The 57,671-nt window shown below is 56.1% G+C and carries 54 protein-coding genes, 3 tRNA genes and 1 pseudogene (2 of these 58 cut by a window edge); 25 read left to right on the plus strand and 33 right to left on the minus strand.

What is annotated here, in order from left to right:
* From A7976_RS01675 to A7976_RS01705, 7 genes and pseudogenes are all read left to right on the plus strand, one after another.
* A protein-coding gene (locus tag A7976_RS01675) for a LysM peptidoglycan-binding domain-containing protein (RefSeq protein WP_082877920.1) crosses the window boundary here: on the plus strand, nucleotides 1–1,007 show its 3' portion. Its footprint begins 604 nt before the window's first position; only the last 1,007 of its 1,611 coding nucleotides appear in the window; its start codon lies beyond the left edge, outside the window; its stop codon occupies nucleotides 1,005–1,007.
* Between the two features lie 16 nt (nucleotides 1,008–1,023).
* Nucleotides 1,024–2,682: a peptide-binding protein gene (locus tag A7976_RS01680; protein WP_067106133.1), complete on the plus strand. Its 1,659-nt coding sequence runs from the start codon at nucleotides 1,024–1,026 to the stop codon at nucleotides 2,680–2,682.
* Nucleotides 2,679–3,698 (plus strand): ABC transporter permease, encoded by a 1,020-nt coding sequence (locus tag A7976_RS01685; protein ID WP_067106135.1) that lies wholly within the window; start codon nucleotides 2,679–2,681, stop codon nucleotides 3,696–3,698. Before A7976_RS01680 ends, A7976_RS01685 begins: the two co-directional genes overlap by 4 nt.
* Nucleotides 3,695–4,525 carry an ABC transporter permease gene (locus A7976_RS01690; protein WP_067106137.1) on the plus strand — a complete coding sequence of 277 codons (831 nt, stop codon included), beginning with the start codon at nucleotides 3,695–3,697 and terminating at the stop codon, nucleotides 4,523–4,525. The genes A7976_RS01685 and A7976_RS01690 overlap by 4 nt, the downstream gene beginning before the upstream one ends.
* On the plus strand, nucleotides 4,526–5,320 hold the full coding sequence (locus tag A7976_RS01695) for an enoyl-ACP reductase (RefSeq protein ID WP_067106139.1): 795 nt from the start codon (nucleotides 4,526–4,528) through the stop codon (nucleotides 5,318–5,320).
* 7 nt (nucleotides 5,321–5,327) lie between these two features.
* Nucleotides 5,328–6,218 carry a CheR family methyltransferase gene (locus A7976_RS01700; RefSeq protein ID WP_067106141.1) on the plus strand — a complete coding sequence of 297 codons (891 nt, stop codon included), beginning with the start codon at nucleotides 5,328–5,330 and terminating at the stop codon, nucleotides 6,216–6,218.
* A 13-nt stretch (nucleotides 6,219–6,231) separates the two neighbouring features.
* Nucleotides 6,232–6,813: pseudogene (locus A7976_RS01705) on the plus strand (chemotaxis protein CheB); the annotation flags it as partial.
* A gap of 64 nt (nucleotides 6,814–6,877) precedes the next feature.
* Here the strand turns inward: A7976_RS01705 and A7976_RS01710 are convergent.
* The 9 genes from A7976_RS01710 to A7976_RS01750 form a co-directional block, all read right to left on the minus strand.
* Nucleotides 6,878–8,770: a SurA N-terminal domain-containing protein gene (locus A7976_RS01710; RefSeq protein ID WP_067106144.1), complete on the minus strand. Its 1,893-nt coding sequence runs from the start codon at nucleotides 8,768–8,770 to the stop codon at nucleotides 6,878–6,880.
* A 178-nt stretch (nucleotides 8,771–8,948) separates the two neighbouring features.
* Nucleotides 8,949–9,025 (minus strand) — tRNA-Asp (locus A7976_RS01715).
* Between the two features lie 31 nt (nucleotides 9,026–9,056).
* Nucleotides 9,057–9,132, minus strand: a tRNA-Val gene (locus A7976_RS01720).
* A 21-nt stretch (nucleotides 9,133–9,153) separates the two neighbouring features.
* Nucleotides 9,154–9,426: an HU family DNA-binding protein gene (locus A7976_RS01725; protein ID WP_067106146.1), complete on the minus strand. Its 273-nt coding sequence runs from the start codon at nucleotides 9,424–9,426 to the stop codon at nucleotides 9,154–9,156.
* A gap of 146 nt (nucleotides 9,427–9,572) precedes the next feature.
* Nucleotides 9,573–12,011, minus strand: coding sequence for an endopeptidase La (gene lon / locus A7976_RS01730; protein ID WP_067106148.1), 2,439 nt, complete (start codon nucleotides 12,009–12,011; stop codon nucleotides 9,573–9,575).
* A 105-nt stretch (nucleotides 12,012–12,116) separates the two neighbouring features.
* Entirely contained in the window at nucleotides 12,117–13,385 is a 1,269-nt protein-coding gene (clpX, locus tag A7976_RS01735; protein WP_067106150.1) for an ATP-dependent Clp protease ATP-binding subunit ClpX, read from the minus strand.
* 35 nt (nucleotides 13,386–13,420) lie between these two features.
* Nucleotides 13,421–14,047: an ATP-dependent Clp endopeptidase proteolytic subunit ClpP gene (gene clpP, locus A7976_RS01740; protein ID WP_067106152.1), complete on the minus strand. Its 627-nt coding sequence runs from the start codon at nucleotides 14,045–14,047 to the stop codon at nucleotides 13,421–13,423.
* The gene (gene tig / locus A7976_RS01745) at nucleotides 14,047–15,351 is read right to left on the minus strand and encodes a trigger factor (RefSeq protein ID WP_067106154.1); all 1,305 of its coding nucleotides are present in this window, start codon (nucleotides 15,349–15,351) and stop codon (nucleotides 14,047–14,049) included. The genes clpP and tig overlap by 1 nt, the downstream gene beginning before the upstream one ends.
* 30 nt (nucleotides 15,352–15,381) lie before the next feature.
* Nucleotides 15,382–15,466, minus strand: a tRNA-Leu gene (locus A7976_RS01750).
* A 160-nt stretch (nucleotides 15,467–15,626) separates the two neighbouring features.
* Between A7976_RS01750 and A7976_RS01755 the strand changes: the two genes are divergently transcribed.
* Nucleotides 15,627–15,878 (plus strand): hypothetical protein, encoded by a 252-nt coding sequence (locus tag A7976_RS01755; RefSeq protein WP_067106156.1) that lies wholly within the window; start codon nucleotides 15,627–15,629, stop codon nucleotides 15,876–15,878.
* Between the two features lie 6 nt (nucleotides 15,879–15,884).
* Here A7976_RS01755 and A7976_RS01760 read toward each other — a convergent pair whose 3' ends face one another.
* A complete protein-coding gene (locus tag A7976_RS01760; RefSeq protein ID WP_067106158.1) occupies nucleotides 15,885–16,160 on the minus strand; it encodes a polyhydroxyalkanoic acid system family protein in 276 nt (91 codons plus the stop codon).
* 92 nt (nucleotides 16,161–16,252) lie between these two features.
* Between A7976_RS01760 and A7976_RS01765 the strand changes: the two genes are divergently transcribed.
* The 4 genes from A7976_RS01765 to A7976_RS01780 all read left to right on the plus strand — a co-directional run bounded on the left by A7976_RS01765 (nucleotide 16,253) and on the right by A7976_RS01780 (nucleotide 23,485).
* Complete coding sequence (locus A7976_RS01765) at nucleotides 16,253–17,665, plus strand: TolC family protein (protein ID WP_067106160.1); 1,413 nt, start codon at nucleotides 16,253–16,255, stop codon at nucleotides 17,663–17,665.
* Nucleotides 17,662–18,729 (plus strand): hypothetical protein, encoded by a 1,068-nt coding sequence (locus A7976_RS01770; protein WP_067106162.1) that lies wholly within the window; start codon nucleotides 17,662–17,664, stop codon nucleotides 18,727–18,729. Before A7976_RS01765 ends, A7976_RS01770 begins: the two co-directional genes overlap by 4 nt.
* A 93-nt stretch (nucleotides 18,730–18,822) precedes the next feature.
* Nucleotides 18,823–21,930, plus strand: a complete 3,108-nt coding sequence (locus A7976_RS01775) for an efflux RND transporter permease subunit (protein ID WP_067106164.1) — start codon at nucleotides 18,823–18,825, stop codon at nucleotides 21,928–21,930.
* A 94-nt stretch (nucleotides 21,931–22,024) separates the two neighbouring features.
* Nucleotides 22,025–23,485: a diguanylate cyclase domain-containing protein gene (locus tag A7976_RS01780; protein WP_240483764.1), complete on the plus strand. Its 1,461-nt coding sequence runs from the start codon at nucleotides 22,025–22,027 to the stop codon at nucleotides 23,483–23,485.
* Here A7976_RS01780 and A7976_RS01785 read toward each other — a convergent pair.
* From A7976_RS01785 to A7976_RS01805, 5 genes are read right to left on the minus strand one after another with little or no spacing between them, the layout of a single operon-like run.
* Nucleotides 23,463–23,840, minus strand: coding sequence for a 4a-hydroxytetrahydrobiopterin dehydratase (locus A7976_RS01785; protein WP_067106168.1), 378 nt, complete (start codon nucleotides 23,838–23,840; stop codon nucleotides 23,463–23,465). The two genes, A7976_RS01780 and A7976_RS01785, sit on opposite strands and share 23 nt — an antisense overlap.
* Nucleotides 23,841–23,852: 12 nt before the next feature.
* On the minus strand, nucleotides 23,853–24,458 hold the full coding sequence (locus A7976_RS01790; protein WP_067106170.1) for a hypothetical protein: 606 nt from the start codon (nucleotides 24,456–24,458) through the stop codon (nucleotides 23,853–23,855).
* The gene (gene pabB, locus A7976_RS01795) at nucleotides 24,445–25,830 is read right to left on the minus strand and encodes an aminodeoxychorismate synthase component I (protein WP_067106172.1); all 1,386 of its coding nucleotides are present in this window, start codon (nucleotides 25,828–25,830) and stop codon (nucleotides 24,445–24,447) included. The genes A7976_RS01790 and pabB overlap by 14 nt, the downstream gene beginning before the upstream one ends.
* Nucleotides 25,821–26,873, minus strand: coding sequence for a hydantoinase/oxoprolinase family protein (locus A7976_RS01800; protein WP_067106174.1), 1,053 nt, complete (start codon nucleotides 26,871–26,873; stop codon nucleotides 25,821–25,823). The genes pabB and A7976_RS01800 overlap by 10 nt, the downstream gene beginning before the upstream one ends.
* On the minus strand, nucleotides 26,866–27,858 hold the full coding sequence (locus A7976_RS01805; protein ID WP_082877921.1) for an ATP-grasp domain-containing protein: 993 nt from the start codon (nucleotides 27,856–27,858) through the stop codon (nucleotides 26,866–26,868). The genes A7976_RS01800 and A7976_RS01805 overlap by 8 nt, the downstream gene beginning before the upstream one ends.
* Here A7976_RS01805 and A7976_RS01810 point away from each other — a divergent pair, their 5' ends adjacent.
* Entirely contained in the window at nucleotides 27,859–28,560 is a 702-nt protein-coding gene (locus A7976_RS01810) for a HisA/HisF-related TIM barrel protein (RefSeq protein ID WP_067106178.1), read from the plus strand.
* A 48-nt stretch (nucleotides 28,561–28,608) separates the two neighbouring features.
* Here the strand turns inward: A7976_RS01810 and fae (A7976_RS01815) are convergent, their stop codons facing one another.
* The 13 genes from fae (A7976_RS01815) to A7976_RS01875 all read right to left on the minus strand — a co-directional run bounded on the left by fae (A7976_RS01815) (nucleotide 28,609) and on the right by A7976_RS01875 (nucleotide 39,953).
* Entirely contained in the window at nucleotides 28,609–29,244 is a 636-nt protein-coding gene (gene fae, locus A7976_RS01815; RefSeq protein ID WP_082877922.1) for a formaldehyde-activating enzyme, read from the minus strand.
* Between the two features lie 80 nt (nucleotides 29,245–29,324).
* Entirely contained in the window at nucleotides 29,325–29,864 is a 540-nt protein-coding gene (fae, locus tag A7976_RS01820) for a formaldehyde-activating enzyme (RefSeq protein WP_067106180.1), read from the minus strand.
* Nucleotides 29,865–30,082: 218 nt separating this feature from the next.
* The gene (locus tag A7976_RS01825) at nucleotides 30,083–30,655 is read right to left on the minus strand and encodes a group 1 truncated hemoglobin (RefSeq protein WP_082877923.1); all 573 of its coding nucleotides are present in this window, start codon (nucleotides 30,653–30,655) and stop codon (nucleotides 30,083–30,085) included.
* A 310-nt stretch (nucleotides 30,656–30,965) separates the two neighbouring features.
* Nucleotides 30,966–31,505 carry a 6-phospho-3-hexuloisomerase gene (gene hxlB, locus A7976_RS01830; protein WP_067106183.1) on the minus strand — a complete coding sequence of 180 codons (540 nt, stop codon included), beginning with the start codon at nucleotides 31,503–31,505 and terminating at the stop codon, nucleotides 30,966–30,968.
* A gap of 124 nt (nucleotides 31,506–31,629) precedes the next feature.
* Complete coding sequence (gene hxlA, locus A7976_RS01835; protein ID WP_067106185.1) at nucleotides 31,630–32,274, minus strand: 3-hexulose-6-phosphate synthase; 645 nt, start codon at nucleotides 32,272–32,274, stop codon at nucleotides 31,630–31,632.
* A 70-nt stretch (nucleotides 32,275–32,344) separates the two neighbouring features.
* Entirely contained in the window at nucleotides 32,345–32,989 is a 645-nt protein-coding gene (hxlA, locus tag A7976_RS01840; protein WP_067106187.1) for a 3-hexulose-6-phosphate synthase, read from the minus strand.
* 143 nt (nucleotides 32,990–33,132) lie between these two features.
* On the minus strand, nucleotides 33,133–34,086 hold the full coding sequence (gene tal, locus A7976_RS01845) for a transaldolase (protein WP_067106189.1): 954 nt from the start codon (nucleotides 34,084–34,086) through the stop codon (nucleotides 33,133–33,135).
* Nucleotides 34,087–34,181: 95 nt separating this feature from the next.
* Nucleotides 34,182–35,036 (minus strand): triphosphoribosyl-dephospho-CoA synthase, encoded by an 855-nt coding sequence (locus tag A7976_RS01850; protein WP_067106190.1) that lies wholly within the window; start codon nucleotides 35,034–35,036, stop codon nucleotides 34,182–34,184.
* Nucleotides 35,033–35,998 (minus strand): RimK family alpha-L-glutamate ligase, encoded by a 966-nt coding sequence (locus A7976_RS01855; RefSeq protein WP_371440595.1) that lies wholly within the window; start codon nucleotides 35,996–35,998, stop codon nucleotides 35,033–35,035. The genes A7976_RS01850 and A7976_RS01855 overlap by 4 nt, the downstream gene beginning before the upstream one ends.
* Entirely contained in the window at nucleotides 35,958–36,941 is a 984-nt protein-coding gene (mch, locus tag A7976_RS01860; protein WP_067106192.1) for a methenyltetrahydromethanopterin cyclohydrolase, read from the minus strand. Before mch ends, A7976_RS01855 begins: the two co-directional genes overlap by 41 nt.
* Before the next feature lie 18 nt (nucleotides 36,942–36,959).
* On the minus strand, nucleotides 36,960–37,715 hold the full coding sequence (locus A7976_RS15315) for an ATP-grasp domain-containing protein (protein WP_256365512.1): 756 nt from the start codon (nucleotides 37,713–37,715) through the stop codon (nucleotides 36,960–36,962).
* A 334-nt stretch (nucleotides 37,716–38,049) separates the two neighbouring features.
* Nucleotides 38,050–38,946: an NAD(P)-dependent methylenetetrahydromethanopterin dehydrogenase gene (locus tag A7976_RS01870; RefSeq protein ID WP_067106194.1), complete on the minus strand. Its 897-nt coding sequence runs from the start codon at nucleotides 38,944–38,946 to the stop codon at nucleotides 38,050–38,052.
* Between the two features lie 32 nt (nucleotides 38,947–38,978).
* The gene (locus A7976_RS01875) at nucleotides 38,979–39,953 is read right to left on the minus strand and encodes a beta-ribofuranosylaminobenzene 5'-phosphate synthase family protein (RefSeq protein ID WP_371440596.1); all 975 of its coding nucleotides are present in this window, start codon (nucleotides 39,951–39,953) and stop codon (nucleotides 38,979–38,981) included.
* Between the two features lie 394 nt (nucleotides 39,954–40,347).
* On the opposite strand from A7976_RS01875, the gene A7976_RS01880 reads away from it, so the two are divergent.
* Genes A7976_RS01880 through fdhF form a run of 6 tightly spaced genes read left to right on the plus strand, consistent with a single transcriptional unit; the run spans nucleotide 40,348 to nucleotide 49,558 of the window.
* Nucleotides 40,348–41,643: a formylmethanofuran dehydrogenase subunit B gene (locus A7976_RS01880; RefSeq protein ID WP_067106198.1), complete on the plus strand. Its 1,296-nt coding sequence runs from the start codon at nucleotides 40,348–40,350 to the stop codon at nucleotides 41,641–41,643.
* A gap of 18 nt (nucleotides 41,644–41,661) precedes the next feature.
* Nucleotides 41,662–43,338, plus strand: coding sequence for a formylmethanofuran dehydrogenase subunit A (locus tag A7976_RS01885; RefSeq protein WP_067106200.1), 1,677 nt, complete (start codon nucleotides 41,662–41,664; stop codon nucleotides 43,336–43,338).
* Nucleotides 43,335–44,231 (plus strand): formylmethanofuran--tetrahydromethanopterin N-formyltransferase, encoded by an 897-nt coding sequence (fhcD, locus tag A7976_RS01890; RefSeq protein WP_067106202.1) that lies wholly within the window; start codon nucleotides 43,335–43,337, stop codon nucleotides 44,229–44,231. Before A7976_RS01885 ends, fhcD begins: the two co-directional genes overlap by 4 nt.
* Entirely contained in the window at nucleotides 44,228–45,034 is an 807-nt protein-coding gene (locus A7976_RS01895; protein ID WP_067106204.1) for a formylmethanofuran dehydrogenase subunit C, read from the plus strand. Before fhcD ends, A7976_RS01895 begins: the two co-directional genes overlap by 4 nt.
* Before the next feature lie 39 nt (nucleotides 45,035–45,073).
* Nucleotides 45,074–46,762: an NAD(P)H-dependent oxidoreductase subunit E gene (locus A7976_RS01900; protein ID WP_067106206.1), complete on the plus strand. Its 1,689-nt coding sequence runs from the start codon at nucleotides 45,074–45,076 to the stop codon at nucleotides 46,760–46,762.
* A 12-nt stretch (nucleotides 46,763–46,774) separates the two neighbouring features.
* Nucleotides 46,775–49,558, plus strand: a complete 2,784-nt coding sequence (gene fdhF, locus A7976_RS01905) for a formate dehydrogenase subunit alpha (RefSeq protein WP_067106208.1) — start codon at nucleotides 46,775–46,777, stop codon at nucleotides 49,556–49,558.
* A 58-nt stretch (nucleotides 49,559–49,616) separates the two neighbouring features.
* Here fdhF and A7976_RS01910 read toward each other — a convergent pair whose 3' ends face one another.
* Nucleotides 49,617–50,528 carry a LysR family transcriptional regulator gene (locus A7976_RS01910; protein ID WP_067106210.1) on the minus strand — a complete coding sequence of 304 codons (912 nt, stop codon included), beginning with the start codon at nucleotides 50,526–50,528 and terminating at the stop codon, nucleotides 49,617–49,619.
* 144 nt (nucleotides 50,529–50,672) lie between these two features.
* Between A7976_RS01910 and A7976_RS01915 the strand changes: the two genes are divergently transcribed.
* From A7976_RS01915 to A7976_RS01935, 5 genes are all read left to right on the plus strand, one after another.
* Nucleotides 50,673–52,148 carry a ribulose-bisphosphate carboxylase large subunit gene (locus A7976_RS01915; RefSeq protein WP_067106212.1) on the plus strand — a complete coding sequence of 492 codons (1,476 nt, stop codon included), beginning with the start codon at nucleotides 50,673–50,675 and terminating at the stop codon, nucleotides 52,146–52,148.
* An 11-nt stretch (nucleotides 52,149–52,159) separates the two neighbouring features.
* Nucleotides 52,160–52,579, plus strand: coding sequence for a ribulose bisphosphate carboxylase small subunit (locus tag A7976_RS01920; protein ID WP_067106213.1), 420 nt, complete (start codon nucleotides 52,160–52,162; stop codon nucleotides 52,577–52,579).
* Between the two features lie 74 nt (nucleotides 52,580–52,653).
* A complete protein-coding gene (gene cbbX, locus A7976_RS01925) occupies nucleotides 52,654–53,541 on the plus strand; it encodes a CbbX protein (RefSeq protein ID WP_371440600.1) in 888 nt (295 codons plus the stop codon).
* Between the two features lie 70 nt (nucleotides 53,542–53,611).
* A complete protein-coding gene (locus A7976_RS01930) occupies nucleotides 53,612–54,106 on the plus strand; it encodes a cytochrome c (protein WP_067106217.1) in 495 nt (164 codons plus the stop codon).
* A 167-nt stretch (nucleotides 54,107–54,273) separates the two neighbouring features.
* Entirely contained in the window at nucleotides 54,274–54,753 is a 480-nt protein-coding gene (locus A7976_RS01935) for a c-type cytochrome (RefSeq protein ID WP_067106220.1), read from the plus strand.
* Between the two features lie 11 nt (nucleotides 54,754–54,764).
* On the opposite strand, the gene A7976_RS01940 is transcribed toward A7976_RS01935, so the two are convergent.
* From A7976_RS01940 to A7976_RS01955, 4 genes are all read right to left on the minus strand, one after another.
* Entirely contained in the window at nucleotides 54,765–55,013 is a 249-nt protein-coding gene (locus A7976_RS01940; RefSeq protein ID WP_067106222.1) for a SemiSWEET transporter, read from the minus strand.
* 6 nt (nucleotides 55,014–55,019) lie between these two features.
* Complete coding sequence (locus tag A7976_RS01945; RefSeq protein ID WP_240483765.1) at nucleotides 55,020–55,310, minus strand: MliC family protein; 291 nt, start codon at nucleotides 55,308–55,310, stop codon at nucleotides 55,020–55,022.
* A 101-nt stretch (nucleotides 55,311–55,411) separates the two neighbouring features.
* Complete coding sequence (locus A7976_RS01950; RefSeq protein ID WP_067106226.1) at nucleotides 55,412–56,896, minus strand: helicase HerA-like domain-containing protein; 1,485 nt, start codon at nucleotides 56,894–56,896, stop codon at nucleotides 55,412–55,414.
* 54 nt (nucleotides 56,897–56,950) lie between these two features.
* Entirely contained in the window at nucleotides 56,951–57,442 is a 492-nt protein-coding gene (locus A7976_RS01955) for a DUF302 domain-containing protein (protein WP_082877926.1), read from the minus strand.
* A gap of 68 nt (nucleotides 57,443–57,510) precedes the next feature.
* Between A7976_RS01955 and A7976_RS01960 the strand changes: the two genes are divergently transcribed.
* Nucleotides 57,511–57,671: the 5' end (the start) of a formate/nitrite transporter family protein gene (locus A7976_RS01960; protein ID WP_067106229.1), read on the plus strand. The gene runs 727 nt beyond the window's last position; 161 of the gene's 888 nt are visible here — the first part of the coding sequence; its start codon is at nucleotides 57,511–57,513; the stop codon falls past the right edge of the window.

Here is a 57,671-nt window from a genome sequence, read left to right on the forward strand (position 1 = left end):
CCTGGGATCTGGCTCTTGCAGCCTATAACGCCGGCGAAGGCACCGTGATGCGCGCCATCGAGCGCAATCGCAAGCGCGGCCTGCCTACCGATTACCAAAGCCTGCAACTGCCGCCGGAAACAAAAAATTACGTTCCCAAGCTGCAAGCGGTCAAGAACATCGTGACCAACCCGGAACAGTACGGACTGAATATCCAGTCCATCGCCAATCAGCCATACTTCACCAAGGTCAACGCTCCCAAGCAGATCGACGCCTCGCTCGCTGCCAAGCTGGCAGGCGTATCGCCGGAAGAGTTCCGTTCGCTCAATCCCGAATACAATCGTCCGGTACTGACCTCAACCGAAAACACTCATGAAATTCTGCTGCCGATGGGGGCCGATGAGACCTTCGAAACCAATCTGGCTGCTTACGACAAGCCGTTGGTGAGCTGGCAATCCTATTACGCCAAGCGCGGCGAGCGCATCGAAACCATTGCGAAGAAATTCGGCGTAACTCCTGACGAACTGCGCGAGATCAACGGCATCAGTCACCAGGGCAAGTTCAAATCCGCCCATCAATTATTGGTACCGCTGCAAAGCGAATCCGCGGAAGATATTTTCACGGCCGAGGATATCCCCGACCAGCAGGAAGAAGAAATCGTCACCGCATCGTTTTCCACCAAGCGCCATCTGGTCAAGCGGGGCGAAACCTTGGGAAGCGTCGCCAAGCGTTACGGCGTGAGCACAAGAGACTTGCGTGCAATGAACCACCTGAAATCGAGCAAGCTGAAAAAAGGCCAGATTCTGCTCGTCCAGGTCGACGAGGACGCTCCCAAGCGCATGGCATCGCGCACTGTCAAACTGCGCAGCGCCAAGAGCAATTACGTTGTTCGCCGTGGCGATACACTCTCCAGCATTGCACGCAAATTCGACGTAAGCACATCGGAAATCAAACGCTGGAACAATCTCAGCGGATCGCGCATCACCCCTGGCCACAAGCTCAAGATTCTGAACCCGGACAAGGCTTAAACGGACTGAGTCCACGATGTCCTTCCCATTCCGCACTTCCGGATTACTTTGTGCTGTGCTGCTGTTGATGCTCAGCGCATGCGGGCCATCGCAGCAACCCGAAAATCACTCGCCCGACTGGGATCACCCCTACCCGCCTGAATCCGGCGGAACGCTGATCGATGCCATGACGGGCGAGCCCAGCGGACTGATTCCCATGATCGCCGGAGAATCGGCAGCTTCCGCCGTTGCCAGCAACATTTTCAACACCCTGCTCAAATACGACAAAAACCTGGAACTGGAAGGCGAACTTGCGCAATCCTGGCAGGTGTCTCCCGATCAGAAAACCATTACATTCACGCTCAAACCCGACATGAAATGGGCGGATGGCGCCCCGCTGACCAGTGCGGATGTGTTGTTTACCTGGAAACTGGTAACCGACGACAATACCCGGACCCCCTACGGCGCGGACTACAAGCTGGTGATCAAGGCCGAAGCACCGGATCCGCTAACCTTCCGCGTCACCTATGAACAGCCTTATGCGCCTGCGCTGGATTCCTGGGCTGGATTGCAGGTATTGCCCGAACACATCCTGAAAGGCCAGGACATCAACACCACGTCGTTCGCGCGCAAACCCGTCGGCAGCCATTACTATCAGCTTGGCGAGTGGAAAAACGGCGAACGCATTGCATTGGTGCGCAACCCCAACGCAACGCAAGGCCAGGCGCGTATCGACCGGCTGGTGTCGCGTTTCATCCCGGACCCGGCATCGCAGTTTTTGGAACTGATGGCCGACAATATCGACACCATGAGCCTGAGCCCCATTCAATACGCACGGATCTTCCCTGCGCGCGAGGAGCTCAACCGCAAGATCGCGCTGTATAAAGAACTCGGAAACGCGTATACCTACCTGGGCTTCAATCTCAAGCACAAGCCATTCGACGACAAGCGCGTACGCCAGGCGATCAATTACGCCATCGACAAGCAGGAGCTGATCGATGGCGTTCTGCTGGGCTTGGGCGAGCCGGTGGCTTCGCCCTATAAACCCGGGACACGCTGGACTAATCCGGACCTGCGGCCATACTCCTACGACCCGGAGAAAGCCAAGGCTTTGCTACGTGAGGCGGGTTTTGCAGATCACGACGGCGACGGCATACTCGACCGCGACGGCAAGCCCCTCGCTTTCGAGATTCTGACCAATCAGAACAAACAACGCGAAATGAGCGCCGTACTGATTCAGCGGCGCCTCAAGGAAATCGGCATTTCGGTCAATATCCGCGTGCTCGAATGGGCCAGCTTCATCGGCCGCTTCATCAAGACCGGCGAGTTCGATGCCGTCGTACTCGGCTGGAGCCTGTCGCTGGACCCGGATCAATACGGCATCTGGCATTCATCGCAACAGGCGCCGGGGCAGTTCAATTTCATCGGCTACAACAATCCCAGGGTCGACCGATTGCTGGAACAAGGTCGACTTGAGCTCGACCCGGACAAGCGCATGAAGATTTACCACGAGTTTGCCGCCACCCTGCTGGAGGACAGTCCCATCGTCTATCTCTTTGCTGGCTATGGTTTGCCCGCGATTCACAAGCGCGTCAAAGGCATCGACAACCCTGCTCCGCCCGCCGGCATCGGACACAACTCTTATGAGTGGTATATCCCCGCACCGCTGCGCCGCAACGAGATTTCCGCACAATGATACGTTACCTTCTGAAACGTCTTTTCTGGATGGTGCCGCTGCTGATCGGAATCAGCCTGATCTCATTTTTCATCATGCATCTCGCTCCTGGCGATATCACCACGACCGAGGCCGGCTTTAATCCCAAGGCGAGCGAAGAGTCGCGGCAGAAACTGCGTGAGCTGTATAACCTGGACAAGCCGCTGATCGTTCAGTACGGACTATGGCTGAAGCGGATGGGAACCCTCGATTTCGGCACCTCTTTCGCCAGTCATCAGCGGCCTGTGTTCTGGGAGAAAAAGGACGATCAGGGCAACGTCAATCCGGGGATGATCCAGGAGGCATTGCCGGTTACCCTGCTGATCAACGTGCTGAGCCTGCTGCTGATCGTCGTCATTGCCCTGCCGCTGGGAGTGATCTCGGCAGTCCACCAGAATCGGCCACCGGACCGGGCCATTACGGTATTCGTATTCGTCGGTTTTGCCGTTCCAGGTTTCTGGCTGGCGCTGATCCTGATGTATTGGCTGGGGGTCGTGAATCCATGGCTGCCGATTTCCGGTCTGCACGGCCTCGGCCATGAAAATATGGGAGTGCTGGGTCGCCTGTGGGACCTGGGCAAGCACTTGGCGATCCCGGTATTCATTTCCGCCCTCAGCGGCCTGGCGGGAATTTCACTATTCGTGCGCAATGGCATGCTGGATGTCCTGCATCAGGACTACATCACCACCGCCCGCGCCAAGGGTCTTCCGGAAAATACCGTGATCTATCGTCACGCATTGCGCAATGCCCTGTTGCCGCTCATCACGCTGCTTGGGCTATCGATTCCCGGCCTGATCGGCGGTTCGGTGATCGCCGAATCGCTGTTCGCGATCCCAGGCATGGGCAAGCTTTTTTATGATGCCGTGCTGATGCGCGACTTTCCGGTGATCATGGGCATCCTCACCATAGGCGCGGCCTTGACGCTGCTAGGCAACTTGCTGGCCGATCTGGCCTATGCCTGGGCCGATCCGCGCGTACGGCGAGGGGTTGTGCAATGAGTCGGGCGATGCGCAATCCACTGGCGTTCTGGGGGCTCGTCATCATTGCCATCGTGCTGGCGCTGGCCTTGCTGGCACCGGTACTGGCCCCTTACGATCCGGACGCCATCGACGTCAAATCCATCCTGCTGCCGCCATCCACCGCCCATTGGATGGGTACCGACGGCCTCGGCCGCGACGTGTTCTCGCGCATGCTCTTCGGCTCGCGCATTTCATTGCTGGTCGGATTCGTGGCGGTAGGCATCGCCACGCTGATCGGCGTCATACTGGGCGCCATTTCCGGCTACTACCGCGGCTGGGTCGATGTCCTCATCATGCGTCTGGTGGACGTCATGCTTTCAATTCCGACTTTCTTCCTGATACTCGCAGTCATCGCCTTCCTCACGCCCTCAATCTGGAACATCATGATTGTGATCGGGCTGACCTCATGGATGGGCGTCACGCGCCTTGTCCGCGCCGAATTTCTCAGTCTGCGCGAGCGCGAATTCGTTCTTGCCTCTGCAACCTTGGGCGCACGCGATCACCGCCTCATCTTCCGACACCTGCTACCCAACAGCCTCACGCCGGTCATCGTCAGTTCCGTACTCGGCGTTGCCAGCGCAGTGCTGATCGAGTCCGGCCTGAGCTTCCTCGGTCTCGGCGTACAGCCGCCGCAGGCGTCATGGGGCAATATCCTGACCGAAGGCAAGGAGTACATCCAGTTTGCATGGTGGCTGTCGTTCTTCCCTGGCATGGCGATTCTGCTGACGGTGTTGGGTTATAATCTGCTGGGAGAAGGGCTGCGCGATGCGCTGGACCCAAGAACCAACGGAAAAGGAAAGAAATAAATGGGATTTCTCAATGGCAAACGCGCCCTCATCGTCGGTTTGCTTAGCAACCGCTCCATTGCTTACGGCATCGCCGAGGCCATGAAACGTGAAGGCGCCGAACTCGCCTTCACTTATCAAACTGAAAAATTCGAAGAACGAGTCGGAAAATTGGCCGCCGAGTTCGACTCCGACATCGTCCTGCCTTGCGACGTTTCCGAGGATGTCCAGATCGACTCCATGTTCGAGGCGCTTGGCAAGTGCTGGGATGGACTGGACATCATTGTGCACTCTGTCGCATTCGTACCCAAGGTAGCATTGGCTGGCGACTATCTCGACTCGACTACGCGCGAGTATTTCCGTATCGCCCACGACGTCAGTTCCTATAGCTTCACCGCCCTCGCCAAGGCAGGCCTGCCGATGATGCAAGGCCGCAACGGCGCCCTGCTCACTCTGAGCTACCTCGGCGCCGAACGCACCATGCCCAATTACAACGTGATGGGCGTTGCCAAGGCCAGCCTTGAAGCCAATGTCCGCTACATGGCGCAGAGCCTCGGCCCGCGCGGCATACGTGTCAACGCGGTCTCAGCCGGCCCGATCAAGACCTTGGCTGCATCGGGCATTGCCGGATTCGACAAGATGATGGATTTCAATGAAAAGCACGCTCCGCTGCGCCGCAATGTCACCATCGAAGAAGTCGGCAATGTGTCCGCTTTCCTTTGCAGCGATCTGGCCAGTGGCGTCACGGGTGAAATCACCTACGTCGACGGCGGCATGAACACCACTGCGGCCGGCTCAGTCGAGGCAATGCTTTAACCCGCAGGTGTCCTTACCTTCAGAACGCGAAGTTCCTGCGCGCGAATTTCACTTCACCGAGCAGGATTTCCACCGCATACGCAAGCTGATCTACGATCATGCGGGCATCAGCCTTTCCGATAGCAAAATGGACATGGTATACAGCCGCCTGGGAAGGCGGCTGCGTGCCACGGGTCTAAACAGCTTCCGCGAATACCTCGCCCTGCTTGAAAAAAATGACCGGCCCGAATGGGAGGCGTTCGTCAATGCGTTGACAACCAACCTGACATCATTCTTCCGCGAACCGCATCACTTCCCTATCCTGGCTGAGCACATCCGGAAAACTCGCCATCGCCAGCCCATCCAGCTATGGTGCAACGCGGCATCTACAGGCGAGGAGCCGTATACCATGGCCATGACCATGGTTGACGTTTTCGGGACATACACGCCCCCGGTACACATTCTCGCAACCGATCTTGATACTCACGTGCTGAAAACGGCGCAAGCAGGCGTTTACACAGCCGACCGCATTGAGAAGCTATCCAGGGAAACGTTACAGCGTTTCTTTGTCGAAGTGCCGGGCGGCACATCTGGACAAGTTCAGGTTCGCCAAGAGTTGCGCAACATGATCACCTTTCGGCAACTCAATCTTCTCGATGCGAATTGGCCGATACGCGGCCCCTTTGACGCCATTTTCTGCCGCAATGTGATGATTTATTTTGACAAGCCCACGCAATACAAAATCCTGCAAAAACTGATTCCTGTCATGCGTAGCGATGCATTGCTCTTCGCCGGACATTCTGAAAGCTTCCAGCATGCAGCGGACCTATTTCACATACAGGGACGCACTGTTTATACGGTAGCCGAGAAAGCCCGCCATCTTGCCGTGCCTGCAGTAGCGGATTACATGCGCCCATAATGTAATGATTAACAACAACGAAAAAATTCTTGTGATCGGCGCCTCTACCGGAGGTACGGAAGCCTTGAAAGATGTCCTGTCACAATTACCCGAGCATTGCCCCGGCATCGTGATTACGCAGCATATGCCCGAAGGATTCACGAAATCCTTCGCCTCCCGCCTCGATGGTCTCTGCAAGGTACGCGTCAAGGAAGCCGAACCAGGTGACAAGGTTCTTGCCGGACATGCATATCTTGCTCCAGGCCACTCCCATTTGCTGCTGAAACGAAATGGCAACGGCTATATCTGCGAACTCTCAAGCGCAGACCCCGTCAATCGGCACCGCCCCTCGGTTGATGTGCTTTTCAAATCCGCTGCAAAAACCGCCGGGAAAAACGCCATTGGCATCATACTTACCGGCATGGGCAAGGATGGTGCGCTTGGAATGAAAGAAATGCACGACGCCGGGGCCCACACCTTTGCCCAGGATGAAAAAAGCTGTGTGGTATTCGGCATGCCCAAGGAAGCGATTTCCCAGGGAGGCGTGGACGAGATCGTATCGCTCAAGGAAATAGCCTCCCGAGTGATGAGCTATCTTGGTAACCCAGTGAAGTAAAGATTGCCGCATCACCCAAACAAAAAGGGCGGTTAAAACCGCCCTTTTTATTAACTGCATAAGCCTATTGTCGGCTGACTTCCATCAACTGTTTGTTAATTGTGATATCTGATTTGGCTTTCAATGCCGCCAGATAGGCAGCTGTGTATTCTTCCGCCAAAGCCCCCTCCATTTCACCTCGGAGAAGATTCCGTTCATCGTTATCTTCAGGGGCGGCATTGTCCACCCGACTGATGCGCATCAATGTATAACCGGTTCCGGAATTTTCAATACCGTCGAATGCCGGCAGCGAAGAAACATCAGTACGGAATGCCTGCTTCATGACTGCATCACTCATGCCTTGGGCATTCTTGCGGTCGATCACGACCTCAGGTATCCATTCCAGACCTGGAGCATCCTTGTTCTGGCGCAGCGAGGACAGCAGTTCCTTGCCATGCTTGATAGCCATGGCCACCGCCTGCTCATGACGCAGAAAGTTTTCCAGGGCTGTGCTGATCTCCGTCAGACTGCGAGCCGCAGAAGGCTTGTAATCGACGACACGTGCAGCCAATAGCGTATTCGGAGCTACTTCGACCGCCTCGGTATTGCGCTTGTCTTTCATGACCTCATTGGAAAAAATCGCGTTGACCAGCTTGTCGCTCTTGAAAAACTTCATTGCATCGGCGCGGCTCATCCACTGGCTGGTCTGCACCTGCACGCCAAATTCCTTGGCTGCGGGCTGCAGGCTATCCGATTGCTCGTAAACGACATTACTGAAGCCTTCCGCCTTCTCCGCGAACTGAGCCAACGCTTTCTGATAAATCAATTCGGCACGGATATTGGTCTTCACCTCATCGAAGGATTGGCCGGAGCCCTGAATTTCCGTCAGCTTGATGATATGGAATCCGAATTCGGATTCGACCAGATCGCTGATGGCACCGGGCCGCATATTGAACACAGCCTCTTCAAACGGCTTCACCATCATGCCACGACCGAACAGCCCAAGGTCGCCGCCATTCTGTGCTGAGCCTGGGTCTTGCGAATATTGCTTGGCCAGCGCATCAAACTTGGCGGGATCCTTTTTGACTTCAGCCAGGATGGAGTTCGCTTTCTCACGGGCGCTCTGCTTGGACGCAGCATCTCCTTTGCCGAAACCGATCAGGATATGGCTGGCGCGACGTTGTTCCTGGCCCTGGAATTGCGCGGCATTTTCCGAGTAATACTTCTGCGCCTCCTCATCCGTAACCTGAATGCCAGGAATGAGATTGTTAGCGGAAAACATTACATATTCGATTTTGACTTGCTCCGGAATGCGGAATTTTTCTTTGTTCTTTTCGTAATAGTCATTGATCTGTGCTGGCTCAACTTTGACCTTGTCGATAAAGGCATCGGCATTGATCGTTGCAATGCTGATCTCACGCTGCTGATGCTCTACCTGCATTACCCTGTCAAACAGAGAGTTCGGGACGAATGCCGCTGCCGCAACGCCATCGCGCGCTTGCTGAACCAGAAGCTCCATACGCATGCGCGCTTCGAACTGGCTGGGCGACATGTTATTTTGCTTCAGAACCTCATCATAGAGCTCTTGCGAGAACTTTCCATTCTGCTGAAACTCCGGGAGTCCGATAATGAAATTGCTCAGGGACTCGTCTGAAAGTACAAAATTACGGTCGCGAACCTCTGCATTCAAAAGACGGGATACGATCAATTTATCCAGCACGGATTGACGTACTTCCGGATTCTCCAGAAGAGTCGGATCAACTTTTCCTGCCGCCTGCATTTGATTGCGAAGCGTCTGCATGGCGTTGCCATATTCCTGCACAGTCACGCTGTTGCCATTCACCTCGGCTACAGCTGCGCCCGAACCGGCATTTTGAAGATAAGTATCGATTCCGAATACTGCAAAGGTCACGGCTATGAGAGCAAGGATGCCTTTTGCCAACCACCCTTTGGAATGCTCACGAAATGTATCCAACATGACTTAACTCTCTTCACAACGATTATTGCCCAGCCGGATAATGCGACAAGCCGAGCGGCGTTTAAAAAGCGTTGACTATACCATAGTAGTCAACGCTCTGGCGCGGCAGAGGAAGTGAAGAAAAAGGCAAACTGAAAAACAAAACGGCGAGCTATTTAGCTCGCCGTTTTGTTGTCATTGGCGGAGTGGACGGGGCTCGAACCCGCGACCCCCGGCGTGACAGGCCGGTATTCTAACCAACTGAACTACCACTCCAAAATTTGATACTAGGCGCTCGGCAATTATTTGGTGGGTGCTGACGGGATCGAACCGCCGACATTCGCCTTGTAAGGGCGACGCTCTACCAGCTGAGCTAAGCACCCTCGCTTGCCGAACAAAGACTGCTAGTTTACAGCATCCTTGAGGGCTTTGCCAGCCCTAAATTTCGGAGAATTTGCTGCCTTGATCTTGATAGTCGCGCCTGTGCGGGGATTGCGACCACTGCGAGCAGCGCGCTTGCCTACGTAAAAAGTCCCAAAACCGATCAGGGTCACGGGGTCACCCTTTTTCAGCGCTTTTGCGATTGCGGTTGTTGCTGCATCCAACGAACGTCCTGCGGCGGCCTTTGAGAGACCGGCTTCTTTGGCGATTTGATCAATCAGTTCTGACTTGTTCACGAGCAATCCCCTTTCGACATTGTTTGTAAATGACAGGCAAACCCTGTACTCAACTTTATAGCAAGCGGGAAAAGCTTGTGTCAAGCCTTTCCCGCCATATCGAAGGGATTATATTTTGCGGCCGCGAATCTCGTCTGAAAGACGCATCAATGGGTGATGATCGGTGAAGTTTTCCCAGAACTTTCTGCCTCGGATGCATCCGCTGCCGGACCGGTGGTTTCCGTTGGCTCCGGCATGCGCTCCAGTGCAATCTGCAGCACTTGATCGATCCACTTCACCGGATGAATATCCAGTTTGTTTTTGATGTTGTCGGGGATATCGACCAAATCCTTGACGTTCTGCTCAGGAATCATGACCGTCTTGATGCCGCCCCGATGTGCGGCCAGAAGCTTTTCTTTCAAGCCTCCGATAGGCAGCACTTCGCCTCGCAACGTGATTTCACCCGTCATTGCCACATCCGCACGTACAGGAATATTACTCAACACAGACACCAGGGCGGTGCAGATAGCAATACCTGCGCTCGGGCCATCCTTGGGCGTCGCGCCTTCCGGCAAGTGAATATGAATGTCATTCTTTTCGTAGAAATCAGGATTGATGCCCAGGCGACCCACACGGCTACGCACTACGCTCATGGCGGTCTGAATTGACTCCTGCATCACCTCGCCCAGCTTGCCGGTCGTGATGGTCTTGCCTTTACCGGGCATAAGAACGGTTTCGATAGTCAGCAGTTCACCGCCCACTTCCGTCCACGCCAGACCCGTCACCTGACCAATCTGGTTTTCCTTGCTCGCCAGGCCGAAATCGTAACGTTGTACGCCCAGGTACTTATCCAGGTTGCGCGGGGTGACCGTAACGCGCTTCGCAGCGGCCGTCTTGGCCTTGGTCTTGCCGACCAGCAATTCCTTCACGACCTTACGGCAGATCTTGGAAATTTCACGATCCAGGCTGCGCACGCCCGCTTCACGCGTGTAATAACGCACGATATCCCGTACGGTATTTTCGGAAATATTGATTTCAGACTCTTTCAGGCCATGCGTCTTGAGCTGCTTGGGAAGCAGATAGCTCATTGCAATATTGACCTTCTCGTCCTCGGTATAGCCGGCGAGACGAATCACTTCCATCCGGTCCAGCAACGCGGGCGGGATATTGAGCGAGTTGGAGGTCGCGACAAACATGACATCGGAAAGGTCGTATTCGACCTCGACATAGTGATCGACGAATGTATGGTTCTGCTCAGGGTCGAGCACCTCCAGCAAAGCCGACGACGGATCGCCCCGGAAGTCCTGACCCATCTTGTCGACTTCATCCAGCAGGAACAGCGGGTTTTTGACACCGACCTTGTTCATGCTTTGCAGCACCTTGCCCGGCATCGAACCGATATAGGTGCGGCGATGGCCGCGAATTTCGGATTCGTCGCGCACGCCACCCAAGGCCATACGCACGAATTTGCGATTCACGGCCTTGGCGATGCTTTGTCCCAAAGAAGTCTTGCCGACACCGGGAGGCCCGACCAGGCAGAGAATAGGCGCCTTCAGCTTATCGACGCGCTGCTGCACAGCGAGATACTCGATGATGCGTTCCTTGACCTTTTCCAGGCCGTAATGGTCTGCATCGAGAATCTTTTCAGCTTCGGCCAGATCCTTGCTGATCTTGGTCTTTTTCTTCCATGGCAAGCCGACCAGCGTATCGATGTAGTTACGCACCACAGTCGCTTCCGCGGACATGGGTGACATCATCTTGAGTTTCTTTAATTCGCTATGTGCCTTGGTAAGCGCCTCTTTCGGCATATGCGCCGCCTTGATGCGCTTTTCGAGTTCGTCGATATCCGCATTCTCGTCCTGCTCGCCAAGCTCTTTCTGGATAGCCTTCACCTGCTCGTTCAGGTAGTACTCACGCTGGCTTTTTTCCATCTGGCGCTTGACGCGGCCACGAATGCGCTTTTCCACCTGCAAGATATCGATTTCGGCTTCGAGCAGTCCGAGCAGATGCTCCAGACGTTTGCCGATGTCGAACATCTCGAGAATTTCCTGCTTTTCTTCCAGTTTGAGCGTCAGGTGCGCCGTGATGGTATCGGCCAGGCGACCGCCATCATCGATGGTAGCCAATGAAGTCAGAATCTCGGGAGGAATCTTCTTGTGCAGCTTGACGTACTGATCGAATTGCGTGAAAACCGTACGCATCAACGCTTGAATCTCGCTGTTATCGCCAGCCTCAGCCTCGACGCGCTCGACCTTGGCCGCAAAACAGCCATCGACTTCGGTAAATTCGGTCACCTTGGCACGATACACGCCCTCGACCAGCACCTTGACGGTGCCATCAGGCAACTTGAGCATTTGCAGGACGGTAGCCACCGTACCGACATCATACAAATCTTCTGCCTGAGGCTCGTCGTTATTAGGAGATTTCTGGGCGACAAGAAGAATCTGCTTGCTTTGCTCCGAAGCGATTTCAAGCGCCTTTACGGATTTGGCGCGCCCCACGAACAAAGGGATGACAAGGTGGGGATAGACGACCACGTCACGCAGAGGAAGCAGCGGCAACATGCCGGAATCCGCAGAAAGGGCTTGATCTATATGTTCTGTCATGGACGGACCTTCGCAATAGGCCGTCCCGGCGAATTGCCGGGACGTAGATACTTAAATGGGGATGATCCGGTACCCTTCAAGGGCACGCGCAAACCAATTTTGACGTCAGTTAGCGGACTCGGCGACACGAGGCTGGTCTGAGTACATCAGAAGCGGAGGCGTTTCGCCACGCACCACGCCCTCATCTACCACGACCTTGCTCAAATTGGTCAAGGAAGGCAAGTCGAACATGATATCGATCAGCGAATGCTCCAGGATGGAACGCAGCCCACGGGCACCTGTCTTGCGCTCAAGCGCTTTCTTGGCTACCAGTTTCAGTGCGGATTCGCGGAATTCGAGTTCCACGCCTTCCATTTTGAAAAGTTTGACATACTGCTTGGTCAGGGCGTTCTTCGGTTCCACGAGAATTTTCATCAGCGCCGCTTCATCAAGGGACTCCAGCGTTGCTACTGCCGGGAGGCGACCCACGAACTCGGGAATTAACCCGAACTTGATCAGATCTTCCGGCTCAACTTCGCGCAGAACTTCGCCTACTGCGCGCGCGTCGTCCTTGCTCTTTACTTCAGCGCCGAAACCGATGCCGCCCTTTTCAGAACGGCGGCGAATAACCTTGTCCAGTCCATCGAATGCACCGCCACATATGAACAGGATATTCGTCGTATCGAGTTGCACGAACTCCTGATTCGGATGTTTGCGACCGCCTTGAGGTGGCACGGATGCAATAGTGCCTTCAATCAGCTTGAGCAATGCCTGCTGTACACCCTCGCCCGAAACGTCGCGGGTAATCGAAGGGTTGTCCGACTTGCGTGAAATCTTGTCGATTTCATCGATGTAAACAATGCCGCGCTGTGCCTTCTCGACTTCATAGTCGCACTTCTGCAGCAACTTTTGCATGATGTTTTCGACGTCCTCGCCCACGTAACCGGCTTCGGTCAAGGTGGTGGCGTCCGCGATCACGAAAGGCACGTCCAGCAAGCGTGCCAGCGTTTGCGCCAGCAATGTCTTGCCCGATCCAGTCGGCCCGATCAGCAGGATGTTGGTCTTGGCAATCTCGACTTCGTCCTTCTGGACGGACTGACCCAATCGCTTGTAGTGGTTATAAACCGCTACCGACAGAATTTTTTTCGCAGGGGTCTGCCCGATCACATACTGATCGAGGATATCGCAGATTTCCTTGGGCGTAGGCAGGCTGTTACTGCGTGGCTTCAGGCTGTTTTCATCCAGCACTTCTTCGCGGATGATATCGTTGCACAGGTCGACGCACTCGTCGCAAATGAATACGGAAGGACCGGCGATGAGCTTGCGCACTTCATGCTGGCTCTTGCCACAAAACGAGCAATACAGCAGCTTTTCACCTTCCGACTTACTGGTCATGACCAATTCCCGATAATTACTAACGTTGTCATATCTTATGCGGCCTCGCCGCGGCTGGCAATCACCTTGTCCACCAGACCGTAGTTGACGGATTGAGTGGCGCTCATGAAATTGTCGCGATCGGTATCGCGCTCGATGGCCTCAATACTTTGACCTGTTTGCGTCGCAAGTATTTCATTGAGACGCTGACGCAGGAAAAGAATTTCCTTGGCATGGATTTCAATGTCCGAAGCCTGGCCCTGAAATCCACCCAATGGCTGGTGAATCATCAAGCGGGAGTTCGGCAGACAATAACGCTTACCCTTGGCGCCAGCGGTCAGCAACAAAGCGCCCATGCTGGCAGCCTGGCCGATGCAAAGCGTGCTGACATCGGGCTTGATGAACTGCATGGTATCGTAAATCGCCATCCCGGCAGTCACCGACCCACCCGGCGAGTTGATGTACAGCGAAATATCCTTGTCCGGATTTTCCGCTTCAAGAAACAGCAATTGGGCGACGATCAGATTGGCAGTCATGTCATTGACGGGCCCCACCAGGAAAATCACACGCTCCTTGAGCAGGCGCGAATAGATATCATAGGAGCGTTCGCCACGACCGCTCTGCTCGATCACCATCGGAATGTAACCGAGGCCCTGCGGCTCCCAGTGGTTTTGCGTGCTCATCAGGCATTCCCCATCAATTCATCGAATGAAACAGCCTTGTCGGTCACCTTGGAACGCTCCAGAACCCAATTGACGACGTTTTCCTCGGTTGCAAGGCCCATCGGTTCGTCCAGCCGTTGCGGATCGGAGTAGTACCAGCGCACTACTTCTTCAGGTTGCTCGAAGCTCTTGGCAAATTCGTCGACCATTGCGCGAATCTGTTCCGGAGTGGCATGCAGTTCGTTCTTGTTCACCAGCTCCGCCAGGATCAGGCGCAGATGCACGCTGCGCTTGGCTTGCTCTTCGAACATCGCAGGCTCCAGATTCACCTGAGCCGGGTCCATGCCACGCTGCTGCAGATTGGCGCGGGCCCCTTGCATCAAGCGATTGGTCTCCATTGCTATTAACGCACGAGGCAAGTCGAGGTTGACTGCATCCACCAACGCCTTGAAGACTTGCTCCTTGAGCTTGGCGCGTACGCGCTTGGTGACTTCCTGCTGCAGGCTATCCTGGATATCGGCACGCATCTTCTCGATATCGCCGCTTTCGATACCCAGGCTCTTTGCGAATTCGGCATCCAGTTCCGGCAACTTCGTCTGCGCAACCGTATTGACGGTAACATCATAAGATACCGTTTTGCCAGCAAGTTGCGGGCTGGGATTGTCTTCGGCATAGGTAATATCGAATTTCTTGGTGGCACCGGCCTTGGCACCGATCAGATTGTCGTCGAACTCAGCGATGCGACCATCTTCGCCCAGAATCAGATCAATGGCGTTGCCATTGGTGCTCTCGACTTCCTGACCGTCGATTTCCGCACGGAAGGTGACGCTGATCTTGTCGCCCTTTTTGGAGGCACGCTTGACCGGCTCGTAAGTGGCGCGCTGCTTTTGCAACACTTCAATGGTGCGATCGATGTCGGCATCGCCCACAGCGATGGTAGGACGCTCGATGGAAACTGCGCTCAGTTCGCCGACAACGACTTCGGGAAACACTTCAAATGTAGCAATAAACTCGAAATTGCCTTCGGTTTCGGCACTCGGCTTCTGCTCGATATTCGGGTAGCCGGCAACGCGCAGCTTGTTTTCGGTCACGGCTTCGGTAAAGCTGCGCTCGACAGTGCTGGAAATTACCTCATCGAACACTTGCGGACCGTAATTTTTTTGCACAAGGCTCATCGGCACCTTGCCGGGGCGAAAACCAGCCATTTTGACGGTACGTGCGAGGCGACCTAGACGCTGCCCGACTTCTTCCTCGATCGGCTTCATCGGCACCGACACCGTCATGCGGCGCTCCAGATTGCTCAGGGTTTCCACGGTTGCTTGCATAGCTCTTCTATCCTTAGTTCAATAATCATCTGGTGCGAAAGGAGAGACTCGAACTCTCACGCCTTGCGGCGCTGGAACCTAAATCCAGTGCGTCTACCAATTCCGCCACTTTCGCAGTGTCGAGGTGCTTGTCGGACATTATGACAAGCTGAAAATCCCGCTATTGTAACCGAGTCTCAGGACTCGCGGAACCTTCTCCAAACGGGAATCCGATTTGACAAAGCCTTCTTGCGGGTAGCAAGATGAAAAGCTCATAAACCAATGGAATTTTTCTCATGCACGACACGATCACCCCTCAAGAAACCATGCTGCTGAGAGCGGAAATCGAGTTGTTGATGAAGGAGCGGCAAGCCTTGTTGAAAGTCAGCGGTGCCGCCGCCAGCCTGATCGCCGAACTTCGCAGCGGCGATCTTCCGCCCGCCGCCGTGGAAGCTGCGGAGTTGCTCGCGGGCAGTATCAATGCGTTACCCGAAGAAACATTGCAGGATGCATTGAACTCCATTAACGCCCAAATACACGAGGGCTGATCTGCATCAGGCGAGATACTGATCCAGATAACTTTCTATCGAGCGCTCTATCTTGCCCCTGGCTGCAGACAACAGCCAGGAGAGCTTGACGGATACGCTGATTTCGTTCGGCTGCACATCTATCCTGCCGTCCGCGCCCGGACACTCGAAACGCAGGCTGTCACCCTCCCAGCGGTACGTTGCCCCCAGGTCGCCCTTGAGCTTGTCGGCTACCGCCTGTACCGATTGCTTGGCCTGATCATGCGCCATTTCATGCGCACGCTTAACATGAATTTCAGCCATTTAATTTCTCCCGTAGTAATTACGGATTCAAAATTGCCGAATTTTGAATCCAGCATGTAATATCTCGCTTTGCCCTGAATTAGTGCACACCTTTGAATTCGAGATATTCTCTGCTAAGTTTTATTGTCGCCGCCTGCCTGAGCAGTGCTTGCGCCAATCAGGTCTATCATCCCAAGGCGATTGAAGTCGATAAAACGGCCGACCAATTCGCGGCACGGAGCCTGAATTCCCTCGAATTGCGACGTTATATGCAATCGCAAGGCTACCCCGCCGAGGCACCAATCGGCACATGGGGTTTGAGAGAGCTAACGCTGGCTGCGTTTTTCTATCATCCGCAACTCGCAATCGCCCGGGCTCAATGGCAGGCCGCGCAAGCAGAGGAAATCACCGCCGGCCAAAAACCCAATCCCTCGATCTCGGGAAACATCGAACACCACAGCAAAACCGATGGCGGCGTTTCACCTTGGACTCTCGGCATCGGCCTTGATATCCCTGTCGAAACCGGTGACAAGCGCCAGATCAGGATCGACCAGGCGACCAACTTATCCATGGCCGCCCGCATCGACGTCGGCCAGCAAGCCTGGCAAGTTCGCAGTCGATTGCAAGCCAGCCTGATCGAGTATCGTGCGGCACTTCATCAAAGCAGATTATTGCAGCGCGAAGTCGATCTGCAAGCAGCCATTGTACAGATGTTGCAAAAACGTCTTGAGGCCGGGATCGTATCCGATATCGATCTTGCCACAGCCAGGTTACAGCTGCAGAAACTTCAAAACACGCTGGCAGCTGAAACTGCGCGCAATGCCGAACTGCATGCCGAGCTTGCCGTGTCCATCGGCATTCCCGTACAAGCGCTGGATGCCATCAAAATCGACGATCGATTACCGATAATATATCCCATCGAAAAATTGCCGCCCGCAGAGATGCAGCGCGCCGCCCTCCTCAATCGCCTCGACATACGCAGCGCCCTCGCCCGGTACGATGCCGCCGAATCCAGACTCAGGCTGGAGATCGCCAAGCAACACCCCGATGTCGTTCTCTCACCCGGTTATCTCTTCGATCAGGGCGACAACCTCTGGACGCTGGGGGTTTCCTTGCTGCTAGGCCTATCGAACAAAAATGAAGGCCCCATCGCCGAAGCAGAGGCACTGCGTGAAGTTGAAGCCCGGCAATTCGAGGCTTTGCAGGTTCGCGTCATTGGAGAGCAGGAACAGGCGCTCTCCCAATATGTCAGCCGCCTGGCAGAACTCGCTAAAGCCGAGAGCATGGTAGAGGCACAGCAGCGGCAAATTGCCAAAAGCGAACGGCTGTTCAAGGCCGGCCATATTGACCGGCTGGAATGGACGACGGCGCAACTGGAAGGGCTTGTCGCAGAACAAGGCAGGCTGGCTGCCACGATACGTTTGCACAAGGCGTTAGCGGCGCTGGAGGATGCCTTGCAGCGACCGCTGAATGACGACGCCCCGCTTGCCTTACCCGAACAGAACACCGAGGACATGCCGTCATGAACCGCAAAACGCTTACGATCATCATTCTGCAAGCGCTGATCATCATCATCATGTTCTGGCTGCTGGTGTTTTACGGTAAGGATGAATACGAAGCCTACTCGCAAGAGGAGCAGGAAGAGGAAATCGCGAGCCCGCCGCGCGTTTCATCCGAAAACGGCGCCGCCGTGGTTACATTACCGACCGAAACGCAACGCCAGAGCGGCATCGTTACCAGCCCGCTACGCGCCGGGCATTACCAATCGACACAAAGCGCGTTTGGCACAGTCGTCAATCTGGATGCTTACAGCGAGTTGCGCACACGTTATCTAGCGGCCAGGGCGGAAGCCAGCGTGGTACGGGCCTCCATCGCCAATAGCCAGAAAGAATATCAGCGCATGCTGCAATTGAACCGGGACGATCATAACGTCTCCGATCGCGCGGTAGCCGCCGCCGAAGCTGCCTGGAGAGCCGACGAAGCACGTCTGGCGGCCGCCGAAACCGCGGCGGCAGGTATACGCAACACGATACGCCAGCAATGGGGCGAAACCCTGGCGGCATGGGCAACGCAACAACCCGCCGGCGAAGTTTTGCAGCGCTTGCTGCAACACCGCGATGTTTTGCTGCAGATCACCCTGCCTTTCGACGCCAAAATGCCGGGAAAAGAAACTGTATTGATGATCGAACCGGCAGGTGCCGGCGGCAAGGCAACGCGGGCAATCTTTGTCTCAGCCGCACCGCAAACCGATGCGGCCATTCAGGGCGAGACTTTCTTCTATCGCGCCGCGTCCGACAACCTGCGAGTCGGCATGCGCATTGCCGCGCATCTCGCTCAGACGGGCAAGGCTGCAGCCGGCGCGATCATTCCCGCCTCTGCGGTTGTCTGGTATGGCGGCAAAACCTGGGTTTACCAGAAGCAATCCGAAGAACGCTTTATTCGCCGCCAGGTCAGCACCGAGCAGGAGGCCGACGATGGCTGGTTCAGCGCCGGCAACATCAAGGCCGGAGACGAAGTCGTCACCAGCGGCGCGCAGCTTCTGCTCTCGGAAGAGTTCAAGTATCAAATCACCAACGAAAATGAAGACTGAAATGATCATTTCAGGCTTCATTTCAGAAGAAGCTAATGCGGCGGAGATGCATTATGCCGAAACAAAAACAAGAATTGAGATGGAGCGTCAACCATGATGTCGGCCATCGTACGTTTCTCGATACGCTTTTACGGCGTCATCATCGGACTCGCCAGCCTGGCGATCATTTATGGTTTATATAGCCTGACCCAAGCCAATCTCGACGTATTTCCGGAGTTTTCGCCAACGCAGGTGGTCATTCAGACCGAATCCCCAGGCTTGTCCGCAGAACTGGTGGAAGTTCTGGTAACCCAACCCATTGAAAACAGTATCGCCGGGACCGTCGGCATCGATATGATGCGCTCGCAGTCCATGCCGGGACTATCGGTGGTGACTATCATTTTCAAGGAAGGCACCGATATTTACCGCAATCGCCAGGCGGTTGCGGAGCGCCTGGGTACGCTGAGCGGCCAACTGCCGCAAGGCATCATTCCCAATATCACACCCCTGACTTCTTCCGCCAGCACGGTATTGGGGGCAGGCCTCACCTCGGAAAAACGCTCGCTGATGGAGTTGCGCACGCTGGTCGACTGGACGATACGGCCACACCTGCTGGCGGTGAACGGTGTTGCCGACGTCAACGTATTCGGCGGCGACGTTCGGCAATTCCAGATTCAGGTTGAACCTGACAAGCTTATCCATTACAACCTCTCGCTGCAGGAGGTTCTGGAAGCCGCAAGTCGCGCCACGGGCGTGCGCGGCGCAGGTTATATCGAAAACAGCAACCAGCGCATCGTTATCAATAGCGAAGGACAGGCGCTGACGCCTGCGCACCTGGCACAAATGCCCGTAGTGCACCGCAATGGCCAAACGATACGACTGGGCGATATCGCCCGGGTCGTGGAAGGTGCAGCCCCGTCGATCAGCGCTGCGGCCGTCAACGGAAAGCCTGGCGTCTATCTCTCCGTGCAAGGGCAACTCGGAGCCAATACCAAAGCCGTCACCGAAGCCGTCGAGAAAGCGCTGCGCGAACTCGAGCCCACCCTCGCCACTGAGCAGGTAAAACTTTTCCCGCGCCTCTTCCGTCCTGCGAACTTCATCGAAACCGCCGTGGATGGCGTACAAACCGACATACTCATAGGTTCGGTACTGGTCATTACCGTGCTGTTCCTGTTCTTGTTCAACGCACGTACTGCCTTCATCTCCGCCACGGCAATTCCGCTTTCGTTGCTGACGGCCATCATCGTGCTCGAATACTTTGGCATCGGCCTCAATATCATGGTGCTGGGCGGGCTTGCGATTGCACTCGGCGAAGTGGTGGACGATGCCATCATCGATACCGAAAACATTTTCCGGCGTTTGCGGGAAAACCGGCTGCTGTCGACCCCTCGACCGCTCTATCGAGTGGTATTCGATGCTTCCATGGAAGTGCGCAGTTCCGTCGTTTACGCAACGTTCATCGTCGTGATGGTCTTCCTGCCTTTGCTCACGCTTTCCGGCGTCGCCGGCAAAATGTTTGCCCCGCTGGGTTTTGCCTACATCAGCGCAATCATGGCCTCGCTGGTGGTGGCGCTGACACTGACGCCTGCGCTGTGCTATCTGATGCTGGGGAATGCCCGGCTCGAAAGCGAAGACCCTCCGCTGATTCGCGTGATCAAGCGCTGGTATATACGCACGCTGCGCGGCATTGAAAAGCATTACAAAATGACCGTGGGAATCGTGATGCTGCTGGTTGCAATGGGCATCGGCATCCTGCCGCTATTCAAGAGCCAGTTCATTCCCAACCTGAACGAAGGCCATTTCATCCTTCACATGACGGCGGTGCCCGGCACTTCCGAGAAGGAATCCCTGCGCATAGGCGAGCGTGTCGCCGCGACCCTGGCAAAAATCGATGGGATTCAATCCGTCGCGCAGTGGGTTGGGCGCGCGCAGAACGGCGCAGATACCTTTGGCACGCACTACAGTGAATTCGAAGTGGAAATCGGTACGCTGTCGGGCGAAGAGCAGTCGCGCATCCTGCATGAAATCCGCGAAACCCTGGCAGGCGGCGAAGAAGGAAACGGCTTTCCCGGAGTGAACTTTGCGATCAATACCTTCCTTACCGAACGTATCGAGGAAACCATTTCCGGCTATGCCGCGGCGATGGTGGTCAATATTTACGGGCAGGATCTGGATGCGCTCGACCGCGATGCGCGTGCTGTTGCCGGCATACTGGCGAGCATGCCTGGTGCCGCCGACGTGCAAGTGCAATCGCCACCGGGGACTCCGCAACTGGTCATACGGCTGCGTCCGGAACGCGTCGCGCAATGGGGCATGCGCCCGCTCGATGTGCTGGATAGCATACGCGCCGCTTATGAGGGGATACAGGTTGCACAGTCTTTTGAAGGTAGCCGCATCATCGGGGTCGATGTGGTTCTGTCGCCCAAGGCGCGCGGCAACATCCTGCAAGTCGGTAACCTGCCATTAAAGAACCCCGAAGGCCGCATCCTTCATTTGAAGGATATTGCCGATATTCGCCAGGAGAATGGCCGCTCGAAAATTCTCCATGCGGGCGCAAAGCGTATCCAGACGGTTACCAGCAATGTGGTAAACCGGGACATCGGAAGCTTTTCCGACGAACTGAAGGCACGCATTCGCAGCGAGGTCGCCTTTGCCCCAGGCAATTATCCCGAATTCACAGGCGAGGCCGAGGCACAGGCGCAATCGCGAGAAGATTTGATCGTCCACTCCCTGCTCGCCGGCGTGGGCATTTTTCTGATGCTGTATATCGCTTTCGGCCGGCTACGCAATTTGCTGCTTACCTTCGCCAACCTGCCTTTTGCACTCATTGGGGGCGTACTCGCCGCCATGTTTACCGGCGGGTGGATATCGCTCGGTTCGCTGGTCGGCTTCGTCACGCTGTTCGGCATCACCCTGCGCAACTCCATTATGCTGGTTTCACACTATCAGCATCTGGTGGACGAGGAAGGAATGGAATGGGGGCTGGAGACAGCTTTGCGCGGAGCATCCGAACGCCTGCCGTCGATACTCATGACCGCTCTGGTGACATCGCTGGGCCTGTTGCCGCTCGCCGCGGGCAGCGGGCAACCGGGACGGGAAATCGAAGGCCCGATGGCGACTATTATCGTAGGCGGCTTGGTCACCTCCACCATCCTGAACCTGCTGATTCTCCCCACCATCATGCTGCATTTTGGAAAGTTCGAGCGCCAGCAGCAAGGATAGCTGCGATAACTGATTGATTTGGCATGCCTGTTGCTAGGCTACAGGTGTGGAATTCCTGCCCAAAAAAAATCGCGATCGCTCCCGACTGCTTTACATGGCTATCGGGCTCTTTCTGCTTCTGGACCTGGCAGTGCTCGCAACAACGTACTGGCTCTCTTACCAGATTGCCGAGAACGCGATCACAATTAATCTTGCCGGTCGCCAGCGCATGCTTTCGCAGCGCATGGTAAAAGCATTGCTAAACCTGGATCGTACGGTCGATCAGCAGCATCGCGCGGAAGCACTGACCGAGTTGCGCCTGACCTTTACCCTGTTCGATTCGACCCTGCACAGTCTGCATCGAGGCGGAGTAACGGTCGGCGGCGACGGACTGCCGGTAAAAATCGCGGCGATCCGTGGCGGCCCCGCGCAGGCCCTGATCAATGAAGCCGAGCAAATCTGGAATCCATATCGCGACCGGGTGCAAGCCTTGCTGAGCGACCCCGAGCTCATGGCCCAAGAAAAAATCAATTCGGCTATTGCGCTCGCGAACACGAAAAATCTCGCACTACTGGAATTGATGAATTCATTGACGACTGCGCTGGAAGAAAGCGCTATTACCAAAACCTCGCGCATCCGCATGCTGCAAATCGTGACATTTTCCCTGGCCGTTTTCAGCTTCATCCAGATCATCCTGATGATGCAACGCCAACTCAGGAAAACCAGCAAACACAAGGAAACGCTCAACCACGTTATTCACCAAATCAACGCCGGCATACTGGTTTACGACGGGGACGGGATTGTGCATGCTGCCAATCAATCCGCGGGGATGCTGTTTGGTTACGATGCCACGGACATGATAGGCATGTCGGAAAGCAGGTTTTTGTTTCTACAGGAAAATATTCTGTATGGCCGACGCCAGGACGGCTCCCTGTTTCAGGCCGAGTCGCAGCATCGTGAGTTGATGCTGGACAATGTCAGAATGCACCTCAAAACAGTCGCGGATGTCACGCAACAACGGCAGCTGGAAAATACCTTAAGCCAACTGGCCTATCACGATGCGCTTACCGGCCTGCCTAACCGCTTGCTGTTCGATGATAGGCTGAACCAAAATATCCTGTCCGCTCGCAGACGAGACGTAAAGCTCGCGGTCCTGTTCGTCGATCTGAACAAATTCAAGCAGGTCAACGACAACCACGGGCACCATATCGGGGACCAGTTGCTAAGGGAAGTAGCCGTCCGCCTGCGCAGTTGCCTGCGCGAAGAGGATACCGTCTCGCGATTCGGCGGAGATGAATTCGGTATCCTGCTGACCTCGGTGTCCGGCCAGGAAGACTGCATCGTGGTGATCACGCATCTGCTCGAAACGCTACGCAAGGTATTCATCACGGAAGGGGTCATGCTCTTCCCCGCCGCCAGCATAGGCGTCAGCCTCTACCCCAGTGACGGCGATGACGAGAAAATTCTGCTGCGCAGGGCGGATCAGGCCATGTATGCGGCAAAACGAAACAGCACCTGCCATTTCGCTTTTTATACGGACGCGCAGCAGGACCTCAGTCGTATTTCAGATATTTGAAACGCGGATCATCGTTAGGAGTCCCTTCCAGCGCGCCACCTTCCTGACTTGGCTGCCATTGAATGACTTCCTCGATTTTTCTGGCCAGGGTGAAATCCTTATCGGTAATGCCTTTGGCCGTGTGCGTAGACAGCTTGACGATGACAAACGCATACGAGACCGTCAGGTCGGGGTGATGCCAGGCTGCCTCGGCCAAGTGGCCTACCGTATTGACGACCATCAGCGTGCCTTTCCAGCCGCTGGTCTTGAATTTGCGGCGTATCCAGCCATTCTCGAAATACCAGTGCGGTAACTCGCTCGCCAGTTTCTGCTGGATTTCTTCTTCGCTATAGACGCGTTCTGCCGTTTTTTCCATCGTGCACTCCTCTTAAATAGCTCTTTCGGGTATCGGTCCGCCGACCCAGGCTGCGGCAAATTCCGCATATCTGGATTTGCCGACAATATGTATGGGACAACTTAATCCTGAAGCAAACTTTTCGAATGCGGCATCCAGTACGCCCGCATCCATGAGACGATGAACCGGAACCGGTTGTTCAACGACACACTCGTGCTTGACCAGTACCAGCCGGTCTGCCCCGATCTTTCTTGCCAACCATGCTGCCAGACTGTCAGACGTCACATCCCAGCTTGGGGGAATGCCTTCCTCAGCGAGCACCATCTGGCTGGGTAACCAGACAATGGCACGATGCTGCCATGACCGCTCGGCGATCTCCAGTTCAGAAGCCGCCATCGCGAGCGTAGGCTGGAGGGATTTGAATACAAGCCCATATTGTTCCATCGCAAGCAGCGCCATATGGTGCGCAGCGACGTTGTCGTATCCACCGGCAGCCTGATGGTCGCGCACGGCATCCGCAAATGCGCCGCCTCCCGGCACGATCACGATGCGCCCATCGCTATGCTCGGCCAGAATAGATAGCCATTCATTCAGTTCAGGCGTACCCAGCAAGCTGCCGCCAAGCTTAACGACCCACATCCGCCCCCCTTAAATATTCCATCAGTTGCAGCATGCCCGAGGCTTTGTCCAGCGTTTCGCGATATTCCTTCTGCATCTCCGAATCGGCAACGATTCCGCCGCCAGCCCAGAAACGTATTATGCCTTTTGAGTATACCGCCGTGCGAATGGCGATATTGGTATCCATGTTGCCATCGAAACCGATATAGCCGATAGCGCCGCAATACACGCCACGCCTGTTCGGCTCCAACTCCTCAATGATTTCCATCGCGCGCAGCTTGGGCGCACCGGTAATCGAGCCACCGGGGAAACATCCTCTCAGCAAGTCTATCGCGCCTCTATCCGCAGCCAATGTACCGGTCACGGTGCTGACAAGATGATGCACATTGGCAAAGCTTTCCAACTCAAACAGTCGGTCGGCGTGTACCGAGCCAATCGCGCAATTCTTGCCGATATCGTTGCGCAGCAAATCGACGATCATCACATTCTCGGCCTTGTCCTTTGCACTGGATTGCAGCGCCTCGGCATATGCGCGATCCTGCACCGGATCCGTAGCACGCGGACGAGTGCCCTTGATCGGTTTGGTTTCAACCTGGCGATCCAGGACGCGCAGGAAGCGCTCCGGTGAGGCGGAAAGTATCTGCGCTTGCGGCGTGTTCAGATAGGCCGAGAACGGCGCCGGGCTGAATTGCCGCAATTGGCGGTAGGCCGCCCAGGGATCGCCCTCTGCCTGCGCGGAAAATCGTTGAGCCAGATTGACTTGATAACAATCACCGGCGTCGATGTAATTCTTGATGCGGTCAAAGGCAACGGCATAGCTCGCCTGATCCATATTGGAGGTTACCGGACCCATCACATGGAATGTTTCGTCATGCGGCTCCGCCTCTTCGCTGAACAAAGCCAGCAATGCGGGCCATTCAGCCTTGGTTCGCGCATCGAGCCCTTGCCCTGCCAGCCAGGCACGGCCTGCATGGTGGTCGACCACGACAGCCCAATCGTAAATGCCGATAGCCATTTCGGGTATGTTTTCGGCATTCAGGGCATGCTCGGCAAGGATTTCCAGGCGCCGCGCCGCATCGTATGCGAAATAACCGATGGCACCTCCAGAAAACGGCAGCGTAGAATTTTCGTGCGTGAAACGTCCGAGGGTTTCCTTAAGAACGGAAAACGGGTCCGCCTCGGAAATCTGCGTAGTATTTTGCTCTTGTACTTCCGTGCGCTCGCCGGACGTAGTCAGGGTAATAAACGGATCCGAGGAAAAAATATCGTATCTGCCGTAATGACTGCCCGGCCAGCCACTATCGAGATACACGGCCCATGGGCGATGAGCGATACGGGAAAACAGAGCCGCGCTATCCGCGCGGTAAGGCAACTCGGCCAGCATCAATGCCATGCTGCCTCCTGAACGCCAAGCCAGGCCACTGCATAGGCGGGAAGACATACGCCAGCCCACTCGGACGACCCGTTGGCGGCAGGGATCAACTCTGCGGCATCGACGTAATTGCGATTCATGATGCGTGCCAGCTCGCGCGCCAGAAACCGGCCGGCACCGGCTCCGACAATGGGAGCCCCCTCAGGCAACAAGTCCCGCGACAATTGGCGCTCCAATGCTGCCTGCAAAATCTGCAGTTGCCGAGATCGCACGGCATGCGCCAGCCGACGCCACTGCGCCATGGGGGCATCTTCCAGATCACGCCCCGCCATGCGTGCAAGGCGCCGGGCGCTGTCCACTTCGGTCTTGCCTGCACCATCGGCCGTATCCGCCATGTCGTAGCATTCCGGTAGCTCGCCGGTCAGCCGGTAAACATCAGCCATCGTAGCAAAATGCTCCGCCGCCAGGCGCTGCCATTCGCCAGCAAATGGCAATTGCTGCGCCACGGCCATGACAGGCGTGCGAATGGCGCCGGTATAAACCATCTCCTCGCTTTGCAAGCGCTCGGCGTCCGAGTAGCCAAGCGCAGCAGGCTTGCCGTGATGAAGCATGATCAGATCGGCCGTCGTGCTACCGATATCGGCCAGCAATCCATCGCCTATCTTGGCTGCAATAAATGCAGCACTTGCATGCCAGTTGGCCGAAGCAATGGATTGTTTATGTGCTTGCACGGAGTTCGCCGCGACGAATCCGGAAGGGCCCGCATATATGCGCACATCCTTATTTTGAAGGCTGCGGCTCATGCATTCCGCCAAGAGCGCAACTCCGATATCGCGGCTAGGGAAAATATCGGCCAATTCGCCGGTCATGGTGATCGCATGGCGCTGCGGCACGGTCGGCAATGAAGACATGACATTCGCGATAGCTTGTTCGAGCTTGTCGATACCGCGCCACAAGGGACATGGTTGCTGCAATACCTGCAGCACACGACCATCACCCTGCACCAGCACGGCTTTGAGGTGCGCGCCGCCCAGATCCCAGCCTAATGTCGGATTGTTATTCATTAAGGCGGACTTCCACGATATTGCGTTCGATGACGGGAGGGGGTCGAAAGTCGCCATTATAGATCAAGTCGACTACCAGCCGCGCCGGATTGCTCCCCATGGCGCGATGCAAGCCCGCATAGGATGTCGTCAAGCGAGGGTTAACTTCGAGCACAAAAATCTGCCCCTCAGCGACAAGCACGTCGACTCCGGCATATCCCGCCAGCTCGGGCATTGCTTTTGCCACTACCTGCGCGATTACATCGAAATCGCTCCAGTACTCCTGCATGCCATTCAATAAACTGCCGTGATAATGAAACCGGTCATCTAGCATTTCGATCAACTGCCGATTGCAGCTAAGCAAGATCGCATTGCCATTCCTGGATAGCATGGAAATGCTGGCCGGAGTTCCTGTAACCAGAGGCTGGACCACATGCGACTGCCAGCGATCTCCCATGGCCAGCCACGCCAACATTGCGTCGCTCGCATGAAAAACTCGACTATCCTCGCATCCGATTCCATCGTCAGGCTTTGCCACCCACGGACCCTCTCCTGCCGACTGCCACTCTTTCGCAAGAAATGTGGGCACGATTAAAAGGCCAGCGTCTGCAAGCTTGATATTTGTTGCCAGCTTGCTCGCGGCCAGCCTCACTGCCGAGGGTCCGCTGTTTAGCAAAATTTTGTTTTCAGCAATGGCGAGATCGCTCAGCTGCGCCAGAATTCCGCCGCTTTCCGGCGCAACTGGCCAAAAGGCGTCGGATTGCTTAAGGCAAGCCGCCCAAACCTCTTCAACATTCTGTTCGGGAGTCACACTGATCACAGTGACTCGGCTATTCAAAGGCGGTAATCGAGAGTCACGAGTAGTCAGCAGTTCGATACCGGATAATTCGGCAAGATCGCTTAACAAAGCCTCCAGCATGAGCCCACCCTCTTGCGCCAGGGAAGCGGGCAATGGCTCGCGGTATAATCCTCCGCCAGTTACGAATTCACAGACGAAAATTTTCACGTGGAAATTATTCCGGTTATTGATCTTTTACATGGAAAAGTCGTGCGCGCCCAACGCGGCGAGCGGGATCGCTATTTGCCAATTCTTTCGCAATTGTGCGACTCCTGCGAGCCGCTCGAAATAATGCGTGCGCTGATCGAATTATACCCATTCAAAACCCTCTACATTGCCGATCTGAATGCAATCCAGGGCATGGGAGACAATGCTGCGGAGGTAAGAAAACTACAGCATCATTTCCCTCATATCGACTTCTGGCTGGATACCGGCATAATTGACGCAAACGCATGGTCCTATCTGGATACAGCGACTATTCGGTGCATCATCGGTAGTGAAGTGCTGAAAAACACCGCGCAGTACACGCACCTGCTATCAAACCTTGCAATAGCCAGGCCGATACTTTCTCTCGATTTCAATGGCAACGGATTGCTGGGTCCCAAAGCGCTCATACAGCCCGAATATTGGCCGAAGGAGTTAATCTGCATGACCCTGGCAAGAGTTGGCAGTTACGAAGGACCTGATTTCGAGAAAATTGCCGGATTGGTCGCAACCGGTGTGCAACGTAAAATCTACGCCGCCGGAGGCATTCGGAGCATCAACGATCTGAAGGGACTGCACGCGCTGGGAGCCGCCGGCGCCCTGATTGCCAGCACGCTGCATGATGGGAAAATCGACGCACCCATGATCGCCGAACTCATGGCGTAAAAAAGCCCGGAACGAATTCCGGGCTCTTGATCGATCCGATGAAGTCTCTTACTTCGCCTGGAAAGGATGAGCGTTCGTCGGATCCTTGTACATGCGCACGACATCGGCAGCCTTGGGCTCGCAAGCAACAGCGCTCTTGATCGCCTGCTTGGTCGCCTGGTAGTTCCAGTCCTGGATGCGCTCGTCGATGTCTGCCTTATGGTCGATAAACACGCCCACGCAGATGAACACATCGTCAGCCTCGTTCGCCGGGATCGTGCCGTCGGCGACGCAATCCATCACCGCCATCGATACGCCGCGCTGTGCCGGACCGAACATCTGCACCGCCTGCTTGCCGTTCTTGATGGTGACCTTGTTGAACATCACCGTCGCCGGCTTCGCCATCAGGTTGGGAGCCACCACCGCCAACAGGCCATTAACACCTTCTCGCTGATTGGTCACGGTACGGGTAAATGCCCGCTCCGCTGCGCTACCACGAGGACCGATAATCAAATCAATGTGGGCGACATTCAGTAAATCCAGCCCGCTGCCGTCAGGACGGCTGTCAATGACAAGAGCCTCGCCCACCAGTACGCGGTCAATGACGCGACCGCCAGAATTTTTTGCTACGGGAGTTGCGACGGGGGCTGGGGAAGCGTCTTTACCGCTACCGAACAATCCAAAAATTTTATCCAGAATAGACATACTTTAACCCCTGCTTGGTCTTTTTATCAGTCAGAACTTAGCCGCTCCGAGGCATAGTGCCAGGAGCGGCTAATACAACTTTAGTTCTTTGCTGCGAACGGGTGAGCGGATTGCTTGTACTGCGCTACCACGTCCTTGGCCTTGGGCTCGCGAGCGACAGCGCTCTTGATCGCCTGCTTGGTCGCCTGGTAGTTCCATTCCTGGATGCGCTCGTCGATGTCCGCCTTGTGGTCGATGAACACGCCCACGCAGATGAACACGTCGTCCGCTTCTTCCAGCGGGATCGTGCCGTCGGCGACGCAATCCATCACCGCCATCGATACGCCGCGCTGCGCCGGGCCGAACATCTGCACCGCCTGCTTGCCGTTCTTGATGGTGACCTTGTTGAACATCACGGTCGCCGGCTTCGCCATCAGATTGGGAGCCACCACGGCCAACAGGCCGTTGACGCCTTGCTTCTGGTCGGTCAGGGTGCGGCAGAAAGCTTCTTCCGCCGCGGAACCACGCGGACCCATGATGAGGTCGATGTGGGCGACGTTCAGCAGATCCAGCCCGCTGCCGTCAGGACGGTTGTCAATGACGAGGGCTTCGCCTACCAGAACGCGATCGATTACTGCCATTCTTTTCTCCTTATTCAAATCGGAAACGATATTGGGGCGGATACGTGCCAAATTAAATACATTGCTACAAATTCAAATAAATGGCACAAGACTGAGTGCCCCGCACATCAGTCAATGCACTGCCAAAGAAGGCAGTGCAATAATTTCCGCGCATTATACTCGGACAATAAATAAAAGGCTGCTTATTCCCGATATTTTCTGCCGGACTTAAATCCGGTTTAGCCCAATACGTCCGTCCGAACACTCTCGCAGAATTTTTCCAACTCTTCGATCAGCGGATGCGGCATGTTCTGACCGCGGAGAACAGCACCAAGATTTTCTGATACTGCGTCGAAATGAGATGCGCCAAGACCCAGCGTTGCCAAGTGGGTACGCGCCTTGCGCATATCCATCCCCTCAAAGGCAGATCCTCCAAGCGCAGCAGAAATAAAGGCAATCTGCATCTTGATTTGGGTTTCCATCTCAGCCGCCGTATCAAAATCGAAATATTTCCTGATGCGCGGGTCAACCAGGGCCTTGCCGTAAAATCCCCGAACAATCGAGGAAACAGCAGCATCACCGCCAATGCGACTGAACAGGCTGGCGTTCCTGACAAAAGCATCGGTTTTTATACTGCCCAGACGACTCACATTTACGCGGCCGGAATAAGGGCTCGCAGTAGATGCCCCGCTAGCCAGGCTCAACCGGCTGACATTAGCCCGGTCTGAATAACTGCTGGTTTTTGATTCGGTCTTTGCGAGACTTAACCGGCTCACATTATCTTTGTTTGCAAATGCAATCACCTTGTCCATGCTCCGCCTCCTATATAAAAAAACTTCAGGATTTTCCAAACAAAACCACTCCCGCATGTATTACAGGTTCAACAAGCGGCGTCACTAGGTTTAAAGGAACTTCCGAGGCGCAATTATCATGCGCACTATTTGATTCATACTCATCCAGTCAACCATTTCACGACTGGTCAGGATTAATAATATACACAAAGAGGTCGACAAGCAAAGCCAAGCATTCATTAAGCTTTAAACCAGCCTTATTAAAACAAAAAGGGCCTAGTCCTTAATCTGAACCAGGCCCTTGCTGCTACAAACGCGAACCAGCAGAAAATTACTCCAGATTTGCGTGAATTGCACGCATACCTTCTTCCGTCAGACCCTTGTCGTGCACGATCTTGGAGACGATTGCCTCCAAGAAAACCAGCGTAGACAATTCAAATACAGTACCCATTGGCATGCCGTGAACAATGCCGAAGCTGTTTTCGTTACCGCTACCCATCGGGCAAACCAGATCGGCCAATTCAGCCATCGGTGATTTGCTCTTCATGGAGATCACGGCCACTTGCGCGCCAATCGATTTAGCCTTCTTGACCAGCGGCAGCAAGGTTTCAGTACCGCCGGAGCCGGAAATCACGATAAACAGATCGCCAGCTTGGATACTGGGCGTAACAATCTCGCCAACCATGTATACCTTATAGCCGCTGTGCATCAGTCGCATTGCGAAGAAACGCGAAACCAGACCGGAGCGGCCTGCGCCGGTGATGAAAATACGATTGGCTTTGTCTACGATCTCGACAATCTTGTCGACGAGGCTGTCGTCGGTAGCCTGAAGAACATTGGAAATTTTATTTAGGATAAGTTCCTGATGCATGATATTCACCCTATCGAATCATCAATCACTCCCCACAAAGAGAAAGTGAGCGCTATAAATAGAAAATCCACCAAGTCGGATCAGAACTGAACCGAAGTGGTGGATATTTTGCTTACGTTATCGCTTAAGCAGCGGAACGTGCCAGACCAGTGATCTCAGCAGCAGCAGCAGCCGGATCAGCAGCGCCGTAGATGGCAGCGCCAGCAACCACGATGCTAGCACCTGCCTTGACAACTTGCTGAACGGTTGCGGGCTTGATGCCGCCAGCGACGGAAACCTTCACGTTCAGGCCGAGGCTGGCAACCAGACCCAGGTCGACGAACGGAGTTTGACCAGCAGCTTGTTGATCCAGACCGGTATGCACGCCGATGATGTGAGCGCCCAGAGCAGCCACTTCCTTGGTGCGTTGGCCCTTGTCAGCAACGTTAATCAGGTCAACTTGAGCTTCCTTGCCGTATGCGTTGGCAACATCGATCACACCCTTGATGGTACCGATGTCTGCAGTGCCAAGAACGGTGCAGATGTCTGCGCCGGCCTTGTAGAACGGCTCAGCTTCGTAGTAACCAGCGTCCATGGTCTTCAGATCGACCAGGATCTTGTTGTTCGGGAACTTGGCGCGCAGCGTCTTCAGCAGGTTGATGCCGTTGTGCTTGATACAGGGAGTGCCGATTTCCAGGATGTCAACGTGCGGAGCAACTTTCTCTGCCAGCGCTACGGTTTGATCGAAATCCAGGGAATCCAGTGCCATTTGAACTAATGGTTGTGCCATGATGTTATCCTCTAATTGATAAGGTTATGATTGTGTTGCAGGTTGATGAATAAATTACAAATCCCTGGGCTTAAGCAGCTGCGTCGACCAACTCGCGAATCTCGCGGGAAGCCAACTCTGCTGCGGGGGAACCGGTGATCGCACCTCCGATCACAACGATATCCGGACCAGCCTTGACGACTTGCTGCACCGTAGCTTGCTTGATACCGCCAGCCACGGAAACCTTGACGTTCAGACCCAAGGCGACCAGCGCCGCCAGATCGGCAAACGGGGTCTGGCCAGCCAGTTGCTGGTCGATTCCGGTATGGATGCCGATAATGTGCGCGCCCAGCTTTGCAGCTTCGGTTGCACGGGTTGCCTTGTCCTCAACGTTGATCAGGTCGACCTGCGCCTGTTTGCCATAAGCATTGGCCACGTCGACCACTCCCTTGATGGTACCGAGATCAGCAGTGCCCAGAACGGTCGTGATATCGGCACCAGCCTTGAAGAATGGTTCCGCTTCGTAGTAACCGGCATCCATCGTTTTCAGATCGACAAACAACAGCTTGTCCGGATGTGCCGCCTTGATGGCCTTCACCAGCGCGAGACCGTTGACCTTGAGGCAAGGCGTACCGATTTCGATAATGTCGACATAAGGAGCAGCCTGACGGGCAAGCGCCAGCGTTTGTTCATAATCCAATGAATCCAATGCGACCTGAATTAATGGTTTTGCCATGGTGTTCCTCCGAAAAGGTATATAGGATAAATATTTTTTATCAAAAACTCCAACAGCATTCTATAGTGCCGATTGGAAAAAAAACAGACGTCTAGCCAACCGGACTAACTCCGGTTGGCTTGTCCGTAAAAAATATCCTCTGATTAGAGCTTTTCTGCCAGAGCTTTTTCCAGCTTAATCTGGTCAACGACGAATCCGCGGATACCTTCAGCCAGCTTTTCGGTGGCCATGGCATCTTCGTTCAGCGCGAAACGGAACTCTTCTTCCGTCATCTTGGCCGACGGAGTCTTGGTGGCACCGTTATCTTTCAGCACCTGGGTCAGCGTGCCTTCGGTAGCAGCCAGATCCTGCAGCAGGTTCGGGGATACGGTCAGGCGGTCGCAGCCAGCCAGAGCGATCAATTCGCCGGTGTTACGGAAAGAAGCGCCCATGACCACGGTCTTGTAGCCGTTTTCCTTGTAGTAGGCGTAGATGTTACGCACGGAAACCACACCCGGGTCGGTTTCCTGGGTGTATTCGGTGCCTGGATTCTTGGCCTTGTACCAGTCGAGGATACGGCCGACGAACGGGGAGATCAGGAACACACCTGCTTCTGCACAGGCACGTGCCTGGCCGAAACCGAACAGCAGGGTCAGGTTGCAGTTGATGCCTTCCTTTTCCAGTTGTTCACCAGCCTTGATGCCTTCCCAGGTGGAAGCCAGCTTGATCAGCACGCGATCCTTGCCGACACCGGCTTCTTCGTACAGTTTGATCAGCTTGCGACCCTTGGCGAGCATCTTGTCGATATTGAAGGACAGACGCGCATCAACTTCGGTGGAGATACGGCCCGGAACAACCTTGGAGATTTCAATGCCGATCAGTACAGCCAGCTTGTCAGCGGCGTTTTCGATTTGTGCTTCTTTGCTGCCGCCTTGCGCCTTGGCGTATGCGATGGACTCATCGATCAGGTGCGCATATTGCGGCATAGTGCTCGCCTTCAGCAGCAGGGATGGATTGGTGGTCGCATCGACAGGCTTGACGCTCTTGATCGCTTCCACGTCACCAGTATCGGCGACGATGGTGGTCATAGCCTTCAATTGTTCGAGCAAACTTGCCATGGGTTTCTCCTTGGGAATTTGTAATTGCGAAAAACTGAAAATCTTGTTGTTGAATTTCGTGAACTGGGGATATTACTACGAGCAAGCGAAATCAGTCACCCCATTTTTTCCAACTCGAACAGCAGCAGGCTCGCCACCGTCAGGTCCGCACTCGTCCCGGGATTCAATCCCCGGGACTTGAGATCGCGGTCAAATTCAAGCAAAGGCCTTTGATATTTCTTTGGATTTTCCTGCTCAAGCAACAGCTTGCGATGGTGCGCAGCTTCGTCGCGCACCTGTCGTGCAACCTCTTCCCCATATTTTCGAAGTAGATGGGTGTCACTGATTTCCGCCAGAAAATCCAGATAGAGGACTGTCGTTGCCCAACCTGCCCGGCCCCATTGCTGATAGGCATTTTTGTAAACTTCCGCGCCACGGTATACATCTTCGTAGTTGTTCGCATACTGCAGCGCGATCCTGTCACGAGCCGCCGCCTCTCGCATTGCGTCCAGCAGCGAAACATCGGGCACGCCATGCACGTCATGCTGTGCACTTGCTCCCAGGCCGGCAGGCGACGCCTGAAGAATCGCACGATAAGCCATCGCTGCATCCTCGACAGTCAACTCCTGCAACACCTCCTTCAACCGCCCCCTCAAGGCAATTTGAGGGCTTTTGAATGCTGCATGAATCAACGGAGCCGATAACAGGATGATTCCAAGGTTGGTATTGCACCCCACCGCCAGCCACGTCGATTCGACCGCATAAAAAATACGCTGCCCGACCGTCAATCCCGGCTTGGCAATTTCCTGCGATGCAGCTTCTGCACTGTGAATGAAATCCTGCACCACCATGCCATGACCATCGGCAAAAATGTGCACGTTTCCCGGCTTCAGCGCTTCAAGTTCGGACAGGCAGGCAGTCTTGAATACCGCGGCAAGCTGCGATGAAAGTTCAGTTTGACTGAGACTCATGAGGCAATGGCGAGAATGCTTTGCGCATCGCTGATCTTGGAAAGAAAATCATCTACCAGGGTCTGAGCAACATCATGATCGACGACACCTTGCAGCCCTTTCCAGGCCGGAATGCTATTGACTTCGAGCACGTAAAGCCTGTCCTGCCTGTCGCGTATCACATCCACACCGCAGTAATCGATATCGACAGCGCGAGCGGCAGCCAGAGCCAGCTCCGCCACATCGCCATCAGGCGCCAGAAACTCGCAGCGGCCGCCCTGTGCGACATTATTCACCCAACTGCTACCGTGCCGCACCATGGCCCCTGCCACCTGGCCATCAATAATGAATACACGGTGGTCATGCCATGCGCCCTCGCCGCTATCCACATAATGCTGTAGATAATAAAGACCATCGACGTGCTCTTCCATTGGCACCGGGAATGGTGACTCCCGTGTCAGCAGGCGCACTCCCTGGCCTTGAGATCCGAACAAGGGTTTGATTACCAGGGATCGCCCCGCCATCGTTTCACGCAGAATCACACTGTGAGCATGCTCGCGCGATTCGCACACCCAGGTAGGCGGCGTTGGCACATGGTGGTGATGTAGCAGAAAGCTGGTCATCGCCTTATCGACAGTACGTTCAACAGCGCGGCCATCGTTGTATACGACTACCCCCAGCATTTTCAACGCATGGAGTACATCGAGACGTACGATGACCTGTTGCAATGTGCCGCCAGGCACGCCGCGCACAAAGGCGCCATCCGGCAAGCCATCCTCGAAGCCGGGAATGTGCACGCCCGGACGGCCTTGCATCAACTCAAGATGACAATCCTTGAGGGAAACGAATACTGCTTCCCGGCCACGCGCGGCAAACGCTTCCTTGAGGCGCTTGCCATGCCAGCCGGGATCGTCGGTAAAGACCGGGATGCGGCGATTCAACTTAGGCGGAATAACCGAAGGATTGATCGAGCAGCGCTGCATCCAGCTTGCCGCCGGTGAAGCTCTTGCCGGACTCGACTGCAGTAACGGTCACGGCCGCCGGGCTGAACAGCATCGGGTCGATTTTGTAGAAATCCATGTTGACGCTCTTGAACACTTCGGCGAAGGGACGGCCGTAATCGCGTGAAGCGCTGCTCGGCAGTTCCTTCGCCAGCTTGGCTGCATCATCGTCGCTGCCGGTAACGAACACATGCGCATGGCCGCCAAACAGAATGGCGTCGTTGGTACGTCCCATGCCGGTCAGGAAGTCGGGAGAAGGCGGCGGCACCGGAGCGCTCGCCATGCCGTCGACGACGTTTTCCAGCGGAAAATGAAGGGTATGAATCTTGTGCATTGCCACTTCCAGTACGCGGCCGACAATCTGTACCGCACCCGCCAGACTGCGCGTCGGGGTCAGGATGAAGGTGAGTTTATCCGGACTCAAACCGGTATCGCGCGCAATCTTTTCAATCACTTCCTGCGGAGGAGCCTTTTCGCTCTCCAATACCAGGCAAGCGGACTCCGCCTGATCCTTGTAATTCAGTTCCTTGTACAACTCTTCACGGCCAGCCATGGCGCGGCCCGGGCCGGAGCCAAGCGAAAAGAACTTTTCATGCGCCAGGCTCCAGCCAGCGTATTGGCTGCCCAGGCAAGACAGAATGGGATTGCAGGAATGGACCGACAGTTGCCATGGCCAGTGCGGAAAGGACGGATTCGAATGCAAGGATACGCGGCCCAGGCCACCCATGCAGATTTCCGTAATCAGTCGACCGGCTTCAAGTCCGCCGGCTACCTTGATGCCTGCATCGATTATCGTCGCGCCACTGGGATGCTTTTCCACGCTTAGACGCAGTGATTTGGCATTTGCCAACAGATTGGCCACCAAGGGTGCCGTCAATGCATTAACGCTAGGCCAGTTGCCGGTATCGAGTTTGCTCTCGTTCATTTGTAATCCATATTCCGTTCAAAAATTATTAACAAGCCGCGTCAACGCTTCGACGCGAGTACGCGCAAGCGCCAAGGCCTGACCTGCTCTCGCCGCCGATGCCGACACGGTGCAAAGAGGCTCCTCCGCCTCAATCCGGGAAGCGGGCTCAGGTACGTCCGCCACCCAGTCCGGCCACTCCATTGCCGCCGGCACTGTCAAATCGAAAGGGGCATAGTATATCAAATGCGCCTGCGATGGCTCCTGTGACAAGGGCTCGGGCATTACGCCCATGCTTGCCTGCATGTGCCCCTCGAACAACATTGCGCCAGCGTGATCGGCATCATAAAGCGCAAAGGTGGCGCTCAATCGCGGATTGACCTCCAGCACCCAGAAATTTTCTTCATTTGCAATACAGTCCAGGCTATTCAGCCCGCGCAAACCCATCTCTGCTGTGATTTTCTCTGCGGCCTGCAACATGGAGTTGCATATGTTTTCCGGCAACGGAAAGTGACTCACCGCCCCACCATAGCGATATGGCATGGTCGGCACAGGCGCCAATAGCTGCAAGTTATACCCGACAACGTTAGCCTTGCTGCCATCCGCCAGAAATAGCAAAGAGACTGGCTGTCCGCAGACCTTACGCTGATAGTAACGCCCTGCCTCATGGCGTTCCATTACGGGTAAGACATGTGTGCCGCCGGAACCACCGACAAGCTTTGTCAACCACTCGGCCGAGGCCGTTGGCAACGCCATCGAAACTTCAGGAGCGGGAATGCCGAGGCGGGACAACATCGAAAAAAAACGGCCCGGATCCTTGATGATCCTGACCGTTTCTGGCTGATTTCCAATGAGCTGGAAATTCAGTGCAAGCTCTTCCAACAATTCCGGCTGTGTCTCGAATCCGCTGCCGTAGACCAAGCTTGTGCCTTTTGAGGCAACGAAAAGCAACTGAGCCCGTACATCCTCCGCATCGAACCCTCCATGCCGGTAAGCCAGTTGAATGGCTTTACCCGCGGCATGACGCGTATCGATATCGCAAAAAACGTCCGCCGCGATAACGTGGCGGCCGGATGCCGCAGCCGCCCGGACAAACGGCCGGGCGCAAGCAGCGGCAATAATGAGCGGCTTAGGCGAGATCCTTGCGCGCCATTTCGAATGCGGACAGGAAATCCAGATACACGTGCGTCTGGCCTTCCAGCATTTTCTTGAACAGATTTTGCTGCAACTGATATTTGTTGTTACCGATGGCCAGAGCACCCATGCCGAAAGCATTGGTGCCTTCGATTTGAACGCCATCGGCCATCGCGGTAACGCCTTCAGCACCGGTCGGTGGAACCGCATTGACGTCGGCGACCACCTTTAGTGTCGGCGAGCCGGCCATTTGTTCCAGCGTAATCACGCGCACGCCCGCTGCAGCGCAGCAGAGAGCAACATCGGCACTATGCAGTATCTTTTTCTTGAGTTCGTCCGTGCTGCCGTCGGCGTAGCCGATGTCGGTGCCGTAACGCTTATTGTAAGCCGCAGCCTTTTCCTGAACATCCGCGAGAGAGCGGTGGGCCACAAGCTCAACGGTCGCACCGTGCTTGGCTGCGATGACTGCGGTACAGCCGCCAACCGGGCCGGTAGCGCCAAAAATGGCGATCTTGCGGCCGGAGAGATCGCCACCGAATTGACGTTTCAACTGCCGCTCGACCATGGCCATCATTGCCGCGGCGGTCGTGAATGCGCCGGAAGGATCTGCAAATACGGAAATCTCAAAAGGAGGAAACATTGCCTTTCTGGCAGCTTCCAGCATATCCATCGCCAGGTCGATATCGCGACCACCGATCAGCATGCCGGTACGCCATACGCCACGAGGCCCGCGCGAGAAAATGGCGTCTTGCACAAGGCCGGTCACTTCGTTCAACTGAACATTGGTGTAAGGAGCGATGGCGTCATAACCGGCGTCATAGGCCATGTTCACGTCGAACGGGCTGGCATTCTTGGCCGGCGTAATGAAATGAAGAACGTATGGCTTTTCCATTGTTGTTACCCTTATTAAATAATGAATAGAACTTAATTCACCGCACAGGCCTTGTCAACGAGATCGCCCTCGTACGCCACCCGTACTTCACTACCTTGATTTCGCGCCTGGCAAAGCATGAAGCTCATGCCCTGCCTGTGGGCGCATCTCGCTTCGAGCGCAGCCGCCATTGCCTGCGCTTCGAGTTCGTTTTCCAGCACTGCAAAACCCGTGGGGCCCCAGGAACTCTGGCCCACGCACCGGACGCCTTGCGTGCGCATCCATTCGAGCGCATCACCGACAGCGGCACTGGTATATCGCTCCCCGCCCTGGGCAGAAGCGAAGTAATCCCCTATCCGGCACTGGATTTCATAAATTGCCGATCCAAAAGCATCAAGATTCTGCTCGGCCACAGCCGGCAAGGCCTGCATCAGTACGCGGCGGCACAATGCCGCTGCGATTTCTTCAGGAAACTCCGGCAACGTCCGGAACGCTTCCACTTCCTCGTTCCCATGCACACCGGCACCGGAGCGATCAAAAATCAGCAGCACCCTCCACGCGTCGGGAAAGTCCATGCGTGACAGCAAAGGGGGAACCAGCGTATTCGCGCCGCGCCCTCCGTCCAGCAACAATCCGCCTTGCTCGAAAGCACCAATACCGATCCCGGAGCGTGCCCCTCTGTCCGTCAACGCGGCTATCTCGCGAACGGAAAGCGACGACTCGTACAATTTTGCCAGCGCAACGCCTACAGCCAACGACATTTGCGTACCCGATCCCAAGCCCGCATGCTCTGGAATGGTGCTTTGCAGCTCCAGACTCACCCCATGCGAGAGCTGAGCGCGCTCCATGAAGCGCCTTGCGCAAGCCAACGCACGCTCAGCGCCGAGCCCCTGAGCTATAAACTCTGTGGATCGCGTTACCGTCAGGCGGGTGTACGGCTGCTCCAGAGCCAGGCCTATGCTGCCGAACCGGCGCCCGAGTCCACCGTGCAAATCGAGGAACCCCATGTGCAGGCGCGCCGTCGTCACAACGCTAACTCGTTGCGGAGTATTACAGCCAGACATGCCGATAAATTCGATTCAGGGAATAAACCCGTCATTTTAGCCTAGCAAATGTATTTATTGAAATTCAATCCAAAAAATTCTGCCCTGTCGGAGAGCCCGCAACAATTCATGGCGGAACCCCTGCCTGCATAAGGGCTTCATAGAACACCCCTTTATATTGACGACCCGTTTTTTTCACTTGATAATGCGCAGTGAAGTTTTTGGTTGCCGCTTTTGGTTGCATGCATTCGATCTAGTCCCCTGCACAACCCCGCCGCGCCGTCTGGTGAACCCGGTGTTGCTGCAATCTCAAATTTCCGCAAAGCTAACGTAGGTGCGCATCCAGAAGCGCGCCAAGATTTGGAACGAGAGAATCCGAATGGATAATTTTGCTCAGGCGGGCACCGTTGAATCGGTAGCCTGTCCTTTCTGCGGCTTGCTTTGCGACGATCTGACCGTCCAACGCGACTCCGCAGGTAACCTTAAAGTCATGGAAAACGGCTGCGCCCGCGCCGTGACTTTTTTCGAACGCCCTGTTGCCGCGCCCAGCCCTCGCATTCAAGGCAAGCCTGTCGCATTGCAGGAAGCGCTTGCCAAAGCAGCTGAAATTCTCGGCAAAGCCCGGCAGCCTCTTTTGGCCGGCCTGGGCACCGAGGTCTTCGGCATGCGCGCGGTGATGAATCTTGCCGAAAGCAGCCGGGCTACGCTGGACCACATGAATTCCAATGGGTTCATGCGCAACATCCATGTGCTCCAGAACTCCGGCTGGTTTACCACGACACTGAGTGAAGTACGCAATCGCGTTGACTTGCTGGTCGTGGTTGGTACCGATATCAGCAGCGTCAACCCGCGTTTTTTCGAGCGCGAAATCTGGAACACCGAAACGATGTTCGACCAGAATACGAGTCAGCGCGAGATCGTTTACCTCGGTGGACGCGACCTAGACACCTCCGCCGGCGTTTCGCCGGACGGACGCCAGCCCGATGTATTTGCATGCGATCTCGACCGCATCCCGGAGGTCGTTGCGGCTTTACGCGCGCTCATCATCGGCAAGAAACTTCACGCTTCTGAAATTGCCGGCATCGCCACCGCAGACCTCGAGCGACTTGCACAGCGCCTGCTTGCCGCCAAGTACGCCGTGGTTGCCTGGGCAGCCGGCCCGCTCGCCTTCCCGCATGCGGAACTCACAGTGCAGAACATCACCGAGCTGGTCATCGCCATCAACAAGACCACGCGCGCTGCAGGCCTGCCGCTCGGCGGCAGCGACGGCGATACGAGTGCCAACCAGGTGAGTGCATGGATCAGCGGTTATCCGATGCGCAACTCCTACCAGCGTAATTACCCGGATTTCGATCCTTATATCTATGCTGCCGACCGTCAGCTGCAAAGCGGCGAAGCGGACGCGCTCTTCTGGGTTTCGACGTTCAATCCCGAGCGTACTCCGCCGGCCGCCGACGTACCGACCGTGGTATTCGGCGACGCGCACATGGAATTCGAAAAAGAACCGGACGTGTACATCCCGGTGGGAACGCCCGGCATCGACCATAAAGGCATCATGTTCCGCAGTGACAACGTCGTAGCGCTGCCATTGCAGCAATTGCGCAGCAGCAGCCTGCCCACGCTGGGCGAAGTATTGCGCGCAATCGAACAAGCTCTGCAACCGGCAGTCCAGTAAGATTTCAAGGAAACCCACATGCTGATCAAACTGAGCGGCGGCACCATTTACGATCCGGCGCACGGCATCGATGGCAAAGCCATGGACATTTTCGTCCGTGACGGCCGCATTGTCGAAAAACCGCGCGACGGCGAACGCATCGACCAGGAATACAATCTCGCAGGCAAAGTCGTCATGGCCGGCGCCATCGACATGCATACCCATATCGGTGGCGGTAAAGTCAACATCGCCCGCACGATGTTGCCGGAAGATCATCGCCACGACCCGGCAGCGCATAGCGATTTGTGCCGTGCGGGCTGCGGCCATGCCGTGCCTTCCACGCTCACCGCGGGTTATCGTTACGCCGAAATGGGCTACACCGCAGGTTTCGAACCTGCCGTGCTGCCAATGAACGCACGCCAGGCGCACCTTGAAATGGGCGATACGCCCATGATCGACAAGGGTGGCTACGCGATGCTGGGCAGCGACGATTTATTCCTGCGCATGCTTGCCGCCAAGCAAGACCAGAACGCAATCAACGATTACGTCGCGTGGACCATTGCCGCAAGCCAGGGCATCGGTATCAAGGTGGTAAATGCCGGCGGCATCAACGCATTCAAATTCAACCAGCGCTTCCTTGATCTGGATGAACAAAACTCGTATTACGGCATAACGCCACGCGAAGTACTGAAAACGCTGGCGCGTGCCGTGCATGAGCTTGGCGTACCCCATCCGCTGCATGTACACGGCAATAATCTCGGCGTACCGGGCAACGTGGAAACCACGCTGAACTCGATGGCGGGTGTCGAAGGTTATCCGATGCACCTCACACACATCCAGTTCCATAGCTACGGTACGGAAGGCGATCGCAAGTTTTCCTCGGGTGCCGCACGTATTGCCGAAGCGATCAACAAGCAAAAGAACATCTCAGCGGACGTCGGCCAGATTCTGTTCGGCCAGACCGTGACCGCCTCCGGCGACCAGATGTCGCAATTCCGCAATGCCGGTGCTGGCAGCCCGCACAAGTCGGTATGCATGGATATCGAATGCGATGCCGGTTGCGGCGTAGTACCGTTCAAGTACAAGGATCAGAATTTCGTCAATGCGCTGCAGTGGGCGATCGGTCTGGAAATTTTCCTGCTGGTGGACGATCCATGGCGCATTTTCCTGACTACCGACCACCCCAACGGCGCGCCCTTCACCAGTTATCCGCACCTGATCAAACTGCTGATGGACAAGACCTTCCGTAACGACATGTTCGCCAGCCTGAACCTGGATGCTCAGAAAATGAGCACACTGGCGTCCATCGACCGCGAATATTCGCTCTACGAAATCGCGATCATGACCCGCGCCGGTGCTGCCAAGCTGGTCGGTCTGCATGACCGTGGGCATCTGGGCGTGGGCGCAGCAGCCGACATCACGGTGTATACCGATATCGCTGACCGCGAAAAAATGTTCGAGAAGCCGGATTACGTATTCAAGGACGGCCAATTGATCGTCAAGGACGGCAATATCGTCCGCGTAGTCTGGGGGGCGACGCATACCGTCAAGCCCGAGTTCGACCGCGGCATCGAAAAGGAAATCAAGCAGTACTTCGACAAGTATCTCACGATAAAAATGGATCATATGAAGGTAAGCAACGACGAGATCGAAGGCGACGGTCGCGGCAAGGTCATCGTGCAGGAATGCAAGGGTCGCCGGGAGAAGACGGCATGATCATCAACGGCGTCGTCATTGACGATACTTTCGCCGAAGCCTTCGGCATGCGCGGCACGCGCGTCATCATCACCGCGCAGAACCTGAAATGGGCGTATAACGCCGCCAACGCAATGACCGGTTTCGCGACCTCGGTCATCGCCTGCGGCGTGGAAGCCGGCATCGAACGCGAACTGGATTCCTCCGAAACGCCTGACGGCCGCCCCGGCGTAGCCGTATTGCTGTTCGCCATGGGCAGCGCGGTGCTGATGAAGCAACTCGAAACCCGCATGGGCCAATGTGTGCTGACCTGCCCCACCGCTGCCGCATTCTCGGGCATTGAAGGCGGCGACCGCATCAACCTCGGCAAAAACCTGCGCTTTTTCGGCGACGGATTCCAGATTTCGAAACAGTTCGGCGGCAAGCGCTACTGGCGCGTGCCGGTAATGGACGGCGAATTCCTGACCGAAGAAAAAACCGGCATGGTACGTGCCGTCGGCGGCGGCAATTTCCTGGTGCTGGCCGAATCGCAACCGCAGGCATTGGCGGCATGCGAAGCGGCGATTGAAGCCATGAAGAAAGTACCCAATGTGATCATGCCCTTCCCCGGCGGCGTCGTACGCTCCGGCTCCAAGGTCGGATCCAAGTACAAGACACTGATTGCGTCGACCAACGACGCGTTCTGCCCAACTCTGAAAGGCATTACCAAGACCGACCTGTCGCCGGAAATCGAATCGGTGATGGAAATCGTCATCGACGGTTTGACGGATGAAGACGTGCGCAAGGCTACGCGTGCCGGCATCGCTGCCGCGTGCGAACTCGGCGCCAAGAACGGCATCAAACGGATTTCTGCCGGTAATTACGGCGGCAAGCTCGGCCAATTCCAGTTCCACTTGCGGGAGATCATGGCATGAGCGCCCTGACCCTTACCCTGAAAAGCATTCCCCAACAACGTATCGACTGTTCGCCGCTTACCCCGGACAAGCTTGCCGGGAAGTCCGTTGCCGAAATCGGCGCCATCGAATTGCAGTCCGGCAAACTTACGCTGCGCACCGATGCGGTATTCGATATTTCCGGTGACGACGCCAGCGATCTCGTCTTCATGAACTGCCGCGACAAGCTGGACTATATCGGCAACGCGATGCAGAGCGGCCGTATCATCATTCACGGTGATGCAGGCTGGTATCTCGGCTTCCATATGAAGAAGGGCAATATCGTGCTACATGGCCATGCCGGCGGTTTTGCCGCCAGCGGCATGAGTGGTGGCACCCTGCACATTCATGGCAGCGTCGGTGACTATCTGGCATCCGCAATACCCGGCGACCGCAAGGGCATGAAGGGCGGTCTGGTGATTGTCACTGGCAACGCCGGTGATCGCGTCGGCGACCAGATGCGTCGTGGCATTGTGCTTATCGAAGGCAACGTCGGTGCATATTGCGCCTCGCGCATGCTGGCTGGCACGATAGGCGTGATGGGCTCGGTCGGCGATTACGTCGGCTACGGCATGCGCCGCGGAACCCTGCTATTGTTCAGCCAACCCAGATTACACGCCACCTTGCAGGATTGCGGCTCGCATACACTGCCTTTCCTCAAGCTGATGTTCAAATCTTTTAGCGGCTTGCCCAGCAAGTTCGCGGCAATCCATCTGAATCGCGTGCAACGATACGCAGGCGATCTGGCCAACGATGGCAAGGGAGAGATTCTGATTTTCATGTAAGAGATCAGAATCGGAATCAAACTAATCGAGGTTTACTGCATGTCCGAGCAAAAAGCCGCATCTATTCCGATTGCATTTACAAAAAAACAGGGCAAGCCCAAAGGCCGCCCTGTTGACCCTGCCGCACGCACCGAGATCGAGGCACTGATCCAGGGAGAGTCCTGCGCGCCCGATATGCTCATCGAGCATCTTCACAAGATTCAGGACAAGTTTGGCCATATCTCCAGCAAGCATATCGCGGCGCTTGCTGCGGTGATGAAGATGTCCCAGACCGAAGTCTATGAAGTCGCCACGTTTTACCATCACTTCGATGTCGTCAAGGAAGGGCAGACTCCGCCTCCCGCACTGACCGTTCGCGTATGCGAGTCGGTTTCGTGCGACATGGCCGGCGCGCATGAACTGATCGATGCATTGAAGCGCGGCCTGGGAGACCATATCCGCGTACAACCCGTGCCCTGCGTGGGCCGCTGCGACACCGCTCCGATTGCAGTGGTCGGACAGAACCCCATCGATCATGCGGATGCTGCGGCCGTAATCGATATCGCCAATGCCGGCGACATCGAGGCTCCGGTAACAGCCTACATCCCTTTCGACCAATATCTGAGCCACGGTGGCTATCAGCTTTACCGCGACTGTATTGAAGGAAAGCGCACTTCAGAAGAACTGATTTCCATCATGGAAAATTCCGGCTTGCGCGGTTTGGGCGGCGCAGGCTTTCCGGTCGGCCGCAAGTGGCGCATCGTCAGCGGCCAGCCCGCTCCACGCCTGATGGCGGTCAATATCGATGAAGGCGAACCGGGTACATTCAAGGATCGCTACTATCTCGAACGCGACCCGCACCGTTTCCTGGAAGGCATGCTGATCGCGGCCTGGGCCGTCGGCATCCAGAAGATTTACGTCTACCTGCGTGACGAATACGCGGGCTGCCGCAAGATATTGACCAAGGAGCTGGCCGCACTCCAGGCTAATCCGCCTGCCAATCTGCCGGAAATCCATCTGCGGCGCGGCGCCGGTGCCTATATTTGCGGTGAAGAATCCGCCATGATCGAATCCATCGAAGGCAAGCGCGGCATGCCGCGTCTGCGTCCGCCGTTCGTGGCGCAGGTTGGTCTCTTCGGTCGCCCGACGCTGGAGCACAACATGGAATCCGTGTTCTGGGTGCGCGACATCGTCGAAAAGGGCCCGGAATGGTTCACCGCGCATGGCCGGCACGATCGCAAGGGCCTGCGCTCCTTCTCGGTCAGCGGCCGCGTCAAGAAGCCGGGAGTGCATCTGGCCCCGGCCGGCATCACCATGCGCGAGTTGATCGATGAGTACTGCGGTGGCATGCTGGACGGCCACGAATTCTATGGCTATTTCCCCGGAGGCGCATCGGGCGGCATCCTGCCGGCGAGCATGGGCGACATTCCGCTGGATTTCGATACGCTGAATCAGTACGGCTGTTTCATCGGCTCGGCAGCGATCATCGTGTTTTCGGACAAGGACAAAGCCAAGGATCTTGCCCTCAACGCGATGAAGTTCTTTGAGGATGAATCCTGCGGACAGTGCACGCCTTGCCGCGTGGGTACTGAGAAAGCAGCAAAACTGATGGAAAAACCACAATGGAATCAATCATTGTTGGAGGAACTTTCCGTGGCCATGATAGACGCATCCATATGCGGTCTCGGTCAGGCAGCCCCCAACCCGCTGCGTTCCGTAATGAAATACTTCCCTGACGAACTGAAGTAAGAGGACACGGTCATGAATGCTCCTTCTACATTGCCCGCCACCATCGGCTTCTCGCTCAATGGCGAGAAGATCGATGCCTTTGAGGGCGAAACCATCATCCAGGCCGCCAAGCGTAACGGCGTGGAAATTCCTCATTTGTGCTACATGGACGGCATGCGTCCGGACGGTAACTGCCGCGCCTGCGTTGTCGAGATCAAGGGCGAGCGCGTATTGGCACCTTCATGCTGCCGCGCGCCCGCTCCCGACATGGAAGTCCAGTCCACCAGCCCGCGAGCAACCGCCGCGCAGAAGATGGTGCTGGAACTCCTGCTGTCGGACATGCCGCCCAAGGAATACAAGCTCGATAACGAGCTGACCCAATGGGCGAAGAAAATGAATCTTGGCAAGCCGCGCTTCGAGCCACGCATGTCGCCCAATGCCGACCTTTCCAACCCGGCGATTGCGGTCAATCTCGACGCTTGCATTCAGTGCACCCGCTGCGTACGCGCCTGCCGCGAAGAGCAGGTCAACGATGTCATCGGCTATGCGTTCCGTGGCCATCACTCCGAAATCGTGTTCGACCAGGGCGATCCGATGGGCGACAGCACTTGCGTCACCTGCGGCGAATGTGTGCAGGCCTGCCCTACCGGCGCACTGTCGCCCGCCAAGAATGCCGCGCTGGTGGTACCGGACAAAAAGGTGGACTCGGTCTGCCCGTATTGCGGTGTCGGCTGTCAGCTCACCTATCACGTCAAGGAAGACAAGATCATCCAGGTGGTCGGCCGCGACGGTCCTGCCAACCATGGCCGCCTGTGCGTCAAGGGCCGCTACGGCTTCGACTACCCGCGCCATCAGCACCGCCTGACCAAGCCGCTCATACGCAAGCCGGGCGTGCCAAAGAATGCCGAGATCGACATGGATCCGGCCAACCCCTACGCCGCATTCCGCGAAGCGACCTGGGAAGAAGCGCTGGATTTTGCCGCCAACGGTCTGAAAAACATCAAGGAACGCGACGGCAAATACGCACTGGCGGGCTTCGGCTCGGCCAAGGGCAGCAATGAAGAAGCCTACCTGTTCCAGAAACTGGTGCGCACCGGTTTTGGCACCAACAACGTCGACCACTGTACCCGCCTCTGCCACGCATCGAGCGTGGTCGCGCTGCTGGAAGGCGTCGGTTCCGGCGCGGTATCCAACCCGGTGGCCGACGTGCAGTACTCCGAAGTCATCGTGATCATCGGTGCTAACCCCATCGTCAACCACCCGGTTGCCGCGACCTTCATCAAGAATGCAGTCAAGGATGGCGCCAAGCTGATTCTGATGGATCCGCGCCGCACCGAACTCGCACGCCATGCGGCGTACCATCTGCCATTCAAGCCCGACACCGATGTGGCCATGCTGAATGCAATGCTGCATGTGATTGTGGAAGAGGGCCTGGTGGACGAAGAGTTCGTCAAGAACCGCACGGAAAACTACGAAGCGCTCAAGGAAAACGTCAAGGGCTTCTCGCCGGAAGCGATGGCGCCGATCTGCGGCATCGACGCCCAAACCCTGCGCGAGGTGGCGCGTCTGTACGCCAAGTCCAAGGCTTCCATCATCCTGTGGGGCATGGGCGTGTCACAGCACGTTCACGGTACCGACAACTCGCGCTGCCTGATCGCGCTATCCATGGTCACCGGCCAGATCGGACGCCGCGGCACCGGCCTGCATCCGCTCAGAGGCCAGAACAACGTGCAAGGCGCTTCCGACGTCGGCCTGATTCCGATGGTGTTCCCCGACTATCAGCCGGTGAACGATCCCGTGATTCACGCCAAGTTCGAGAAACTGTGGGGTAGCGAGCTCGATGACAAGCCGGGGCTGACCGTCGTCGAGATCATGGAAGCGGCCTACGCAGGCAAGATCAAAGGCATGTATGTGCAGGGCGAAAACCCGGCGATGTCGGACCCCAACAGCAACCACGCCCGCGAAGGCTTGGCCCGACTCGAGCATCTGGTGGTGCAGGACATCTTCATGACCGAAACCGCCTATCTTGCCGACGTGATACTGCCGGCCAGTGCGCATGCTGAAAAGCTCGGCACCTTCACTAATACCGACCGCCTGGTGCAGATCGGCCGCCCGGCGATCACCCCACCAGGCGAGGCACGCCAGGATCTGTGGATCATCCAGGAAGTCGCGACCCGCCTTGGCGTGAACTGGCATTACCCCGGCCCCAAGGAAGTGTTCAACGAAATGCGCTTGGCAATGCAATCTATCGCCGGCATGACGTGGGAACGTCTGGAGAACGAAGCCGTTTGCTATCCGTGCGAACACGAGGGCGACCCCGGCGAGGAAGTCATATTCCACGACGAGTTCCCGCGCCCTTCTGGCCGTGCCAAACTGGTGCCGGCAGATATCATTCCTGCGGACGAACGCCCGGATGCCGAATATCCGATGGTGCTCATCACCGGCCGCATGCTGGAACACTGGCATACCGGCAGCATGACGCGCCGCGCCAGCGTGCTGGACGCCATTGAACCGGCGCCGACGGTCAGCATTCATCCGCTCGACCTGGATGCGCTCGGCGCCAAGCCTGGCGACATCCTGACGGTAGAATCGCGACGCGGCGAAGTGGCCTTGATTGCGCGTGCCGATGACGGTATCCCGCGCGGCTCGGTGTTCATCGCCTTCTGCTACTACGAAGCGGCAGCAAACAAGCTGACCAATCAGGCACTCGACCCGTTCGCGAAGATTGCGGAGGTCAAGTACTGCGCCGTGCGGCTGAAGAAAGGCGGCACGATGCCGACCGAACTCGGTTACCACAGCGAGTTGGCACCCGCCTGAGTATCCTGAAGGCAATAAAAAGGCCGGCTTATGCCGGCCTTTTTATTTGCAGGGATGGCTACTCGCTAGTTTCAGGAGACTTCATCATGCGTCTTAAAAGATAATCCAGGAAGGCGCTCGCCACCACGGACAATTGCTTGCCGTGCGGATGGCCGATATGCCACTGATTGACGACGGGAAAACCTTCGACATCCAGTACCACTGGCTCGCCCATTCCATCCATACCCAAGGTGTGGCGTGACAATATGGAAATTCCCAGTCCGCCGATGATGGCCTGCTTGATGGCTTCGTTGCTCCCCAACTCCATACGGATGTTGGGTTTCAGGCCCTGGCTGCCAAAAATCCGTTCCACGCTAAGACGCGTGCCAGATCCCTCCTCCCGCATCAGGAAAGGCTCTTGGGCAATACGTTGCAGCGGAATATTGCGTTCATGCGTGAGAGGATGTTCAGGGTGCGCCATGACCAGCAGCGGATTTTCCATGAACGATTTTGCCACCAGTTCGATATGGCCGACCGGCTGGCTCAGAATATAGAGATCGTCCAGATTTTCCGCTGCACGCTCCAGCACGCGCTGGCGATTGGTCACCTTGAGGGAAACCTCAACGCCGGGGTGCTGGCGTAAAAACTCACCGAGTATGCGCGGTACGAAGTACTTGGCGGTCGAGACCACCGCCAATCGCAGTTTGCCTTTTTTCAGCCCCCGCATTTCAGCGATGGACATATCGCAGCGCTCCAGGGATTGCATGATCTCGCGCGCAGCAATGGCGAGTTCCTTGCCGGCCTCGGTGAGATGAATGCGCCGGCCGACTTGTTCGAACAACGGCAATCCAACCGCATCGGTCAGTTTTTTCATTTGCATGGAAACCGTGGGCTGGGTGAGATGCAATTCTTCGGAAGCGCGCGTAAAACTGCCCAGGCGGGCAATCGCCTCGAAAACTTCAAGCTGGCGAAATGTTGCGTGGCTCATCATGATGATGAAAGTATAGATAAAAAGCTATTAACTATATAGAAACAATTGATTTTTATTTATCCCTGACTTCTGACAGACTCTTGCTCATGGAAGCGGAAACAATTCGATGTTTCATTACCCCATTTCCGAGTCAGGAGGCCCACCATGTCAGAGACTGGAACCCTCACGGGAAAAGAGCGCTACAAATCCGGTGTGATCCCTTATGCCAAGATGGGCTACTGGGAGCCGGACTATCAACCTAAGGACACCGACCTGATCGCGTTGTTCCGGGTAACTCCGCAGGAGGGCGTCGATGCTATCGAGGCCGCAGCGGCGGTAGCGGGCGAATCTTCCACCGCCACCTGGACCGTGGTGTGGACCGACCGGCTTACCGCGTGCGAGCTTTATCGCGCCAAGGCCTATCGCGTTGACCCTGTGCCCAATACTGGGCCTGGCACCAAAACCGATCAGCAGTATTTTGCCTATATCGCCTACGACCTCGACCTGTTCGAGCCCGGCTCCATCGCTAACCTGACCGCCTCCATCATCGGCAACGTGTTCGGCTTCAAGGCGGTAAAAGCACTGCGGCTGGAAGACATGCGCATTCCGGTGGCCTATCTCAAGACGTTCCAGGGACCGGCCACCGGTATCGTGGTCGAGCGTGAGCGTCTGGACAAATTCGGCCGACCGCTGCTCGGCGCAACCACAAAACCCAAGCTGGGCCTCTCCGGCCGCAATTACGGACGCGTGGTATACGAAGCACTCAAGGGTGGCCTGGATTTCGTCAAGGACGACGAAAACATCAACTCGCAGCCGTTCATGCATTGGCGCGACCGATTCCTGTATTGCATGGAGGCCGTCAACCGAGCCTCAGCCGCGACCGGCGAGGTCAAGGGACATTACCTCAATGTCACGGCCGGAACGATGGAGGAAATGTACGAGCGGGCCGAATTCGCCAAGTCGCTGGGTTCGGTCATCGTGATGATCGACCTCGTGATCGGTTACACCGCGATCCAGACCATGGCCAAGTGGGCACGCAGAAATGACATGATCCTGCATCTGCACCGCGCCGGTAATTCCACTTATTCGCGCCAGAAAAACCACGGCATGAACTTCCGCGTCATTTGCAAATGGATGCGCATGGCCGGGGTCGACCACATCCACGCCGGCACAGTAGTCGGCAAGCTGGAAGGCGACCCGCTGATGATCAAGGGTTTTTACGATACCTTGCGCGAGACGCATACACCGGTCAGCCTCGAAAACGGTCTGTTCTTCGAGCAGGACTGGGCATCGCTCAATAAGGTAATGCCCGTGGCATCCGGCGGCATTCATGCCGGGCAGATGCATCAGTTGCTGCATTATCTGGGCGAAGACGTGGTACTGCAATTCGGTGGCGGGACCATTGGCCATCCGATGGGCATACAGGCTGGTGCTACTGCCAATCGTGTCGCGTTGGAAGCGATGATCCTGGCACGCAACGAAGGACGCGATATCTGGAACGAAGGCCCGCAAATTCTCGAGAACGCAGCCAAATGGTGCAAGCCTTTGCAGGCGGCGCTGGATACCTGGAAGGACATTACCTTCAACTACTCGTCGACCGATACGGCGGACTTCGTGCCCACCGAGACGGCAACGGTATAAAGGAGAATGCCATGAGAATCACTCAAGGCCAGTTTTCATTCCTGCCCGATCTCACCGACGAGCAGATCACCAGCCAGATCAAATACGCGCTCAAGAACAACTGGGCAGTCAATGTTGAATACACGGACGACCCGCATCCGCGCAATACCTATTGGGAAATGTGGGGCATGCCGATGTTCGATCTGCGCGATCCGGCGGGAATCATGATGGAGGTCCAGGACTGCCGCAAAACCTATCCGGATCAATACATCCGGGTCACCGCGTTCGACAGCACCCGCGGCTGGGAAACGCCGCGCATGTCATTCATCGTCAACCGCCCCAAGGAAGAGCCGGGTTTCCAGCTACTTCGTCAGGAAAGCGATGGACGGCATATCCGCTATACCTTGCACTCTTATGCCACGGACAAACCGGAAGGTCAGCGTTATCGTTAGCGTGAATCACAGCCGTATCCTGTCCTCCCCTTGCGGGGTACGGCTTTTTATGCGAGTCAGCCGCCGTGAATGACATTCCCGACAGCACACCCGTCGACCTCAACAAGGTTTACGAGGAATCCAACATCCAGGAGGTGCTCGACCAACTGGACCGGGAGCTGATTGGCCTCAAGCCGGTCAAGAGCCGCATTCGCGAGATCGCCGCCCTGCTGCTGGTAGACAAACTGCGCGAGCAGGTGCAATTGAGAGCGCAATCGCCCTCGCTGCATATGTGCTTTACCGGCAATCCGGGGACCGGCAAGACCACGGTCGCCATGCGCATGGCCGAGATACTTCATCGGCTGGGTTACGTTCGCGAAGGACACGTGGTGGCCGTCACGCGCGACGATCTTGTCGGCCAATACATCGGCCACACCGCACCAAAAACCAGGGAGGTACTAAAAAAAGCCATGGGAGGCGTACTGTTCATCGACGAGGCCTACTATCTCTACAAGCCCGAAAATGAACGCGATTATGGCGCAGAAGCCATCGAAATCCTGCTCCAGGTAATGGAGAATCAGCGCGAGGATCTGGTAGTGATCCTCGCCGGATACAAGGATCGCATGGACAGGTTTTTCCTAAGCAATCCCGGCATGTCGTCGCGCATTGCGCATCACATCGATTTTCCGGATTACACCCCGGATGAATTGCTTGAGATCGCCAAGCTGATGATGGCCGGGCTCAACTACCGTTTCAGCCCGGAAGGCGAAAAAACGTTTGCCGAATATATCGTCAAGCGCATGGAGATGCCGAACTTTGCCAATGCACGCTCCATACGCAACGCGCTGGACCGTGCGCGGCTACGGCAGGCCAACCGCCTGTTCGCCAGCCACGACAAGGCTCTGACGCGCCAGGATTTGTTGACGATAGAAGCCGACGACATTCTTGCCAGCCGGGTGTTTACGCAGTCATCTAACCAATAAAGCACACAAGCAGTGAATAACAAGGCTGGTTATGGCAGCTCTTTAACTATCGCCTTTCGAGGAGTTTATCATGCGAAACCTTACCATTACGCTGGCTATCCTTCTTACTGCCGGTACCATCGCCGCCGCTCCGTCCGCCCTTGCCGCCAGCAAGGAATTCGTGGACACCAAGGACGGCAAACCGCTGGGGATCAAACCGGAGCTGTTCGATACACCGCAAGCCAAGAAATTCCAGGAAACCGGAGAAAATCCCTACAACGGCAACAAGGAAGCCAGCGCACGCGGCAAGAAACTGTTCCAACTCTACTCCTGCACGCAATGCCACGGTGGCAATGCCCAAGGGCAAACGGGCCCGGCGCTCACCGGGCCGAATTATCACTATGCCAAGAACACCACCGACAAAGGCATGTTCGAGACCATCTGGGCAGGCACCAATGGCGGCATGGGCGCCAAGGGCAAGGGGCTCATGGACCCGACCGACCCCAACAACGGCATGACGCCGGATGAAATCCTGAAAGTCATTGCCTGGGTGAGAAGCCTGAGCGGCGGAGGGGCGGTAAACTAGTTCGCTTCGTAACCACAAGAAACTGCTCCCGCAAGCCGCGCTTGCGGGAGCAGTTGGGTCAGGCAGCAGGGAACTTCATCCTCTGACATGATTCTTATAAAGAGTGAGGGCGCTTTTCCTCATTTCCGATGCAAACCCTCCATTCCCAAACTCCCCTGGAGGTTATCATGCAAAGCTACCCTGTCAGAATGGCAATACTCGTTACATCCAGCCTCGTTTGCCTGAATGCCTTACCGGCAAGCGCAGCCGAGCAGTTCGTCGATACCAAGGACGGTAAACCGCTCAATATCCAGCCTGATACCGAACAAGCAAAGAAATTCATGGCAACCGGACAGAACCCTTACATTGGCGATCAGGCAGCCATTGCCGAGGGTAAAAAGCTGTACCAGCTTTATTCATGCGCGCAGTGCCACGGCGCTCAGGCGCAGGGCCAAACGGCGGGCGGATTGACCGGGCCCAAACTGAACCACGCCAAGAGTGCGACCGATAAAGGCATGTTTGAAATCATTTGGGCGGGCACCAATGCCGGCATGAGCGGAAAAGGCAAAGGCGTAATGGACCCGAACGATCCCAAGAATGGCCTGTCGCCGGATGAAGTATTGAAATTGATTGCCTGGGTCAGGAGTCAGGGCGGGGGAGCAAAATAAACTCCGAGCCGTCAACCGAAACGGATTTTCATCACTAATACCGCACCCGCCAGAACCAGGGTGATGCAATTGGCGATGATGACCGGCCAGGAGGCGATCATCACGCCATAAATCGCCCATAACGCCACCCCGGCGGTGAAGATGGCGTACATGCCGAGCGAAATGTCCTTTGTATGGCGCGTACGCCAGACCTGCCACGCCTGCGGGATAAATGCCGTCGTTGTCAGCGTGGCGGCAATACTGCCTATCCAATCATGCACGACGGGCTATTTCCCGGCAGACTTGCAGCCGGTGTAGGCAATTGCCGGCCCATCCTTCAGCGTGGCTTCCGTACCATTGATTTCCAGCACTGCGATGCCGTTGGTATAGCGAGCGGCAGAAGCCTCCTTGGCCAGCGAGACTTCCCGGTCGGGATAAATCAGCCAGGCAGTGTTGCCGTTATCTGCATAGCGTACATAAAAACGCTTGCCGCCTTCGCATTGATATTCGATAGCATTGGCCAAACGCTTGGGCTGGTCAGGCGAGGCCTTGTCGCCAAATGGCCAGACCTTGTCCATACTCATGCTGCTGCAAGCAGACAGGGATAGGCCCATCGCGGCCGACAACAAAACAGTTACAAATTTATTTCCCATCTCTTACCCTTCAATCTTAAGTTTTGTTAGCGGCGCTTGCTGCCGCCCAGCAGCGAACCCAGTACACCGCGTATGATCTGCCGGCCCAGTTCCGAACCGATGGCGCGTGCGGCATTCTTGGCAGCGGCTTCGATCACGCCTTCGCGCTTGCCGCCACGCGGCCCCGTGGAACCACCGAGCAACTCGCCCCAATTGAATCCCTTGTCCTGCTCCGCCGGAGCCTCCGTTGCCGACTCGGCCGCCCGGCTCTTGAGGATTTCGTAGGCAGACTCGCGATCCACCTGCTTTTCGTAATGTCCATACAGCAAGGAACTTCGTATCGTCTGCAGCCGCTCGTCATCTGTCGTCGCACCCAGGCGGCTGCCCGGCGGGCAGATAAATGCGCGCTCGACCGGATTCGGCCGGCCTTTTTCATCCAGGAACGATACCAGTGCCTCGCCTACGCCCAACTCGGTAATCGCAGACTCCACATCGACTTCAGGATTCGGCCGGAAAGTTTCTGCCGCGGACTTGACCGCTTTCTGATCGCGCGGCGTAAATGCGCGCAACGCATGCTGCACGCGGTTGCCCAGCTGACCCAGCACCATATCGGGAATATCCAGCGGATTCTGGCTGACGAAATACACGCCTACGCCTTTGGAACGAATCAAGCGAACCACCTGCTCGATCTTGGACAGCAGCGCCGGAGGGGCATCGGTGAACAACAGGTGTGCTTCATCGAAAAAAAACACCAGTTTGGGCTTGTCGAGGTCGCCGACCTCCGGCAGATTCTCGAACAGTTCGGCCAGCAGCCACAGCAGCAAGGTGGCATAAGCCCGCGGCGAATTATACAGCGCGTCGGCAGCCAGGATATTGATGACACCCCGCCCTTTTTCGTCCGTCTGCATCAGATCGTCGAGATTCAGCATCGGCTCGCCGAACAGTTGCTCGCCTCCCTCATGCTCCAGCTGCAGCAGGCCGCGCTGGATCGCGCCGACGCTGGCGGTCGAGATGTTGCCGTACTCGGTGGTGAATTGCGATGAATTCTCGGCTGCATGCTGCAGGATCGCGCGCAGGTCTTTCAGATCGAGCAGCAACATGCCATTGTCGTCGGCAATCTTGAATACCGCCGTCAGTACGCCGGTCTGGGTCTCGTTCAGATTCAGCATGCGCGACAGCAGCAACGGCCCCATGTCCGATACGGTTGCGCGCACCGGATGGCCTTTTTTGCCGAACACATCCCAGAATACGACAGGCGTCGCGCTGTAAACGAACCCATCGAGGCTCAATTCGGCCACGCGTGCCTCTACCTTGGCGTTACCGCCGCCCGCCTGGCTCATGCCGGAAAGATCGCCTTTCACATCGGCCATGAACACCGGCACGCCAATGTGGGAAAACTGCTCGGCCAGCGCCTGCAGGGTGACAGTCTTGCCTGTACCGGTCGCGCCGGCAATCAAGCCGTGGCGATTGGCCATGCGCGGCAATAGATAAAGCGGATTTTTGCTTTTGGCGATCAATAGGGGTTCGGTCATGGGGCTTTCCTGATGGGCAACGTAAGGTATGGTACCTGCGATGCGGACGGTGAGCTAGATATCCCCTTTGCGCGCCTTGTCCATCATCCAGATCAGCGTATCCTCGATTTCCTTCGCAGCGTCGCGCGCGCGCTGATTGACTTCGCCCAAATACCGCAAGGCATAAGTGGGACGATCCAGCGCCATGTACAGCGCCCCCTGCTTTTCGTAAATCGCGATACGGCACGGCGCAAAGGCGGCGAATTCGGGATAGTCGCGCAGCACTTCGGCGCCGATGCTCAAACTGCAATAGGTACGCACTTCAAGTATGCCTTGGAGTTCCTGCCCACGCTGCCTGATATGTTCGCCAATCGGGAATACGGCCGGGCTAACGAAATTCTTGCCTTCGGCAGCCACCTTGAGGCTGGTCACGACATCGTCATACGTCACGCCGGGCTCGACCTTGACGATATAAAGCGCTGAATCGGGGTTGATCGGCGGCATCGGGCCGGCACTGGCGCAGGAGATCAGAAAAACTCCCACGATGAAAGCGTATAAACGTTGCATGTTCAATTCCTTACTCACCCGTATCCGATATAATACGCGCCCCCGAATAATCACGGATACGCATTACCATGGCCGACGACACGCAACAAGGCTCTATCGACGCCTATACCCCTGCCGAAATGGCCTACCGGGTGGAAACCGTCGGAACCTACAAAGCCAGCATGAGCATCTATCGCATGCTGGTACTCGGCATCCTCGCCGGCACCTTCATTTCGCTAGGCTCGATGAA

Origin of the sequence: Methylobacillus sp. MM3 (assembly GCF_001645185.1) — a bacterium.
GTDB lineage: Bacteria > Pseudomonadota > Gammaproteobacteria > Burkholderiales > Methylophilaceae > MM2.

What these genes read in the sequence shown, in the direction of transcription:
- A7976_RS01685 (WP_067106135.1), top strand. Translation starts at nt 2,679, where the DNA reads ATGATACGTTACCTTCTGAAACGTCTTTTCTGGATGGTGCCGCTGCTG.
- A7976_RS01680 (WP_067106133.1), top strand. Translation starts at nt 1,024, where the DNA reads ATGTCCTTCCCATTCCGCACTTCCGGATTACTTTGTGCTGTGCTGCTG.
- A7976_RS01950 (WP_067106226.1), bottom strand. Translation starts at nt 56,896, where the DNA reads ATGACCGAACCCCTATTGATCGCCAAAAGCAAAAATCCGCTTTATCTA.
- A7976_RS01895 (WP_067106204.1), top strand. Translation starts at nt 44,228, where the DNA reads ATGAGCGCCCTGACCCTTACCCTGAAAAGCATTCCCCAACAACGTATC.
- A7976_RS01785 (WP_067106168.1), bottom strand. Translation starts at nt 23,840, where the DNA reads ATGGAAAAAACGGCAGAACGCGTCTATAGCGAAGAAGAAATCCAGCAG.
- A7976_RS01920 (WP_067106213.1), top strand. Translation starts at nt 52,160, where the DNA reads ATGAGAATCACTCAAGGCCAGTTTTCATTCCTGCCCGATCTCACCGAC.
- clpP (WP_067106152.1), bottom strand. Translation starts at nt 14,047, where the DNA reads ATGAGCACGCAAAACCACTGGGAGCCGCAGGGCCTCGGTTACATTCCG.
- A7976_RS01915 (WP_067106212.1), top strand. Translation starts at nt 50,673, where the DNA reads ATGTCAGAGACTGGAACCCTCACGGGAAAAGAGCGCTACAAATCCGGT.
- A7976_RS01770 (WP_067106162.1), top strand. Translation starts at nt 17,662, where the DNA reads ATGAACCGCAAAACGCTTACGATCATCATTCTGCAAGCGCTGATCATC.
- lon (WP_067106148.1), bottom strand. Translation starts at nt 12,011, where the DNA reads ATGACAGAACATATAGATCAAGCCCTTTCTGCGGATTCCGGCATGTTG.
- tig (WP_067106154.1), bottom strand. Translation starts at nt 15,351, where the DNA reads ATGCAAGCAACCGTGGAAACCCTGAGCAATCTGGAGCGCCGCATGACG.
- A7976_RS01910 (WP_067106210.1), bottom strand. Translation starts at nt 50,528, where the DNA reads ATGATGAGCCACGCAACATTTCGCCAGCTTGAAGTTTTCGAGGCGATT.
- fdhF (WP_067106208.1), top strand. Translation starts at nt 46,775, where the DNA reads ATGAATGCTCCTTCTACATTGCCCGCCACCATCGGCTTCTCGCTCAAT.
- fae (WP_082877922.1), bottom strand. Translation starts at nt 29,244, where the DNA reads ATGTCTATTCTGGATAAAATTTTTGGATTGTTCGGTAGCGGTAAAGAC.
- A7976_RS01760 (WP_067106158.1), bottom strand. Translation starts at nt 16,160, where the DNA reads ATGGCTGAAATTCATGTTAAGCGTGCGCATGAAATGGCGCATGATCAG.
- A7976_RS01850 (WP_067106190.1), bottom strand. Translation starts at nt 35,036, where the DNA reads ATGAGTCTCAGTCAAACTGAACTTTCATCGCAGCTTGCCGCGGTATTC.
- A7976_RS01790 (WP_067106170.1), bottom strand. Translation starts at nt 24,458, where the DNA reads ATGTGGGTCGTTAAGCTTGGCGGCAGCTTGCTGGGTACGCCTGAACTG.
- A7976_RS01880 (WP_067106198.1), top strand. Translation starts at nt 40,348, where the DNA reads ATGGATAATTTTGCTCAGGCGGGCACCGTTGAATCGGTAGCCTGTCCT.
- mch (WP_067106192.1), bottom strand. Translation starts at nt 36,941, where the DNA reads ATGAACGAGAGCAAACTCGATACCGGCAACTGGCCTAGCGTTAATGCA.
- A7976_RS01870 (WP_067106194.1), bottom strand. Translation starts at nt 38,946, where the DNA reads ATGGAAAAGCCATACGTTCTTCATTTCATTACGCCGGCCAAGAATGCC.
- A7976_RS01825 (WP_082877923.1), bottom strand. Translation starts at nt 30,655, where the DNA reads ATGGACAAGGTGATTGCATTTGCAAACAAAGATAATGTGAGCCGGTTA.
- hxlA (WP_067106185.1), bottom strand. Translation starts at nt 32,274, where the DNA reads ATGGCACAACCATTAGTTCAAATGGCACTGGATTCCCTGGATTTCGAT.
- A7976_RS01690 (WP_067106137.1), top strand. Translation starts at nt 3,695, where the DNA reads ATGAGTCGGGCGATGCGCAATCCACTGGCGTTCTGGGGGCTCGTCATC.
- A7976_RS01800 (WP_067106174.1), bottom strand. Translation starts at nt 26,873, where the DNA reads ATGAATAACAATCCGACATTAGGCTGGGATCTGGGCGGCGCGCACCTC.
- A7976_RS01755 (WP_067106156.1), top strand. Translation starts at nt 15,627, where the DNA reads ATGCACGACACGATCACCCCTCAAGAAACCATGCTGCTGAGAGCGGAA.
- A7976_RS01945 (WP_240483765.1), bottom strand. Translation starts at nt 55,310, where the DNA reads ATGGACAAGGTCTGGCCATTTGGCGACAAGGCCTCGCCTGACCAGCCC.
- tal (WP_067106189.1), bottom strand. Translation starts at nt 34,086, where the DNA reads ATGGCAAGTTTGCTCGAACAATTGAAGGCTATGACCACCATCGTCGCC.
- A7976_RS01775 (WP_067106164.1), top strand. Translation starts at nt 18,823, where the DNA reads ATGATGTCGGCCATCGTACGTTTCTCGATACGCTTTTACGGCGTCATC.
- A7976_RS01900 (WP_067106206.1), top strand. Translation starts at nt 45,074, where the DNA reads ATGTCCGAGCAAAAAGCCGCATCTATTCCGATTGCATTTACAAAAAAA.
- A7976_RS01855 (WP_371440595.1), bottom strand. Translation starts at nt 35,998, where the DNA reads ATGCAGCGCTGCTCGATCAATCCTTCGGTTATTCCGCCTAAGTTGAAT.
- pabB (WP_067106172.1), bottom strand. Translation starts at nt 25,830, where the DNA reads ATGGCATTGATGCTGGCCGAGTTGCCTTACCGCGCGGATAGCGCGGCT.
- A7976_RS01695 (WP_067106139.1), top strand. Translation starts at nt 4,526, where the DNA reads ATGGGATTTCTCAATGGCAAACGCGCCCTCATCGTCGGTTTGCTTAGC.
- clpX (WP_067106150.1), bottom strand. Translation starts at nt 13,385, where the DNA reads ATGACCAGTAAGTCGGAAGGTGAAAAGCTGCTGTATTGCTCGTTTTGT.
- hxlB (WP_067106183.1), bottom strand. Translation starts at nt 31,505, where the DNA reads ATGCATCAGGAACTTATCCTAAATAAAATTTCCAATGTTCTTCAGGCT.
- fhcD (WP_067106202.1), top strand. Translation starts at nt 43,335, where the DNA reads ATGATCATCAACGGCGTCGTCATTGACGATACTTTCGCCGAAGCCTTC.
- A7976_RS01780 (WP_240483764.1), top strand. Translation starts at nt 22,025, where the DNA reads ATGGCTATCGGGCTCTTTCTGCTTCTGGACCTGGCAGTGCTCGCAACA.
- A7976_RS01955 (WP_082877926.1), bottom strand. Translation starts at nt 57,442, where the DNA reads ATGCAACGTTTATACGCTTTCATCGTGGGAGTTTTTCTGATCTCCTGC.
- A7976_RS01885 (WP_067106200.1), top strand. Translation starts at nt 41,662, where the DNA reads ATGCTGATCAAACTGAGCGGCGGCACCATTTACGATCCGGCGCACGGC.
- A7976_RS15315 (WP_256365512.1), bottom strand. Translation starts at nt 37,715, where the DNA reads ATGTTGTCCCGCCTCGGCATTCCCGCTCCTGAAGTTTCGATGGCGTTG.
- hxlA (WP_067106187.1), bottom strand. Translation starts at nt 32,989, where the DNA reads ATGGCAAAACCATTAATTCAGGTCGCATTGGATTCATTGGATTATGAA.
- fae (WP_067106180.1), bottom strand. Translation starts at nt 29,864, where the DNA reads ATGGCAGTAATCGATCGCGTTCTGGTAGGCGAAGCCCTCGTCATTGAC.
- A7976_RS01935 (WP_067106220.1), top strand. Translation starts at nt 54,274, where the DNA reads ATGCAAAGCTACCCTGTCAGAATGGCAATACTCGTTACATCCAGCCTC.
- A7976_RS01930 (WP_067106217.1), top strand. Translation starts at nt 53,612, where the DNA reads ATGCGAAACCTTACCATTACGCTGGCTATCCTTCTTACTGCCGGTACC.
- A7976_RS01710 (WP_067106144.1), bottom strand. Translation starts at nt 8,770, where the DNA reads ATGTTGGATACATTTCGTGAGCATTCCAAAGGGTGGTTGGCAAAAGGC.